Below are 57,671 nucleotides of genomic sequence, written 5' to 3'. Positions count from 1 at the left end.
GGAGATGGTATCCTTCTACCTGGCGGACGGCCTGCACCAAATATCGGAAGGCGGCGGGGTGGCTCATGAAAACATCATCGTGCACCGCATCCCTCTTCCGCTGGTGCATGGCTGGCTGATGGACCAGATAGGGCAGGGAAAAGTGGTGGACCCGAAAATCTTCATGGGCCTCTACTTCCTGTCTCACTCTGTAAATGGCGTGGGACTGGAGGAATAAGGACGCCCTGCGCCGTAAACGTCCGGACGCAAGGAATAGCTTGGGCCGCAGGCTATGTGAAACGGTTGGAGGAAAAGAACGGTTCATCATCAATGATTATTCTGGATGGAAAAGTGGGGTGCCGTCATAAAATGCTCCCTCCCCATAAAAAAATCTGGACATTCTTTCCGATCCGGGCTAAATATTTCCCCGCTTTCCGGCACCAACCACTTAACGGCAGGGTAGCTCAGTGGTAGAGCAGAGGACTCATAAGCCTTTGGTCGGGTGTTCAAATCACCTCCCTGCTACCATTTTATCAGTAATGGAAACCCCTCAAAATTACTTAGTTTTGAGGGGTTTTTGTTTTATTTTTTTAGGAGTAACAGTCAAAATAATGAAATTTTTATTCAGCCGAAAATTAGCAATTTTATCTCAACTGATCGATTTTAATTGACTTTGATTATTTTTTTATTATTTTAATAAATATTAATTTTTTTATTCTATTATGCTAATATTCTTCCAGTAGAGTAATTTTTTAAATTATGAAAAATGAAGTGCTAAATTTTTTCAATAAGACTCGTCTTACAATTGACGTTCTGGATCAGGTATTATCTGAAAATTATTTAAAGGATGTTGATAAAAACCCCAATGTTCAATGCTTTTTTAATCTTTCCCAAGTAAGGTTTGCTCAGTTGCAGGCTATCACAAAACTTACTTTAATTATTGCAAGATGTCTGGAAAAAACAAATTTTCCAATTTTGGTCGCATTTCCTACTGTAAATTTCACCAGAAAAGAGTTGAATGTGCTGACCCGGAAACCAGAAATATCTGCAATAAGGGAAAATGTACAAAAAAGGAAAAATGCTAATCTCTTTTTAAAAACGTTTCGATTTGACAAAGTATTACTGGATATAGCTAGAACATTTCCTGATAAATCTGTCTTGTTCACTGAATCTTTTGAATTCGCAACGACGCAGGATGGAAAGGAACTTGAAAAAGCGATAGATGAATCATTCACGAAACGACCTCTAACGTATCAATCATATAAAAATAGCTCTAATTATAGATGTATTTGTCCGTTGACATGGATTACGTGTAAAAATGATGCAACTGTAGAGGCACATTGTAATCAAAGTATGTTTGAGGATGTAGAAAAAATTCTTGGACATTCCGAAAAAGGTCTTGATCCGTTGGATGCAGAAGCCATTAAAAATGTTGTGTTACCGGAATTAATAAAAAATGTTCGTGAACATTCTCGTACCTCCCATGCTGTATTAGCTATTGGCCTCATCGCCACTAAATCCATATTGAGATCAGAAAAATCATTTATTTCTAGTAAATTGGCTTTGTCAAAGAGAGTAAACAGTAATATTGAAACACCTTATCTCAATTGGCTATCTGAACATCAAAACAATTCAGCTCAAACAAAATCGCAGGTTGAAATTTATTTTGGAGACATTGGAGTTGGTATCCTGAATAATAATCTTAAAGAAAAATACCTTAGGGATTGTGAATATTTGCGGGAAAACAGGGAAAGAGTGCCCTCTCTGGAGGACCAAATGAAATGGGTTTATTCAAGATGGGCTGCAGAGAAAACAAAATTGGATGAAGAAGGGCACCAGTTGTGTGAAATACGATCTGGGACCAAAGGATTATATCGTATAAGGCGTATTATAAGAAGATACGAAGGAATTTTTCACATTACAACAGCTAGCAGAACAGGTTATGTTTATGACTCTGTTTACCGTGATTTTGGGACCTCAAGACAGGAAAATGTTTGGGAATTTACACAACAGCGTCAATATGGGTTTGAAGGAACATTTGTCCAGATTAAGATGTGTCCCTTTTCTAAGGCTACTAAATTCCGTTTTGTCATGGACAATGAGACAGTAAATACAAAATGGGAATTCTGTGACTACTTAATTGAATTAGACAAATCAGGAGAACCTGTTTTTCGTGAAACTGATTTTTCTAATAAAATTAAAGAGCTTCATAATAATCTATATGGTATTAATCGAGATCAAAATATAGAAGACGCTTGTATTGTTATATTTATTGATTTATGTAGACTTAAGGAAAACTGTACAGGAGATCCTTATAGAAAGATTAAGAAATTCATCCATCAAAAATTTGAGTATTTCAGTTTGTATGGACATCCTGCATCAATTATTTTAGTACTTTCTGGACATCTAGTATCCAATAGCATACTTGAGGCTGAATTAAGTTCTCTTACGGACAAACTTTCCCAAAGAATGAAGAATGTAGAGGCAAGGTCGGATAAGTTAATGCATAATGAGCATTATTATGCACCCGTTATGGTTATTGGAGAAAACCGTAAGGTATTCTGGTTTGGTGGGCATAAAGAGAGCATAAGTTTTCTGAATAGTAAAACCAACGAGTTGGATAAAATACCTGAGGAATATGAAGAAAATAAGAAATTGTTTTTTTCCTCCGAAATTGTGTGCGATGATATCGAGAAGATCAGAATCATGAAGGCATTACATGCTGATGGTGCTACTGATCTCCTTTATCATTTCCATAATGTTTCTAAAATTTTTCAGAATGGGCTTAAAGAACATTACACACATAATAAAGGTTTGTTTTGTTCCCCTTCCCTCGAAATTATTAATCATTGGTTTGAAGTTGAAGATTTCTTCAGTAACAACCGCAAGGTTAATTCTTTGAAATATGCATGGCTGCTTTCATTGAGAATAGAACAATTTTTTAACGATTCCAAGAATTCAAATAAAGAGGAAAATTTTGATTATAGGAGTGCGTATCTCTTAATTGATCATAGCCAGCATCAGCTTTTAGCAGAAGAATTTGCTCGGTTAACAGGAATTCCTCAGACAAATATCAGAAATTTGCAGAGGGATATTGATCCAAGCGTACCACATCGCGTCAAACTGTTCCCAAAAAAATCTAATGTTATATTGTTGACGACAATAATATCAAGTTCGGAGACCGCACGACGTCTTGTTAAAGTTGTGCGAAGGGATTCAGCGGTGCCCAAGTGTTTGCTCTGCCTCTACAATAGAAGGATTAAAGAACATCCTGATCAATTATCCACTTGGAATAATGATACGACCATTCTTGCAATTTGGGAGAAAGAAAAATCAGCTCAAGATAAAAATTTGCTGGAAACAGTGAGTATACCGGATGGAATGATGTCGAAAATTGTCCAGGAAAAAAAGAAATTAGATGAATATTTTAATGATGACGGAACTGATAAGCAATATGGGAAATTAACTGTGAAGTCACCGCAGTATGAAAGTGAAAATGCTCCTATTGAACAGCCAAAGGATTGGGTCATACTCCGTGACTGGATCAATAAATCTTCTGCTCTTCATTATAGCCATGTTGGCATTTTCAATAGCAGACATTTCACTTTTTATTTGGATAAGCAGAAATTGTTGAAATTCGAGCCAAATAATCCTAGTTGGAAGAATTTGAAAAAAGAAATAGAAGATTGGAGATATTTCCATGATATCAACAGCGATGATTTTTCTTTATACCTGCCGAACAATTTATTTTCCTTTGATTGGAAAGAAAGTTCTTTTTACAGATACCTTTGTACTCTTTGTAGCGAATCTCAAATTCATATTTTAGATAAAAATAAAGAAACAATAGCACAAAACTGGAATAAAAAGAATATTGTCTATATCGATTTTGGAATACTTAGTGGAACTTCAATTACTTCTTTTGCTACAGAAGCCATGAATAGAGGAGCAGCCAATATGCTTGCATGTATTTTGTTCGAACAATCAAATTCGAGTCTCATTCGATTTTTTCCACATATAAATAGGCTTGCGTACTGCGCTAATGACAAAGTTTCTCTCTCCAATTCTAAAGTAGAGGATAAGTCTGATGTAGATGGCTATACTGGTTATCTGCCTTTTGAGGAGTTTGAAGAGTTTAAACCATCAACTCCTTTAGTTTTGACGATGAAGATTACGATCCGGTATCTTTTTAATTTTCCTCTTACATATTTTACATCGGAATTGTGCCCTCTGTGTGAACATCAAAAAGCACTTGAAAAATATATGATTGACGTTCCTTATCTTATTCAATTTTCTGAGGAACGTCAGCAGAGATTGCGGTTGTTGTCCGTTCAAGAAATTGCGCAAAGAAGTCCTTCGGATTTTTATTACACAAAGAATGAAGAAGGATTTGCAATGTCATCAGAATTTATTTGGAAAATGTTTGAATTAAAATGTATGCTTGAGTATGCGGCTAAGAATACGCATGCCAGAATCCGTCTATTTAAGCATATTTACCGGATACATGAAGAACTTGATATACAATTAAAAAATCCAAATTCAGAGTTGTTTGCACTTCTCTTTTTTCTCGCTCATGAGGTTTACTGGTTCCAACGCGATCCTCTGACATTTAGAAAATTTCGAATATTGCTGGGAAGGATTGCCAAGGCTGTTGCTGGTTGTCCGATAACTACATTGAAAAAATACTTTTGCGAAAATAAGGAACATGAAATTACCATATCCGGGAGACCTCTTAATCAAGCAACACGTTATAAATATGCGGCAGTCTCTGTTTTAAGATCGTCTAATAAAAAATTGTTTTGCGAGAATGTCAGGACCATGCTGGTTTCTGCTTCCCGGCCAGCTATGGAGGAAGAGGAAGACATAGGTACACAGACAACTGTTTTTAGTAACAATATCGTACAAAATATTTATTATCATATTATCTCTCTATGTCGAAATAAATATAATACAAGTCTCCTCTATTTCGAAATTTTGAAAAAACAATTGCCGGATGAGGAGATAAAAAGTATTGGATCTAATAACTTTTCATCGGACCAGCAAACGGCAGGAGCTATGATACGTCTCCAAATTGAAAAAGCTCTTTGGCGTATTCTTTATCCGAGTACGTCAATTTTTGATGATATAAGGCATTTAAAAACATCTTTTGAAAATTATAAACAAAGACCGCATCCTCAGCCCTGTGAGTATTCTCGAAATTTTATGGCGAGACCAAGTTTGAAGACTTGGTATCCACTTTTGAAAATTCTTCATGAAATTCGCTTATTTGCTAGAAGGAATAAATTAATTTATATACCTGAAGATTTGACTCTGCTTGAGTTGGCTGAATGGAATGAAGCGGAGAAGGCTATTGAACAGATTAATAAAATCATTAAAGACGCTGAGAAAAATGCCAACATTAATCTCAGTGACGATAAATCCTTTTTGGATTATGGGAAGAAAATAAATAGTTTTTTCATCAATTTTGCCGGACAATATGGGGAGGAGGAAGATTCCGTTGTTAAACGATGGATTGATGATATGGTTACAAATTTTTACGATGCACTTGAAATTGTTTTTCCTCGGAAGCAATTTATCAATCGTCATGATATTGATAATGGAAACAATATGGAATTTTTCTTTCCCTTAAGTTATTTGATTAATTGTCTTTACCATGTAAAATCCAACATGATAAAACGGAAAATCTCTAATAAATCATTGGAGGAAATCAATATATTTACACAAATTTCTAATGAAGAAACTGATAATATTAGAATTATTTTTAAATATGATTCCATATATGAAGAAGAAAAAAATCATGATGGAGGTTTAACTCAATTTAAAAAAAGGTTTAAATTTTTTGATGCATCTTTGGAATGGCATCAACCGTCCGAAATAGATCCTTATTTTAAAATAACAATGATATTTAAAGCATATGAACCAAAAACAAAATAAATTCCATATCGTATTTTGCGATGATAAAGATTGTGAACATGATTATTTTCGAGATCTTATCGAAGATATACTCAAGAAATATCCTAACAGTATTGATTTTCAAGCTGTGTTCTTTTCTGATATGGAACAAATGATCAAAGATAAAGGAAATCATATTGATCTCCTGATACTTGATTATTGGGGACCTGATGATGAAAATCAGGCAAAAAGGAGTGACGATAATATACCTGCCGGTATGAAAATTTTGAATCTTAACAGTACCAGAAGGGAGCGGGCTATTCAGACTGTTTTTTATAGTGCGCAAATAGAAAGAGAAGTGAACTCTTTCGATTTTGATAAGATAAGGCAGAACTATCCATTTGTTGAAGCTAGAATTCACAAAACAATGATGCCCAGGGAAGGTCAGGAAAGATTGAAAAAGATTATTATAGATAAGTTGTTGGCTTCAGGAATGATTCCTCCTAATTATGTAATTAATCATGAAACATATTCTATTAATAAAAATATTTCCAATATCAAGAAAAGTCGATTGATTGAAATAATTGACCAGTTGAAGCTAGGGGGTAATAACCCTCCGGAGATTAAGGAATTCGGAAAAGGTGGTCTAAGTGGAGCTATTATTCTGGAGTTACTGCCGCAAGGATCTTCAAATGGAATTTCTAGTACAATTCTGAAATTGGCAGTGAACCCAGGCAGGCCGCCTACTCATACGCTCAAGCAGGAACATGACCGAGCGAAACAATATAACGATAAATTTCCTCGTAGCCTAACTAATAATATTCATAATGAATGGTACTCCTCAAGCGACGAAAATGTGTGCGGATTTGTCATGGCGAAAGTTGATCATGCAATAACTTTGTATGACTTTACAACAAAAAATAATTACAATTTATCTCTTCTTGAGGGTATTCTTAATGAGTTATTTCTCAGGGAACGTACATTAAAACAACATTATGAAAGTAAAATTTGTCCTGAAGAAAAACACAATTGGAAAAGGATTTTTGAGGATTTTGACGATCGGCTTTTGCAAATCAGGGATTCTTATGATGAATTGAGCCCCCTTATTTCATCAATTGATGGGTATGATAGTGCGTATACGCAACTAATGCATTTTCTTAAAAATAAGACTTGGCCGATAGTTCCGTTTGATGAGGTAAAATGGCCAGAATTACCATTGACTCTTTGCCACGGAGATTTTCATGCTAAAAATATCCTGGTACAGGGAACGACTGATTTAGCTCCTGTCATTATTGATACAGGATCATTGGGATTTGATCATTGGGCGACTGATTTAACTCGTCTTATTGTCTACCTTTTTATGCGTGGGATAGATGCTGGGACGAAACACTATTATGATATCCAGGAAATTGATTCACTTGCAGAAATCTCTAAGATTATTATTGAAGGCAACCCTATCTGTCTGGATTGTATTGATTGGAATGACGAAAGAAAGAATAAGAATAAGCATGTTATTGAAGCAATAAATTGGATTGTATTGCACAGAAAAGAAATATATGCTTATTTCTACAATGAATATAATTGTGAATTTGAATTTCAGTTATCATTAATGAAATGGTTTTTGCGTGAATTTTATCGCCAGGCTTCACCGCCAAATAGAAGAGTGACGGCGTTATTGGCTTCATATCAATGTTTTGAGAAAGTGAAAATATCGGTTGAAAGTATTATTCAAAAAACGGAAGGTTAGTGCTTTTCAATTGTTTTTTCAAATGGTACTTGACAAATTGAATTTCTTCATTATTTCCTATGCTAGGATGTATTTTGTTGAATAACAAGTTTCAGTTGGTAATGGAGTCATCTCTATTGCAATAAATCTTATATCAGTACATTTTTGATTTACGAAGATTCTTGGGAAGTATAATTTTTTCAAAAATTAAATTTATTGTTCTATGAATATTTTTTAATATTATATAATATTAATGCTATTAACATCAAATAGTTACAGCTGATAGTTTAAAATAATTTTTTGCAATCCTAACTGCTGATGGACCGGGGAAATGAAAAAGAAGGAGCTGATTCTGTATTTTTCGGGCTTTGGTCCTCAAAAAGCTTATTTCAGCCTGAGTCCAAAGACCCCGGATTTGCGACCGCTGAGTTCCAGGGCGCGCAGGCGTTCCGGGGGGAGGCAGTCGCGGGAGAATTCCGCGTAGTGCATGCGGTCCCGGAAGTAGTGGACGGCGCTCTGGGAGAGGGCGAAGATGAATTCCATGCCCATTTCCTCCGCTTTTCTTCTGGCAAATTCGCATAGCGTCCGGCCATAGCCGCGGCCCTCATGGCGGTGCTTGATGTACAGGCAGCCCAGTTCCGCGCTGCGGTGCTTCGGGTAGGGATAAACTGCCACACAGCCCACGATGCTGTCATCCAGGGTCAGCACGTAGTAGTCATCCATTCTGGCGGCGATGTCCTCATAGTTCCTGTTCACCAGCTTGGAGTCCACCACGGAGCGGGCAATCATGGAGAGGAGTTCCGGAATGTCCTCTTCTTTCAAGGGGCGTATTTCCCGGTAGGAGTCCGTGTGGACCATGGTGCCCACGCCTTCTTCAGAGAAGAGTTCCTCCACCAGCACGCCGCGTATTTTTCCATCCAGCAGGTGCACGCGGGGGATTCCGGCGCGGCAGGCTTCCGCCGCCTGGTCCAGCAGTTTCCGGTGGGTTACTTCCCCTTTTATTCCCGCCACTTCCGATTCCAGAATGGCGGCAATCGGGTGGCCGTCACGGGAGGGAACCTTGTGGTCGTTGAGCAGGGCAATGTATTTGGAGGCTCCCAGGCTGAATGCCATATGCACGGATTCCGGATCAAAGGAGCCGGAATGGCCGGAGGCCACCACGGGGATTTGATGGCGCCCCAGGATTTCCCGTACTCTTTCCCGGACAAGCTGGCCGCCTTTCAATGGCGCTTCCACTAGGGCGGAACGCATTTCACAGACGCGCGTGTGTTCGTACAGTGCGGAGGCGTCCGTTCCCTCCACAATCAGCACGGGCCTGACGCCTATTTCCTGAAGAACGTCCAGGTCCAGCAGCGCGTCCACCAGTTCCCCTGAATCTACCAGGGGGCGTTCCACATGTACGGCAAAGATTTTATCCCGGAAGTACGGGACGTATTCCAGCACGGAACGGACGTTGGTGGATTTGTTGGGCGGGCGTGTGGTCAAGGGCGGACCGGAAGCTTGAAGACGGAGGAACCGGGTTTTCCCGTTTCCTCCGTCCGGAAGTGATACGTGGTGTTTTTAGAACGTGCGGGTCTCGGAGGAATCCCGGTTGTCCATGGTTTCCGCGAAGTCCTGCGAGTCAAGGGTGACGGCAATTTCCTCGTCATCACCCGCGGCAGGCGTTTCCGCCGGAGCCTCGGAGGTTTCTTCCTTGCGGAGAACGACGCTGACTTTGCGCTTGGGCATGACCAGTTTGGGTTCCGCCGTGGCGGGCTGGTAACCTTCACCGATAGTTGTGGCGTCAGAGATGACGGCCGGGGCCTGTTCCGGTTCCGGCTGTTGTGCGGACTGGTGTTCCCGTGCACGGGAAACTTGTTCCCGCAGGGCGGAAAGCAGGTCGGTAGGCATGCCGTCAAAGCCGATTTCCGGCAGGTTGGCGCCCTCTTCCTGGTTTTCATCGGAAGAGTCAAACTGGGGCAGGCTGGCCAGGAAGTCTTCAAAGGCGTCCAGGTTGGTGGTGCTCTTGAAGAGGTTGCCGATAGCTTCTCCCTTGATGCTTTCCATCAGGGTCACGAACAGGTCGTAGGCTTCAGACTTGTATTCCACCAGCGGGTCTTTTTGGCCCTGGGCGCGGAGGCGTACGCCTTCCCGCAGGGAGTCCATGTTGTACAGGTGCTCCTGCCACATTTTGTCAATGGCCCCCAGGATGATCTGGCGTTCCATGTGGTCCAGGTATTCCGGACGTTCGCGGGAGGCCTTGTCTTCATAAGTGGCCTTGACCTTGTCAATGAGGAAGGCGATGGTGTCATCCATCTGGCGTTCTTCCAGCTTGGCGGCATCCGCCGTCAGTCCCAGCGGGAAGGAGGAGTTCATCCAGGAGAGCAGTTCGTCCGGATGGGTGAGGCCTTCCGAGTCCGGATCCAGGAATTCGTGGGCGCGGGTGGCGATCACTTCTTCCAGAATGTCGTAAATCATTTCGCGCGGGTTTTCCGTGGAGAGCACTTCATTGCGGTAGCCGTAAACGATTTCGCGCTGCTTGTTCATCACGTCGTCGTAATCCAGCACGTGCTTGCGCCACATGTAGTTGCGCTGTTCCACGCGTTTCTGGGCGGATTCCACGGATTTGTTCAGGAAACTGTGTTCCAGGGCTTCGCCGTCGGCCACGCCCAGACGTTCCATCATCTTGGTCATACGTTCCGCCGCGCCGAAGTTGCGCATTAGGTCATCTTCAAAGGAGATGAAGAACTGGGAGGCGCCGGGGTCCCCCTGGCGGGAGCAGCGGCCGCGGAGCTGGCGGTCAATGCGGCGGGATTCGTGGCGTTCCGTGCCCAGCACGAAGAGGCCGCCGAGGTCGGCTACGCCTTCGCCCAGCTTGATGTCCGTACCGCGGCCCGCCATGTTGGTGGAGACGGTAACGGCTCCGCGCTTGCCGGCCAGGGATACGATTTCCGCTTCGCGCTGGTGGTTCTTGGCGTTCAGCACTTCATGGGGGATTTTGGCCCTCTTGAGCATGCGGGAGAGCGTTTCAGAGGCGTCCACGCTGGCCGTGCCGATCAGGATGGGCTGGCCCTTGCCGTGGAGCTCCTGGATTTTGTTGATCACCGCATTGAATTTTTCACGGCGGGATTTGAAGATAAGGTCGTTCTGGTCCTTGCGGATGCAGGGGCGGTTGGTCGGGATGGGCAGAACGTCCAGCTTGTAAATGTCATGGAATTCTGCGGCTTCCGTTTCAGCCGTACCGGTCATGCCCGCCAGTTTCTTGTACAGGCGGAAGTAGTTCTGGATGGTGATGGTGGCGTAGGTCTGGTTTTCACGTTCCACTTCCACGCCTTCCTTGGCTTCCACGGCCTGGTGCAGGCCGTCGCTCCAGCGGCGTCCCGGCATTTCACGGCCCGTGTTCTGGTCAATGATGATGACCTTGTCGTCCTTGACGACGTATTCCACATCTTTTTCGTAAATGCAGTAGGCCTTCAGGAGCTGGGAGGTGGTGTGCAGGCGGGCGCCCGTCTCGTCAAGTTGCTTGGTCAGTTCATTCTTGCGGCGCAGCTTGTCCTTTTCCGTCATGCGGGGGTCTTCATCCATTTCCGCAAAGGCGGTACCCAGGTCCGGCAGCACGAAGTCTTCCGGGTGGCCGGGGGAGATGACTTCACGGCCTTTTTCCATCAGGTCGGCATCGTGGGTTTTTTCATCCACGGTGAAGAACATTTCCTCCTTCAGCTTGTAGAGTTCCTTCTTGCGCGTATCCTGGTAAAGGGTCAGTTCATATTTTTCCACGATGCGGCGCAGCTCGGGATCCTGCATGGCGCGCAGGAAGGCGCGGTGGCGGGGCTGCCCCATCTTCACTTTGAACAGGCAGCGGCCCACTTCTTCCGTACGGCCTTTTTCCTGGGCTTCCAGCGCCTGGGCCATCAGCTCGTTGCAGAGGTCCGTCTGGGCCTTCACCACGCGTTCAATGGCAGGGCGCAGGGTGTCGTACTGCTGTTCCCGGGTGACGACCGCCGGGCCGGAAATAATGAGGGGCGTACGGGCTTCGTCAATGAGGATGGAGTCCACTTCGTCCACAATGGAGAAGTAATGGCCGCGCTGCACCTGTTCCGTTTTGGAGGTGGCCATGCCGTTGTCGCGCAGGTAGTCGAAGCCGAATTCGGCGTTCGTGCCGTACGTGATGTCGCAGGCGTATTGCTCACGGCGCAGCTGGGAGGGCATCATGCTCTGGATGCAGCCCACGGTCAGCCCCAGGAACTGGAAGAGCATGCCCATCCATTCGGAGTCGCGGCGCGCCAGGTAGTCGTTCACGGTTACCACGTGCACGCCCATGCCCGTCAGGGCGTTCAGGTACACGGGCAGGGTGGCGACGAGCGTCTTGCCTTCACCCGTGGCCATTTCCGCGATGTAGCCGCGGTGCAGGGCGATGCCGCCCAGCAGCTGCACGTCAAAGTGGACCATGTCCCACACCTGCTTTTGTCCGCAGATGTCGCGTTCTTCCCCGCAGAACAGGCGCGCGCCGTGTTTAACGGCGGCAAAGGCTTCCGGCAGAATCTGGTTCAGGTAGCGTTCGCGCAGCTTGTCAAACTGGGGCGTGATGTTGTTCCAGGCGGCTTTCCCCTCTTCAATGGAGGCGGGAGTGGCTTCCACAGTGGGAAGGGCGGCGAATTCGTCTTTCAGGGATTCAAACCGGGTGTTCAGTTTGGCAGCGATGGCTTCCAGTTCTTCCTGCGGCGCGGCTTCCACAATGCGCACGGGGGGAAGCTCCATGGGAAGGAAGCGGTGCAGGTAGCCCTGCCATTCACGGGTTTTTTCAAGCAGGAAGTCCTGCCCCTTGCCGTTCCATGATTCTTCAATGGAGACGATCTGTTCTACAATAGGGCGCAGGCGGCGCACTTCACGCTGGTTTTTGGTACCGACAATCTTGGTTAGAATCCACTTAATCATCTTTGTCTTGTTGAAAATTGACGAGAGATAGAGGCGCTTTCAGCGATCTAAGAATCGAAAAATACTAGCGGCTGCCTGTAGAAATGCAAGCACGGGCCGCCATTTGGTTTCATGATGACGTAATAGATTGGGTTTGGGCGGCATCGTTCTTTCTTTCTTCCGTTTTTCCTTGAACCTTCATTCATCCTGGAGGAATGTATAGGGGAAAGGAGAGAATGACAATGCATGGAGCATACCATTCCGTCGGCCTGGTTCTTTTTCTACCGACCATCTGCATCATGGCCGGATGCCAGGAAAACGGCGCCGTAAAACAGCAGGAAGTGGACTTGCTGTCGGAAGGAATTGATGAGGACGGCAACCTTTTCATGCATTTTGAGCTGGATTCCCGTTACCAGGGGGATTTGTATGCGGAAGTTTCCGTGCAGGGGGATGAAATAAGCATCGCCCTGTACACGCATTCCACTCCCGGAGCTTCCAGAAAAATACCCTATGCGGACGGGTACAGGCTTGTTGTGCCATGGCCTGAAGGAACGGATTCCGTAGACGTCAGCCTGTGCGGCATGAAATTGGGAGGGTGGGAGAAAAAGAGGGAGTAGCGAGGGCCATTTCCCTTTAAGGCCGGGTTGTTGTCTGATTGTTAACAGAAGCTTCTGTTTCTCCCTGTTTTCCTGTGACAGGAATGGGGAGTGAAGCCTTTCCTGTGGATGACATGCGCGTTGCTGGCCGCTTTGCGCCATTGGATTTTCAGCATACCGCATGCCAGTAGAAGATGTTTGAAAGGATTCTCGCCACGCGCCTGGTGATTGAACCTGACGCTTCCTGTTTGCCACCATGGGCATGGTATCGTTGGAAACCCCTTTCATTTTTAATGCGGCCCGTAGTCCGGTCTTTGATTTAAGGGAGGGGAAAGCCGTCTCACGCTGGCGGAATGCATTCTGGAGGCGCGGCAAAAGGATATTCTGGCCGGAGTGCTGGACAGGATAGATTCCCAGCGGACCCTGCGCCTTTACGTGGTTTGCCGCGTACCGGGCGAGATCAAGGCTCATGGCTGGATGACGGTGATAATGGGGAAGACACCGCCCTCTGAGGAGGGCCGTTGCCGTTCTGGGGTGTTATTGGCTTCTGCGCAATTTTTGTGATGGTGAAGAGCTGTTTTTCAGATGGATGCGGCTTTCCTTGAAAAGCAAGAAGGCGGAGATGCTGGATGCCTCCGTGGAGTATCTGTTTCCCTGGCTCAACCGGACCGGGAACAATTTGTTCATGGGCGGTGGATTTCAGACATTGAATCAGTAACCCATGGCTGCATTCCTCTGGATTGTAATGCAGGGGCCGCTGTTTCACGGTCCTGCCTGTTTACGGTGACCAGCCGGAAAAATGGTTCCTCCTGCTTATTCGAGATTCGGAGCGCGGTTCTGAACGGCGCATTCATTGCCGTGGAAATGCCACCGGACAACCGCACACTTCATCCCGGGGAATTGTTGCCGTTCCGGATTTGGGAAAGCTGTCACGGATGGCCTTGCCCGTGGAAATGCTGCCCGTGCGGGTGCCGCCCATGGAGATTCCTGAAAATGTGCCTTCATCATTCCTTCCCTTCGTCCCCGAAAATTTTCGTTCCTGTCCGGAGGAAGATATGCTGCCTGAATTGGAATCATGGTCAGGAGGCGGTAATGACAGTTTATGCAGGCGGTTACTCCATGAACAGAAGAGAGCCGCCGGGTGGAAGGCGAGAGCCATTCATGACAGGCGCTTCTCTTGGAATGATTCCAAATTGATGATATACTCACCCCATGAGTCATTGTGAGGATGGGCGCATCCGCATCCGCGGCGCCCGTGAGCATAATTTGCAGAATGTGGATGTGGATATTCCCCTGGGGCGCTTGACGGTGGTGACCGGACCTTCCGGCTCGGGAAAAACAAGTTTGGCGATGCATACGCTGTATGCGGAGGGGCAGAGGCGTTACATGGAAACCTTTTCCCCTTACGTGCGCCAGTTCATGGACCGCATGGACAAGCCGGACGTGGACGCCGTGGAGAACATTCTTCCGGCGATTGCCCTGCACCAGCGCAACTCCGTCCGGACTTCACGCTCCACGGTGGGGACCATGACGGGGCTGAATGATTACTGGAAATTCGTTTTCGCCCGGTTGGCCGTGGGCATGGACCCGGAAACCGGGCGGGAGATCAGGCCGGAGACGCCAGGCTCCATTGATGAAAAGCTGCATGCGGAATTTCCCGCCGGGACGGAATTGATGATTTGCCTGGAGGTGGCGCGGCCGGAGTCCGTGGACCTCCCCACGCTGAAAAGGAATCTGGTGGCCCAGGGCTACTTGCGCGCCTTTGCGCATGGGGAGTCTCTCCGGCTGGAAGATGAAGAATGGGCACTGGAAGAAGGCGAACCCTTGCTGGTCATCCAGGACCGCGTGAAACTGGCGGAAGACCAGCGGGAACGCAGGCTGGAAGCGCTGGAAACGGCCATGCGCCTGGGCGGCGGTGTGGCTCATGTGATTCCCCGCGTGGACGGAATCTGGCTGCCCGCCATGAAGTTCCGCGGTGACTGGTATCCGCTGATGGAGCCCAGGCCCGGACTGTTCTCCTTCAATTCTCCGCTGGGCGCGTGCCCGGAATGCCGCGGCTACGGCCGCGTCATCACCATTGACTACTCCCGGTGCATCAAGCCGGAACTCAGCGTCAATGACGGGGCCATCCATATTTTTGAAGGGGAGAGCAAAGTATTTTCCGAATGCAAGAAGGACCTGATGCGCGGCTGGCGAAATAATTCCCGGAAGGTCCGGCTGGACGTGCCGTGGAAGGACCTGAAGCAGTGGGAACGGGACTGGCTGATGCACGGGGACGGGGAAAACCCGGATGAAATGTATGAAAAGGGCTTGTGGTATGGCATTGTGGGCTTTTTCAAGTATCTGGAAAGCCGCACGCACAAGATGCATGTGCGCGTGTACCTGAGCCGTTTCCGCACGTACCAGGAATGCCCCTCCTGCCATGGCTTGCGCCTGAGGCCGGAGGCCCTCCAGTTCAAGGTGGGCGGCAAAAGCATGCCGGAGCTCTCCAGCATGCCCATGGATCAACTCCTGGCCTGGGTGGACAAGTATGTAATGCCGTGCGCGCATGAGGATGCCGGGTTGAAGCATGCCGTGGCGGAATTGAGAAGCCGTCTGGAATACCTCAATGAAGTGGGGCTGGGCTACCTGACGTCTGACCGTTCCACGCGCTCCCTTTCCGGCGGGGAAATTGAACGCGTAAGCCTGACGACCTGCCTGGGCGCTTCCCTGACGGATACCCTGTTTGTGCTGGACGAACCCACCGTAGGCCTTCATCCGCGCGATACCTCCCGCCTGATTTCCGCCATGAACCGCCTTAAAAAGCGCGGCAATACGCTGGTGGTGGTGGAGCATGAGGAAGCGGTGATGCGCGCGGCGGACAGCCTGGTGGACATGGGGCCCGGCTCCGGCCGGGAGGGCGGAAAACTGGTTTATTCCGGAGACCCGGCCCTGATAGGAGACGTGGCGGAATCCCTGACGGGGGCCTTCCTTTCCGGCAGGCGGCGCATCGCCGTGCCCGGAAAAAGGCGCAAGCCCAGCAAGTTCCTGAAAGTCTCCGGCGCCACGCGGCACAACATGAACAAGCTGGACGTGGACATTCCCCTGGGCGTGTTCACCTGCCTGACGGGCGTCAGCGGGTCCGGAAAGAGCACCCTGGCGCACGATGTCCTTTACCTGAACGCGCTGGTGGAAAAAGGCGGCGTGTGTGAGGAAGAGCCTGCCCGTGTCAAGTCCATCAAGGGCTGGGAACTGCTGGATGAAGTGGTGATGGTGGACCAGAGCCCCATTGTCCGCACCCCGCGCTCCACCCCTGCCGTGTACGCCGGGGTGTTTGAAGAAATACGCTCCCTCTTTGCGGAGACGGAGACGGCCCGCGCGCGCGGCATGAAGCCCGGCTTCTTCTCCTTCAACAGCGGGGACGGCCGCTGCCCCCGCTGCATGGGCATGGGGAGTGAAAAGGTGGAGATGCAGTTCCTTTCAGACATTTTTGTACAGTGCCCGCTGTGCCATGGCTCCCGTTACGGGAGCGAAGTGCTGAGCGTGCACCGGGACGGCAGGAACATTGCGGATATTCTCGGCATGACGGTGGCGTCCTCCCTGGAATACTTCAAGGGGGAAAAAGGGACCAAGGCCTCCCGCATTGCTGCCAAGCTGGGCGTGCTCCAGCGCGTAGGGCTGGGGCACCTGACTCTGGGCCAGCCCCTGAACACCCTCTCCGGCGGGGAAAACCAGCGCCTGAAGCTGGCCAAGATCCTGCTGGACCAGATAGGCTCCGGCGCGAACAGCCCCAAAATGCTCATTCTGGACGAACCGGGAACCGGTCTCCACTTTGCGGATATTGAAGTGTTGCTGGCCGTGTTCCGGGAACTGGTGGAGCAGGGGCACACCCTGCTGGTCATTGAGCACAATCCGGAATTCATCAAGTCCGCAGACTACGTGATCGACCTGGGGCCGGAGGGCGGCGCCGGAGGCGGCCATGTGGTAGCTGCCGGCACGCCGGAGGAAATCGTGGCCGCGGGGAAGGGATATACGGGCAAATACCTCAGGGACGTGCTGGAAGGCCGCCCCTCCGTTTACGACCCTGCGGACGCCTCCGCGCAGGAATCCGCAGACACGGACATACCGGAAGGCGTGATGGCCCTGCGCGGCGCGCGCCACCACAACCTGAAAAACGTGGACCTGGATGTGCCGCGCGGGGAAATGACCGTACTGACCGGACTTTCCGGGTCCGGGAAAAGCTCCCTGGCCTTTGACATCTTCTTTGCGGAAGGGCAGCGGCGGTTCATGGACGTCATGTCCCCGTACGCCCGGCAATTCACGGAACAACTGGAAAGCCCGGACATTGACCGCCTTACCGGCCTGCCCCCCACCGTAGCCATTGAACAGAACATGTCCCGCGGGGGGACCAAATCCACCGTGGGCACCGTCACGGAAATCTGGCAGTTCATGCGCCTGCTGTACGCCAAGCTGGGGCAGGCCTACTGCCCGCAGTGCGGCGTGCCGGTGGGTAAAAGGTCGGAATCCGAGGTGGTGGAACTGGTGGTGCGTGAATTGAAAAAACATGGCCGCGTAGCCCTGCTGGCTCCGCTGGTGCGTGGGCGCAAGGGGCACTACGCGGACCTGGCCCGCTGGGCGGAAGGAAAGGGATATGAAGAAATGTGGGTGGACGGGGCCCTGGTCCCCCTGAGCGGCTTTCAGCCGCTGGACCGTTATTCCAGCCATGACCTGGACCTGGTTGTCTCAAGGCCGGAGGCCTCCTGGACCCCGGAGAAACTTGCCGGAGCGGTACATGCCGCGCTGGAAATGGGTGAAGGATTTTTACAGGTGCTGCCGCCCGGTTCCAGCCGGCCGGAGCTGATGGGAACCAAACTGGCCTGCGCCTCCTGCGGGCAGTCCTTCCCGGAGCTGGAGCCGTACACCTTCTCCTTCAACTCCCCGCGCGGGTGGTGCCCCGTTTGCCGCGGGCACGGCATCGTGGGCAAGGGAAAGATGAAGGAAGACCAGGCGCAATCCCTGCTGGAGGCCGAACTGAAATATGACCGGGACCTGGCCCGCCAGGCGGATGACGACAAGGGAGTGAAAGTCTGCCCCGCCTGCCAGGGCGTGCGGTTGAACGAGTTTGCGCGTGCCGTGAGGCTTCAGGGGGTAACCCCCGGTGAAATCGCCTCCCTGCCTGCGGTGGCTGCGGCGGAACTGGTGAAGGGGTGGAAATTTGAGCGGGAAGAAGCCCTCATCGCCCGCGACGTGGTGGCGGAAATCACGCAGCGCCTGAACTTCCTCCATCGCGTGGGGCTGGGGTACCTGTCCCTGGACCGCAGCGCCACGACGCTCTCCGGCGGGGAAACCCAGCGCATCCGCCTGGCCTCCCAGCTGGGCTCCCACCTGCGCGGCGTGCTTTACGTGCTGGATGAACCCACCATCGGCCTTCATCCGAAGGACAATGAACTGCTGCTCGGCACGCTGGATGAACTCAAGCGCCGGGGCAACACCCTGCTGGTAGTGGAACATGATGAAGACACCATGAGGCGTGCGGACCACATTGTGGACATGGGGCCGGGCGCGGGTATTCACGGCGGCCAGGTGGTGGCCCGCGGAACCTTTGAGGAACTGGCCGCCATGCCGGACTCCGTGACGGGCGCGGCCCTGCATCACAAGCCGCAGCACCCCTACCGGGGCAAAAGGCGCAGGATTCCCGCCAAAAAGGAGAATTCCGCATGGCTGCGGGTGGGAGGCTGCTGCCTGAACAACCTGAAGGACGTGAACGTAGCCATTCCCAAGGCGAGGCTCACGGTGCTCACCGGCGTATCCGGCGCGGGAAAAACCTCCCTGATGACGGGAACCATCCGGCTGGTGGCGCGCCAGGCCATTGGCGACAAGCTCACGAGGGACCAGAAAAAGCTGTGGAAAACCTCCTCCGGCTTTGACTCCATTCGTATGGTGTACGGCGTGGACCAGAGCCCCATCGGCAAGACGCCCCGTTCCACTCCGGCAACGTACGTGGGCTTTCTGGACGACATCCGGACGCTGTTTGCGCAGACGGCTGACGCGCGCAGGCTGGGCTTTGACCGCGGCCGCTTCTCCTTCAACACGGGGCAGGGCAACTGCGAATCCTGCAAGGGAACGGGCATGCAAAAGCTGGAAATGGACTTCCTGCCGCCCTGCTACGTGCCGTGTGAAACCTGCCGGGGCAAGCGTTACAACGCCGCCACCCTGACCGTGAGGTACAAGGGGAAAACCATTGCGGACGTTCTCCAGATGGACTTTGCGGAAGCGGCAGAATTCTTTGAAAGCCAGCCCCGCATCTCGGACCCCCTCAAGCTGTTGGCGGAAACCGGCCTGGGCTACCTGACACTGGGGCAGGCGTCCAATACGCTCTCCGGCGGGGAAGCCCAGCGGCTCAAGCTGGTGACGGAACTCATCAAGGGACGGCGCGTCAGCCGGAACGCCCTGATGAAAGGCAAGGAACTTCCCGGCGACCTGTACCTCATTGAGGAACCCTCCATCGGCCTGCATCCGCGGGACGTGAGATTGCTCATTGACGTACTGCACCGCCTGGCGGACCAGGGGAACACGGTCATCGTCATTGAGCACAACACGGAAATCATGGCGGAGGCGGACTACGTCATTGACATGGGCCCCGGCCCGGGCGACGCCGGAGGAACCATCGTGGCGGAAGGAACGCCGGAACAGATAGCCAAAAAAGACTCCCCCACGGCGGAATACATCCGCCGGGAGCTGGAACCGGACGGCGTGTAATCTGTTCAACCAAAAACCTTATTCTTGTCAGGACCGTTCCGGGCTTTTCGGAACGGTCCTTTCTTATGAAGAAAAGGAACCGATGGCAGCAGACGGAGAGGCGTTTCCCTATCACTGGGGGCCGGAATGCTTTTAAAGGAAAAATCAGCTATTCTGGAAATGATGGAACGGAATTGTTGCTGGATATGTCTCAAAGCAAGTGCAAGGCTGTGTTCCGCATCAGCCCTGCTATTCCTGCGGCAGTGGCTGGCAAATACCGGAGAGGCAGTCAGGAATAGGTATAAAAGCATGAAACCCATTCTTTATAAAAGCTTTGTACTGTGGTGAAACAACAAGCAATGAATATGGTGGAAAAAATAGTATTTGAACCGTTGGCAGATTCCCATCGGGAGGCTGTCATCCGTATCTTCAACCATTACGTGATGAATGGAACGGCCGCTTTCTCGGATGCGGAACTGCCGGAATCCTTTTATCCCCATATTCTGGAACGCGTGAAAGGTTATCCGGCGTATGCCGTGGTGGACTGCCGGGCCGGTGAAGTAGTAGGCTTCTGCTTCCTGAGTGCGTATAAGCCCGTACCCACATTCCGGGAAACGGCCACCATCACTTACTTCATTGTTCCCTCCCATCTTGGCCGGGGCATTGGCCGGATGTGTCTGGGCCGTCTGGAAGAGGATGCCGTGAAGCAGGGCATCCGCCATATCATTGCGGAAATATCCTCTGAGAATGAACAAAGCATGTCCTTTCACGCCAGCCAGGGCTTTATCCATGCCGGGCGCCTGAAAAACATCGGCTTCAAACTGGGCCGATCCTTTGACATCGTTTACATGCAGAAGGAAATCAAGTGATCAGCGCCGATGATGTAACGTGCAATAAGAGGAAGAGAATTTCCGGAAATTCTCCTCCTCACGCTATTTTGATGATTCCTCTCTGAAAAGACAGGATGACAGAGCCCTTCTCGTGGGCATCGTAAAGATTTCTCTAGTTTCGTAGCCGTCTTACCGCCTCAGATGACCGCAGACTAATTTCCTTCCAGAGTGCTGCTACTGTGAAAGACTACGAGAAATTCGTTAGCCATTGCATTCACGGAGCTCAATGGAAACAGATTTGCCGGGAAATAGGAGTCGGCTCGTACGCTACCGTCAAACTGGACATTATCCGTGTTACAATGTACTGGCATTTCCTGCGTCTGAAAACGACAATCGCCAAGCTTGGCTTTTAAGTTGGTACGGCATTTGGGAATAGTCCAAAACAAAAACAGGAATATTTTTCAAATGATCATAGATTCGTTAAAGTCTTCCAGTATGTTTTCATATACATGTAGATCAGCTCGAATGAGTCCCTGATATCTATCATCCAACCCGGAACAGGATGTAAGTGTTTTAACCTTTTTTTCAACAATTGATGTTGCTGAACCGGAACTAACGCTACTCTCAATCCGGTACTGGCTCTTCTTGAATCAGCATGATATCTTTCACGAGGTATCTCTTTCTCATTATCGGGTATGAAAGAAAACACTCCTCCTCCCAGGGAGGTGACTGATAAACCAGTATCGGTGGATAAATTGCCGGTATCCGTTTTCCAGTTGACGGGATTGCCGCCATGCAAACGATGAGAATGATAAAAATCCGCACATAACTCCCATACATTGCCCAACATGTCATGAAATCCCCATGCATTGGGTTCTTTTTGTCCCACAGGATAGGCCCCTGTATTGGCATCGTGAGGATTCATCCATGCTACTTCCTCAAGATTATCGGGAAGAACGATTTCCTTGCCGCAGGAATAGGCTAATTCCCACTGTGCTTCCGTAGGCAGGGAAAAGCAATATCCTTCCGGAAGAATCCCCTGTTGTCGTGCAATCTCGGTTAATCGATCACAAAAATCCAGGCATTCATCATAGGAGACCTGGCACATGGGGTACTGTGCGCCCGTTGTGATGGTCCATCTTTCTTCCAATTCCGGAATCGGTATCCATCCCATCATCTTTTCCCATTCCTCCTGCGTGACTTCGTACTTCCCTAGCCAGTAGGGATAAGTAATTTCCGCACGATGGCCAGATTTTGTAATTGGGTAACTTCCTTTTGGAATGAAAATCAAGGTGAGCTTGCGTTCCGAATGGGGAATATCCATTTTTAACACATCTCCGGCCTGGGTAGATTGAATATTGGCTGTCGCAGGGGGTACTATGTCCAGGCATGTAATATCATTGCCGGGATAAAGGAAAAAGATGAGCAAGGCCAATAATGCTATAATAGAAAAACTGGTTTTCTTATTATTTTTTATCCATTTCATTATGTTTTCCTTCCGAAGAGAGAGGATAATTTTAAATTTAATAAGTTCTTTCTGAAATCTTTTCTTGGAAGACATTGTCCTGTATATATTCTTATCCTGTTACTGTGCGGCAGGCCTATACCTCCTTTTTCATCCTGTATGTCACTTTATAATATTAATTATTATATTTAAATTCTATATTAATACGTTTGTTTGATTATTATAAAAGTTTTTTTTGATTTTTAATTATTTTTTACTTCAGTCTCCAGTAATTGCTGGGCTGTTATTCCATCAGTATTTTTCAAATTCTGGTTAGCTCCTTGTTTAATCAAAAAATTGTAGGCACCTGTTTGTCCTGTACGAGCAGCATAATGTAAGGCAGTTTCTCTGTAGGGAAAGGTCATAGAGGGTAGCTTCATTTCATTTGAAGCAACATTGATATCAGCACCAAATTCGAGTAATTTCTTCATGGTATCAATATCCCCGATAGCTGCCGCTAACATAAGAGCTGTTTCGCTTCCATTCCATTTTTTATCATATGGATTAAGATTTGGTTGTGGAGTCATATTGGACGATAAATCCCAGTATGATTTTAATGAATTTCTAATCATATCTTTTCCTGCAATGTAGGCAGGAGTATTATAATGTAGGTAGTAAGGAGGAATATAGGAGTTCCTTGTTTCTTCTTTTTTTGAGGATATGAAGGTACAAGAATATAATAAATTTAACGTCAAAATAACCGAAGGTAATATAATATTAGTTTTCATGTTAAACAATTTAAAAAATTATAATTTCTCAGATTTTCTTAATTTTAAATATTAATAAATAGATAAATTTATTTTGTTGGCGTTAATATGCATAATTCCTGCCAAGAATAACAAAAATCATACATAGATTTTTTATTTTAAAAAGATAAATATTGATTTTATGATTTATAAATAGCTTTTACAGAAGAATCTTTCTTTAACTTACATTTAACAAAACAAGAAAATTTGGATAATTCGTCTGCCTTCAATAATGAATCATTGAGATCAAAAATATGTATCGGAATTGCATAACTTGGATGCATTTTATAAATATTAGGTATGGCTCTTCCCTCAAGATATTGGAACTTACTATCATGCATCCTCTACTTCATAATATTGAGTTGCCAATATGCCATCGCACGCCAGAAAAACCGCCCTTGGGATTAAGTCCGAAATTTTTCTCATAAACATCCTTGGCATCCAGTTGTATTAATTCTCCCTTTCCAGTTCTGTAGTGGGACAGCAGGAGTTGTTTGTTCAAAAATTGGTTAAAATTGTGGACTGCAGGTCCGAATTCGTCGTCTGTGAACTCGCAGGAGAAGTGGGATGCGTTTTTTTGAGCCATATCTCCTTCAGCAGTGAGCAGACTTTCGAAGGAGATATACTTTTGCTTTTATTATTTAAAAATCAAAATGTTAGTTAGGAAATCGGGATAACTAAGGTTCCTTTTACTCTTCTCCTTTTTATTTATAAGGGCAAATGACTTTTCGATATCATACGAGCTAATCCTGACGTGCGAAACTTGGGATAAATTTTTTCATAATTTTCTCCACCATTTTCGCATGGTCTTTAAATGTGGTACCATTTTTAAACAAAAACGTGAGTGTTTGGTAATTTGCATTACAGCCTTTATTTCGATTCAGGTAAAGTGCGAATACTTCTTTGTCTGTTTCGCTGTAGAACAGGTCGTAATACTGTGTTCTGATAATTTTGGTGGTCAATGCATTCCTGAAAAAGTCAGTCAGTATGACTTCCCTTGGAGACTCAAAACCACGCGGGGTATAAAACTCCTTGGTTAAAAAACCATAGGTTGAAGCCCTGACTTCTAATGATTTTTTTTCATTGTGTAATACAAGGGTATGCAAGTTTTCTTCCGAAATGGGAGCATCTCTCCCTATAGTACGACTAAACGAAATTCCACTGTTAGGATCAATAATAAAACTTTCTGGATAACTGATGACGAAGCAGTTGGAAAAACGTTCCCGTTCTTCGCCTTCACCAAAGGTTGTCCATTGACCAAGGGGAGTGGTATCGTCAGCTGCGATGAAACATCCCGGCCATAAAGCTAACGCTATGGGAATAAGGAGTAATTTGGTCGTATTCATGGCAATGAGGGGGTGGGATAATGATCACTGTCGATAATTAAAATACTCAATAATTTTTTAGCATCAAGTATTTTAAGTCAGTTTCCATTGTTGAAAACTATGATGAATATAGGATGAAAATATGTTCATCATAAATTTAGATAAAATAATTGAGTTTTATATTTGAGGATTTTGTCGGATAATTCCTACAATTGTTTATAGAAAATATGTGGAGGAATAGGATGTTGTGTTAAAATGTTTTCAGATACTTTTTTGATATTGTCGTTTATCATATCAACTTCGTACCATCCATTGTCTATACACACAGAAATGGCATGAATCTCATATTATTTCATAGGTATAATTACTTTTTCTCTATTAAAAAAACTTCGTTTTCCAAAATTTTTTCAAATTTTGTTTCAGCTATATCTTTTTCATCAATAACAGGTGGGACTTCTTTAGGAACAAAATTCTTATAAAAAGAAAAAATTAATTTACTGAAAGGAGTAGATAGCAACTGGCTTCCTGAGCTTATTTTTAATTCAGATTTCTTCTTGCATAGAGAAATATAATGATATGAGCCTAAAGGCGCTTTTTTTCTATATACATATATATCTTCAGCTAAATGTCCAGCAATTCCCTGTGTTTTCGTCTTCCCAATAAACGAAAATCCTTCTTGAGTGAGTTGATGATCATGATATTTTAATGTATCTCCAAAATATTTTTTTGGGAAATGTCCAAAGTTGTTTAATTGGTCAATAAAGTATGAAGTACATAGTATTCCTATAATGATAAATAAAATAATTGAAATAATTATAGTTGACATAATCCTTATCGTTATAATTGCGGTTTTTTTATCTATAATTTTTTGTTGCATTTTATTATTATAACGGAGGTTCTTTTGGAATCCACTTTGGAGGGGCATTTGTCGGCACTTTAGATAGATGAGGATTTTTAGGATCCGTATAATCCGTTTTACCTTTTACCCCATACATAACGCTTCCAAAAAAACCTTCCCATACTTTCGCAAATGAGGGTTTATCAATACCCGGAGAAGTAGCTGTATTACATCCATAGCTAATTACCACTGCCGTCGGCGTCGTAGATGGGTTTAAAATGTTCTTCTCCCCCGGCAATATCCGTATACTGGTTGAGCGAGTTGGATTTGTAGGTTGCTTCTTCTTCGAGTTCCTGTGCGGTCTTGCGGTTGCCAATGTTGTCGTATTGGTAGCAGAAGCTTCCCCCCCGGCTGATCCGGTTTTCCAGCAGTTCGCTGCGGCTATTGTAGGTAAAATCTCTTAGCGTGGCAGGAGTGGCGACATCCCAGGAGTCTCGTCGATGAATGGGACGCAGCAGACCATCATAGTCGTATTCATGGCAGGCCGCCGATTCTCCATCCGCTCCCTTCCTGTAACTGATGGCGGTTACGAGGTTGAGCTTGGGATGGTAGATATTGCTATGGCCCCGCCCAAAGGAAGCGTCCTGGGTCATGTTGCCGCAAGCGTCATAGGAGAATTCCCTGATACCAGAGCGTCCCTGACGGAGGTCATCTGCCCCAGATGGTTGTAGGTAAACTCCCATCCGTCGTATCGTCATTGTGAGAGACAAAGACGAGTTCTCCGATAAGGGATGCATAGGCATATATTGTCGCAATGCCGCGTGCTCATTGAATCCTCGGGCCCTGTCACATACAAGCTTACAAGAGGGAGCAGGTCAGATAGCACGCTAAATGCTGATAAATTATATCAGTTTCTGTTTTTATAAACTTAAAAGTAAAAATTTTATCAAATGATTTTAATGTCCGTATTCTTTAAATCCTGCCAGTTTAAGGCTGGAGGAGAATACTTCACCAACGGAAGAAACATTTTCTCCTTCTTTAAATCCGTCTTCCTGGTAGAGTTTTAATTTTTCCTTCATGGTGCCACGTGAAGTAGATTTAAGTCTAGAGCCGGTATATATTTTTATGCCGGAAATGCTGCTTTTCATGACAATTAGATCATGATAGAAAATATTGGGTAGTAATTGTTTTTGTTGGTAGATGAGCAACTGTTCTGCAGGTGGTCCTTCAACTTGGTAATAGTATTTTGCATATTCATTTTTTAATTGCTCAAAGCTTGATTGTTCTAGTACATTTTTCCAATGATGGATACTCCATGTTGTGTATCCATAATTAATACAAGTAAGGATAATTAACCCAGCGATGACAAAAATAAAAATTCTTATTAATTTTTTCATTTTTAAATTTAAATTAAAGAAATGGGAAAAATGCTTTAACTTGACCTTCGTATAAAGTAACTTCACATCCTGTATTTTGTTCAAGCCGTTTTTTTAAATACGGAGATGAGCCCAAATAACATGCTCGTATTTCAAGTTTGCAAGATGAACAAAAATTAATTTTTTTAAACATGTCGGATATTTCTGTCTTATTTGCATTTTCAGTTAAGAACCTTTCTCCCCAATGCGCCCTTACATTTGTATCATTTTTTCTAATCCAGGGTTCTTCCCCATGCATAATAATAATTAAACTACGGATGCATTGGCAGGATTCTTCACATTCTGAATTCGGTTTAAAATCTGAAGGAACATGTGTAACTTTTCCTGCTAAAAGTGCCTTAATAGCTTTATCTCCTAATTTATCTAACTTTCTTTTACAAGCAAAATACGAAAGTTTAATGCCTCTGCTCTGGCCAACTCTATCTGGTATGGGAGGAGGAGTAAAAGCTGGATCTAAAGGAGAGGAGCTCACCATTCCTAAAAAATCAACATTTTTCTGAATATGATTTTTTATAAACCCGTACAAATTCCATCCACCCTGTTCGACGATAGGATCGCGATTGATCCACCTGCCGTCTGCGGGATTGAGGTGGCGGTAGTTGTAGTAAACCAGCCCTAGTTCGTCGTCCGAGAACTCGCAGGAGAAGCGGAACTTGTTTTCCTGCGCCATGTCTCCTTCTGCGGTGAGAAGGCTACCAAAAGGCGCATACTCGTAGCGAGCTCTTCTCGTGTGTTGTCCATCAAAGATGGAAGTAACATTCTTCATGACATCGTGCATGAAGTAGAGATGCCCTTTTACTTTCATTCCGTTCTCTTGCCAGCATGTCATCATCAAGATGCGCGTGGTCATGGATTCCGTCGGATCCCACAAATAACTCTTTACAAGCACAGGTTCAGGATGATTCAAATCCAGTTGGGCTACCTGCAGATAGTCCCGGTACAGGAACCAGGAGTGGCTATATACTGCTCCATTGACGGAAACCTTCTTTTCAAAGCGCCGTCCCCGGTAGTCGTAGCCGCAGGTGATGGTTGTTCTGCCATCCTGGCTGGTGAAGACGATGGGGCGGTCATTGGCGTCGTAGGAAACTTTCCAGATGCCCGTTGAGGTCCTGATCGTGGCCTGGTTGCCGTCGGCGTCGTAGACGGGTTTAAAATGTTCTTCTCCCCCGGCAATATCCACGTACTGGTTAAGGCCGTTGGCATCGTAGGAAACTTCCTCCTCCAGTTCCCGGGCAGTCCTGCGGTTGCCGATATTGTCGTAGGAATAGATAAAGCTTCCTCCCGGGCTGACCCGGTCTTCGACCAGCTCGCTGCGGCTGTTGCAGGTGAAGTTTCTGGTGGTTGCAGGAGTGGTTCCATCCCAGGAGTCCCGGCGTTGAACGGGACGCATCAGCGCGTCGTAGCCGTATTCATGGCTGGCCGCCGATTCTCCATCCGCTCCTTTCCTGTAACCGATGGCGGTTACGAGGTTGAGCCTGGGATGATAGGTATTTTGGCGGACCATGCCGTTGGGGTAAGTGAGATGGTTGAGGAGGCCGCTGGTTGAATCGTATTCCCAAGTAAAGGGAGATTTTAGACCTTCCAGATTCATCCTGAATATGCCACCTTTCCGGTCATAGTCAAGATGGGAGTGTTGCACGGTGCGTGTGCCGGTCATCAGGCGGCAGCCGGCCGAACGACCAAAGGCATCGTATTCTTCCAGAAGGCTGCTTTCCACGGTTCCAAAGGAAGTGTCCTGTTGCGTTCTTCCATAGGCATCATAGGAAAATTCCCTGATGCCGGAGGCGTCCCGGACGTAGGTCATCTGTCCAAGCTGGTTGTAGGTGAACTCCCATCCTGGCGTATCATCACTGTGGAAGACGGAGACAAGTTCTCCGGTGAGGGAAGCATACGTATATTTTGTCACAACGCCTCGTGCTTTGGTCAATGTCTTCAGACGATTGAGATCGTCATAGGTTTTGGAGATACAGGACCCGTCGGCATAGGTTTTTTTCAGTTCCAGACCGGTGGCTGGATCGTAGAGCCAAGTGGTGGTGTCTCCGTCGGTTCGGCCGGAAGGATCGGTGGTGATGTCTCCTTCGCTAGCCCGGAAGGTAGTCAAGGTAACCATACGGTCGGCTTCATCATAGGAAAAACAGGCCGGCTGGACGGCGGTGCCGTACTCGGCCGTCTTTCTGCCGCGGATATCATAGGAGTAGTAGGTCGTGCCTCCCAAAGCATCGGTGATGCAAGCCACGGCGTCACAGCAGGACAAGTAGCTGGTGGTGGTCACGTTGCCTGCAGGATCGGTGACTTTGACAGTACGTCCGGCAAGGTCAGTTTCTGTAGTAGCGACATTGCCGCGACCATCGGTTTTTTCCAGAATCATCCGTGTAGAGGTACAGCAGAACTGTTGTGAGGAACGGATTCCGGCGTGATCAGTCTGGTTTGTTGTAAATCCATCTACGATGACTGATTGGGCTGTGATCTCCGAAGTTGGAATCCGGCTGAACTGGGTGCGCTTGGTTGGAGCAGTATACTCCGTCCATTGTACGCTCTGCTGACCGTAGATGTCCGTGGAAATGGACTTGCTTTCCAGAAGGGAATCAAGCTGAGAAACCATATTCTCCGTGGTTTGAATGAGAGGAAGGCCATCGGCATTATAGGTCGTGGAAGCCTGCACCTGGTAGACGCCGTCCTCCCGGAGCTGGTAGCAGGTGGAGTTCTCCGACATCCTGTTTCTCGTAGTGTCATTGGGATGAAGTTCATCCAGCAGGACGGTTTGCCTCACGGTCTGCCCCAGTTTGTTGTAGTCTGTGACAGTGGGAGGAAAGTCCTCCGTCTCGGAACGCACGAGCAGCCCTTTCTCATTGTAGGTATTCCTGGTTGTTATGAGTCCCCCCTTCGTATTAGGCTGTTCCTGTTGGATGATTTGACCGAAGCCGTTTTTCAGCGTCCGCGACAACACGACTCCCCCGGAGAGGGTAGTGGCAAGGATTCCTTCTTCTGTCAATTCAAGTTGAGTTTCTTTTTCCCGCTGTCCGGTTCCTCCCTTCAGAACGACGGTGCCGTCGTAATGGGTTTGAGTGACCAGAGTGGCTCCCGAAGGAGTAGTGATGGTTGTTGTAAGGCGGTCCTCGCTGCATTCCGTTCGTGTCACTCTGCCAAGTATATCCGTAGAGGAAACTACTCGTCCCAGATCGTCGTACTCTGTACTCTCCACCGTGGTCATGGCCCCTATGTCGCGGCGCGTGGCAATCGTCCTTCCCGCCGCATCATAGCTGTAGGAAGTAATTGTTTCTGGCGTAGTCTCGGTAGCTGAGCGGATGGTTTCCATCAGCTGCTTGGCTGAATTGTAGCCGTAGCTGGTTGTGATGCCGTCTTCGTCAGTTTCCCTCAACGGCCCGCAGCACATCCATTCCGTCGTACTGGTTCTGCCGTTGCCCCTGGTTGTCTTGACGAGCCTCTGCTCATCGTCGTATTCATAGTCCTCCGAGGCAATCAGCGACCAGCCTTCTCCGGTGTGAACGTATTGTTCTTTCCTGGCGGTGGTGCCGTTTTCAGCAATGTACTCTACGTTCCTGGTGCTTTGTCCGGGAACGATGCTTCCGTTGGCCTGCACGGTCTCCGTCACCTTGTGGACGGCCCCGTATTCCGCGGCTGCTTCATAGGTGTAAACCCTCTGGACGCCATTGATGCCCTGGCTCATCTTCCACCTGCCCCGGGCGTAGGGATATTCGGCAGCTTCCCCATAAGTCTCTTCTACACTCGTATGGACCTGGTCGGAGCCCAGTGCGGTTTCCGTCACGGCCGTGCGGCTGACTTGCGGGCTGTCCTCATACGTGTAAGTGCGCTTGCCAAGTTCCGTTTCCTTCCCATCCTCAGCAATAATTAATTCGGTTTCCGTGGCGGGTCTGAAGTCATTGAAGCGCAGGTCGGCGTAAGTGGTGCGCGTCCCTCTCTCCCCGCCTCCGGCCCAGGGAGCAGCGGAGAGCACCACCCGGCCCCGGTCATCATATTCGTAGCGCGTGTACCCGCCGTCGGGCTTGATCTCCAGGGACACCCGGAACTGGTCGTTATAGGTATAGAGGGTGGTCCGGGCCAGAGGCGTGTTGTATCCCTCGGTGTTGCTGATGGTCAGCCAGCCGCCGTCGGTATACTTCTTCACTGTCCGGGTACAGGAGGCGGGCGTTTCATCATTGATGCCCTGAAGGGTTTCAAGACGCTCCCACTTGGAGCCGGGCAATGCATTGCGTTCAATGGTTCGGACAATCCGCTCGTCTCCCTCCCCCTTGATGACGGTCACCTTGTTGCCTTCCTCGCGGCGTTCGATGAAATGCGGCTCCTGGCCGGCGCGCCGGTTGGTGATATGGGTGACCTTAATTCCATTTTCAAGGGAGGTTTCATAGACGGCCGTCTTGTAGGGCTCTCCGGTAACGGTGAACTCTCCTTCCCCGTCCGGGGCGGCGTTATTGGGAGCAAACCACTCCAGGGTAAGCCTGTCGCCTTCAAGAATGCTTCTCATCAACCCCTGGGCCCGGGAATAAACACTGGCAAGAGAGCCATTTTCGTTGCAAGCCACCTGGACTTTACTGAAGTACTCCTCGGCGGATATGACGTTGCCCGAGGAGCTAGTGACCGACACGACTTCTCCGGTGGAGGAAGAGAAGCGCAGGACCATGCCGCCGGGAAGGGCCATGTCCATGAAAGCAGGAGTGCCCTGCGTGCTGGGAGTGAGATCTTCATGGAGAAGTCTCACGCGGTAGTTGACCTTCCTGGAAGAGCCGATGGGAGAAGCCTCGCTGCTCCCCTCTTTGGCCTTGAAGTAAAGATGGCTTCCAGAGGGGCGCCTGACGGTGACGCGGCGCTCGTCAGCCGAGAAGGAAGCGCTCCATGCCATGGGGTGGTTGTAGCGCATGGAGAAGCTGGCATGTGCTTGCGTGTTGGCAGAGCCGGCAACGCGGGCTGCCCTCATGAACCTGGCGGGAGCCGGAGGAGTGGGCCCTCCCGGAGAAGGTGGGGTGATGCAGGCGTTGCCCTGGCAGTCCTGTTCACCCTCGGGGTCCCCCGGAGTGGGCTGTGTCTGGACACAGTTTTCGTCTCCTTCTTCATTGCATTCACATTCACACGGACAGGGTTCCTCTTCCAAGTCCGGTTCGCTGGAGGAAGAGGAGAGGGAACTGGAACTGCTGCTGGAAGAGGAGGTGGAGCTCGAAGAACTCGATGAACTTGACGAGGACCAGGAAGAACTGCTTGACGAGGAAGAGCTGGAGCTACTGGAGGAACTCGAACTGCTGGAGGACGACGAACTGGAAGAAGAACTGCTGGAGCTGCTCGAGGAAGAGCTGGAAGACGGAGCGCTGCTGGAGGACGTTGGAGTCTCGGGCACCAAGGAACTGCTGTGGAAACTGGAAGACGACCAGCTGCTGGAGGAAGATGAGGAAGAACTGGAGCTGCTGGATAAAGGCGAGCTGGAACTGGATGAAGACGAATCTGTAGAGGGACTGCTGCCGGAAAAACTGGATGAACTCGACGAGGAGGAAGACGAACTGCTGCTGGAAGAAGAACTCGAACTGCTGCTTGACTTGGGGTCAAACTCAAAGGAATCTCCCCCCCCTGCCGAGGAACTGCTAGACGAGTCCCCTTCCTCCTCTTCCTGGTACAGGTTGACCAGCGTCAGCACCGTCTCTCCTTGCTTGCCGGGAGGCATCGTCTCCTCTGAAAGGTAATAATCCAGGTCGGGCTCTCCTTGCTTGTCGCACATTAAGGCAATGCAGAACTCCTCTTCCGACCCCAAGGAAGGCTGGTATTGATGGACGATGTGGCACCAGTAATAGCCCTGTTCGAAATGAAGCTGGCGGCAGAGAGGCGTGGAAGAGCCGGCCTCCGTGGCAAGTTCCAGCTCCTTGGCGGGGATGGAAAGGGAAATGGATGAGCGGGCATGAAGGTGGAGAAAACAGGTGGAGGGAGCCATGACCTTGAGGTATCCGAACCATTCGTGGCGGGTGGGGGAGGAAGCGGTCCGTTTGGGGACGAGCACGGGAGCGGTGAGGCCGTTGACCAGGAAGTTGCCCTGGGGCTGTCCGTTGGGGTACATGGGAATGAAGGGGTAGACGGTGTCCATGGCACCGATGTTGAAAGTGTTGTTCATGGTAATGAAATGGTGTTGGTTCAATGGTTGCCCCTACCATGAAACAAAAACTACCAGTGTAAACACGCCGCGAACGTTATGATGTTTGATGCGTTTTGGAGGCGGATGGCAACGTGGAAAAAGAGGGGATATTGCTCTCCGGTGGCACGTATTTCTTTGCCATATTTTCAAAATTTACCCATTGCCAGCTTAAAAGGCAGCGTGCTAGCGTCCATCAATGAATTCGTTCAACCTTTAACTCCATTATTCCATGAGTACCACCTTGAAAAAGATCTATGTCAACGGGTTCCCCAGCCTTTACGGAGGAGCGGGAACCGAACTCCACCACCAGATCATGGTCTGGCTCCACATGGGCATTGACGTCCACATCATCCCCACCAACGGCGGATTTGAAAATGAAGCCCTTTATCTGGAAATGATCCGTCTGGGCGTCCATATCCACGCCCCCAACGACTGGACCGTTCTGCAGGAAGGGGATGCTATCATCGGGTTCTGTAACGGGGAATTCCTGGAAAACATGCCCGCCATTCGCCGGCGCACCAAACGCACCATCTTTGTCAACTGCATGACCTGGCTCTTTAACAAGGAAAAGGAACTCATGAAGCAGGGGCTCATTGCCATGTTCCTTTACCAGAATGAGGAAGTCAGGCAGAAAAACATGCCCCTGCTCAAGCGCTGCAATGACGATCCTTCCATCGTTTTTATGACTTTCAAGCCCTATTTTCATAACGAATCCTTCCCCTTTATTGAGGAGAGGACGCAGGAATACTTCGGCTGCGGGCGTATCTCGCGCCAGGATGCGGACAAATTTGCGGCCAATACGCTCCACATCTATGAGTATTTCGTAGCCCCCGTCTTTAAGCGCGGCCTCTTTCTGGGTTTTGACCAGAGAAGCCGGGAGAAGATCGGAGAGCCCTACGGCTGGATACGCACGGCCCGCGATCAGAGAGAGGTAAGCCAGCAGGACTTCTACAAGCATTGCCAGATCGTACTTCAGCCGACGGACACGACGGAAAACTGGCCGCGTGTAGGCTTTGAATCCATGGCCAGCGGAAGCGTACTGGTGGTGGATAACCGTGGAGGCTGGAGGCAGATGGTGGAGCACGGCAAAACCGGGTGGCTGTGCGACCATGAAAGGGACTTCATCTACTACGCCAGTAAAATGGCCTACGAGCCCGGCCTGAGGTCGGACATGGCCCATGCCGCTCGGGAACGGGGGCTGGAGCTTGGTGGCCTGGAAGCGTCTGTCGCCAGCTGGGAGGAAGTCTTTGAAGCGGTGGAAAAATTGCCGGGCTAGAAATGGAGGGAAAAACCATGAAAAAGAAAACAAACATAATCGTAGGCATCTGCTCGTGCCATGGAATGGTTGATAAGCGTGAGGCAGTGCGCACTACGTGGCTCTCCCATCCTGCGGACGGCATCGAATGCGTGTTCTTTGTGGGTGATAACCGGGCCCCGGAGGGGGAGGAAGGGGACACGGTGGGGCTTGACGCGGCTGATGGCTACAACGAACTGCCCGGAAAGGTGAAATCCTTCTTTCGTCATGCGCTGGAGCACTACGAATTCGACTGGCTCTTCAAATGTGATGACGACACATATTTGGAACTGAGCCGGTTGGCATCGTTAATCGATGAAGACTACGATCTGATCGGGGATGCTCTGGTTTCCTTTCGCAACTCGCCCAGCGGAGGGGCTGGTTACCTGCTGAAGCGCAGCATGGTGGAAAAGCTGGTGGATGCGCCGGGTTTTGCGGAATGCGGGGCGGAGGATGTGATTGTAGGTGAACTGGTAGGCAAGCTGGGGGGCAGGCTGAAGTCCACCAAACGGCTTTACATGTCCAATGTTTATTATCCGGAAATGAATAACGACATGGTAACGGCTCACTGGTGCTCTCCCACCATCATGCAAGCCATTTATTCTTTCAATTACAGAATTCCCTCCACCGTGTGTGATGTTGCACATCTTCACTGGAAAGGGGAGATGCTGTTTTACTCCAATGGGGCATTCAGAAGGAGGGATACTTCCTGCTATGGCTGGTGGAGCATCGGCTCCAAAGGGGAACTGACGCTGAAATGGCAGATGTGGCCTATGGAGCAGCTCCTTTTGGAAGGAGAGCGGTACATCGGATCGGAAACGGAGATATGCCAGAGGCCGGACATGCCGTCCCTGGCCCGGTTATGGGCTGAACGCCGTCTTTCTTCCGGCAATGTGGAAATCATGGACCAGTCCCCCCTCCTGTACATTCACTTGGGATGCGGCACCCGGAGATTGAATGGCTGGTTGAATCTGGACGCCCCCAATTATGACATCACCAGGCCGCTCCCGTGGAAGGACGGTTCCGTGGATGCCTTTTATCTGGAACACGTCATTGGCTCGGTAACGGCTGCACAGGCCTGCCGGTTTTTCACGGAGGCCTTCCGTTCTCTGAAACCCGGGGGAATTTTACGTCTGAGTTTTCGGGACGTGCGCCTGATGTGCGGGATGATGACGCCCGCGTTCAGGCAGTACATGAAGGACCGGGGGAAGGGAAATCCGGTTCCGGGGAATGATTTATGTACATTTATGGAAGTTTACAGGCAACAATCCCTGTGGTCTGCCGATTTTCTGAGTTATGTTCTGGAGGAGTTGGGATTCCAGGTTTCCCAGCACGCTCCGGGTATTTCCCGCCATTTGCATCTTCAATGCCTGGAAAGACGTGCTGACAGGGATGAACATCCCTTTGACCTGCTGGGCACCGTCTGCCTGGATGCCGTAAAACCGGAAGGAGCCGCTTCCGGTGCGCTTTTATCCATGCGTCGTACCTCTGTGCCCGTATCTCCTGATTACGTCACTACGCAGTTCATGCCCGGATCGCGTACGGGCAACCATCTGTTCCAGATAGCTGCCGCTTATGCGCATGCCCTCCGGACAGGGGTGGAATGCCGTATCCCCTGGAGGCACGGTTCTGAAACCTGGGAATTGATGGCTTATTTGGGGGAGGCTTGCTCCCTGTGTCCGGACGGCGGGTATACTGATCCCGTGACATACAGGGAACCCGCATTTTCCTATCGCCCCATTCCGCACACGGTTCGCCGTGGCGCCCTGAGAGGATATTTCCAGAGCGAGCGGTATTTTAATGATGTTGCGGAAGAAGTCCGTTCTCTGTTTGCTCCTCTCATTTCTCCTGTTCAGGAGGGCTCCGCGGGCGTCCATATAAGGATGGGGGACTATCTTGGCCATGCAGACATGTACCGCACGCCGGATGTTCCTTTCCTTGATGAAGCCTTACGCAGGCTTTCCGGCAACATCAGGAAGCTGGTCATCTTTTCGGATTCTCCGGATTTGGCCCGGAAATTAATGGAGAGGGTTCCGGAAGCAAAACGTTTTGAAATAATCATGGATGCGCATGGGACGCTGGACGCCCTCCGGGAGTTGACGTCCATGCAGGAACTCATCCTTTCCTGTTCCTCCTTTTCCTGGTGGGGGGCCTGGCTGGGAGGGCAGCAGAGGGTTTTTATTCAAAAACAATGGTTTGCCGGAAAAATTGAGGATGAGCAGGACATCTTCTGCCCGCAATGGATTAAACTTTAACAGGCGCATCTTATGAAATGTGTTTTGATTGTATCGCCCGGAGAAAAGGCGGAGGGTGCTTCCGAATTGCACCGGCTGGGGTATGAGCTGGAGCTCTATCCCTCCACCTGGGATCTTTCCGCCCTCAGGGACAGCCGGGAAGAGGAAAGCTCCTCCTACTTGGGAAGGTCCCCTGCATCTGCGGAACGTTCGCACGTCCGTTCACTGAGGGCATCTTTCATACGCCTTCTGGAGGACAGGAGGTATGCCGGAAACGATCTCATTATTTTCGGTGAAAGTGATGCCGTGCCGATGGTAGCTTCTTCCCGTTTGGAAACAGCTCTCGGAAAGGAAATGATGGAACATCCGGAGACGGATATTTTCCGGCTGTTCCATCATGCGGCCTGGTCCCCGGAAGGAGCCCCCGCTGACTCTGATGAAATCTTGTTTGAAGATTTCAAAACGGGAGAGACGGATTCCAATACCTCCTACGTATGGGGAACGCATGCCCTTGTCATTCCTGCCGCGCGGCGTTCCAGGGTAGCCCGGGTTTTTGCAGATTACCGGTTGCCTACTGATATAGCTCTGGAGGCTGCCAACAGCCATGGAGACCTCAAGATCCGGGTGGCGCGCCACAATTTGTTCTACCAGCATGAGCGCACCAAACAGAGACCGGACTGCAAGATTGCGGCCTGCATCTCCTCCTATAAGCGGTTGACGGATTTGCAGAGGCAAATTTGGTGCATGATGGATCAGAGCTATCCGAATCTGCATGTTTTTGCAGCTGTCAAAGGAATACCGGAAGGTACGTACCGCAGGACTGTGCTGCCCCTGTTTGAACATTTCATTCACGAAGGACGTTTGACGATGCGGCTGTTCCCCAACAAGAACCAGCTTTCCAATTTTCTGGATACGGTAAGGGATTTGGACGTTTCCGGGTACGATCTTTTCGCCAAAGTTGATGATGATGACTTGTACGGCAGGGACTATTTCAAGTCAGTCAATAACTTCCATCTGCATCTTCCTCCGGAATTCAGCAGCTTCTACTGTGGACCGGGAGAATACCTGGGCGCCAGGGGTGGCTATCCCTTCTCCGGAAATGGATTTTTCGGCTGCTTTGGCCCCACTCTGGTCTTTAGTCGTGATGTCCTGGAAAAATTAATGATTTGTGAGCAGGAGCCGCACCGGATATCCAAAATGTCGCCCAGGCTCCGTCATGCCGGATACGGCTTTACGGAAGACAACTTCATGCACATGATCATGCTGGATACCGGGAGCTGCAACCGTACCCGGTATGTACAGGAAATGTCTCTCCCGATGCATCTGGTGATCCAGACCGGCAATACCTCCGTAATGCGCGGAGGACTGGTGCCGGGAGATTTTCAGGGTAGGAACTGGAACATTTCCATTAACCGGGACAATGAGGAGCATCTCATGGAAGTGCATCATCCCCAATGGCATGATGTTATCCGTATCCTTGGGAACCGGGCGCGCCGTTTTGAACGTGATGACGGAGCGGATGTTGTTTCCGCCACTGACAAGGCAATAACCCTTAAGTGGGATTGCTGGGGAGTAGAGACGTTTAAAAAAAGGGAAGACGGCATCTTCCTTTTGTCAGGTAGCGGCAAGCGTGAAGAACCTTCTCCTCCATCCGGAAAAAAAGTGGCTGTCCTGTTTGTGGCCACGGGGCGTTACATTACATTCTGGGAGGAGTTCTATGCGGCTTCCAGACAGTATTTTTTGACAGGGCACGATGTGCATTATTTTCTATTCACGGATCATATGGAAGCGGAAACGGGAGAAGACGTTACCCTTGTCAGCAAACCGTTTTATCCATGGCCCATGGAAACCTTGAGAAGGTTTGAAACTTTTTTAAAGGTTCAGGAGGAACTACAGCAGTACGACTACATTTATTTCATGAACGGCACTCTGCTTCCCATAGCGCCTATCGGGCGGGAAATTTTCCCGACGAGCCGGCAAGGCCTTACGGTAACGATGCATCCGGGGTACTACAAATGCCATCGGTCCGCTTACCCCTATGAAAAAAATGGAATGTCCCGGGCACGTGTTCTCCCTTCCGAGGGAGAATATTATTTCGCCGGAGGCTTCAATGGGGGAAGGGCTGAAGATTATCTCTGCATGTGCCGGGAATTGGCCGGTGCCGTCAGACGGGATCTTGAGGATGGCGTCATTGCCGTCTGGCATGATGAAAGCCATCTCAACAAATATATGATCGGCAGGCATCCGCTTGTTTTATCCCCGGAATATTTGTTTCCTGAAACATTGGACTTTAATCAAAAAAATCTTATGGCGATCAAGCCGAAAGCCAAAATGATCGTGAAGGATAAATCTCTTCAAAAACGTGGAGGACACACATGGCTGAGGCAGCAGATATAAAATTCCAGGAGGCCAAACCTGTTGCTTTTGCGGATTTGCGGGCGGGATTTGACCCACAGGATCGCATTCTGCCCTCTTTTGTCCCCAAACTGGCCATCATTCCTGCTAAAAAACATTCGGCGCGCTGTCCTAATAAAAACAGGCGCTTGTTGAACGGAAGGCCCTTGTTTTTATATTCCGTTTCCTACGCCCTGCAGGAGGGATTTGTCCCCGTTGTCAGTACGGACAGTGAAAAAATAATGGAACGCTGCCGCCGGGAAGGCATCCATTTCTTCCGGGAGACGGTGGACGACCGCCGGATGGAAAATTGCATACGCCAGGTGCTGGCCCGCTTCTCCTGTGAGATGTTCGCCGTACTGCAGCCAACTTCTCCCTTCCGTCGTCCGGGGCTTCTTCGTCAAATGGCGGAAGATGTGGAAAAGGGAAAAATCCAATCCGCTTATACGGCTCGCAAGACTAAAATGATTGGCCATTTTGAGGGGCATTTCCATCTGGCTTATCGTGAACAGGATGCCAAAAAATTTTTCTATTTTTTTGATGGAAACATCAATATCGTAACCCGGAAGAAATTTCTGGAAACGGGCACGATGTTTGAGGATAACTCGTGCCCCTATCCAAACGACTTTCCCTGTTGCCTGCAAATTGATACGGAAGAAGAGTGGCATGCCTTGTCGCGATTAAGTGAAATCAAAAACTATCAATATTTTCTGGCTTCAGAAGGATGCAGGCAACGTATTTGCATCGTTTCCAATAAACGTGATTTGACACGCAACTATTCAGCGTTTGTAGACTCTTGTGACAAAGTGATCAGAGTAAGCAAAATGGATAATTTGAATTCCGGCCTGGCAGGAGTGAAGACGGATATAGTTCTGATTTCCTGCTGCGCCATATACTTGGCTTTTTCTCCTGGGGAAAGGCATATGGAAGTCTTGCGCGGAGTTCCGGAAATTTACTTTAATAATGAAGAATTGGACTCTTCCAATGAATTTGCCTGCCGGGAAGGACTGGAAAACTGGAAATTCATGCCGGGAGCAGTTCACCGGAGCACGGGTAACTTCACCACGTTAAGCAAGGCTCTTTGTCTCGCGGACTATTTATTCCCTGAAGCCCAGCTTTATTATTTGGGAGATACGGATATGAACCTGAGGGCCGCAGGTTCATGGAAGCATCATGCGCCAACGGAAAATGCCTACATGCAATCCCTCATTGACAGTGGAAGAGTCATCCCCATTCTGGAAGATGCCGCCAGTGAATTCCATTACTCCTGCCCGGCATCTCCGGTTCCTTCCGTTGTGGACGTTCCTGCCATGGACATGACTTCAGCGGAGACCATTATCCTCAGCCATCCTCAGTGGACAGACCAATTCCAGATGGATGAAAAACGTGGTCACAGGCTTCACCGCAATGACCATGCAACCATACTTCAACATGATGAAAGCAATCTCGTTCTTAAATGGGATAACTGGGGAACTGAACAATTCTTCAAGACGGAAGAGGGGAAATATAAATACCTGGACTATCATTTCTTCTCTACCCTCAATGAAGTGAACAAATACGCCACGGAATTGATCGTCAACCCGTACGATGGCAGCAACTCCGTATTCCGGCACTCCTGCCGTCCTTTTATCGGCATGAGATATCACCAATGGGAGGGGCTGATGCTTCTGGAACGCATGTATCTTGATATGGAACGGGGGATACGGAAAATGCCCCAGTTGAAATCCGTGCTGCTGATGGGGATTTGCAAGGATGCTCTTGCGGGCCTTGTTCTGGCGCAGCGGTTGAAAAAGGATTTCCCCCATCTTCATATTGGCGTGTGGGGATGCGCATGGCCGGTGGACTTCAGTGGGCAGTCCCCTGTACACCGGGGGGTGAAGGTTTCTCCGTTCCATGCGCAGATTAGAGAAAAAAAGCCGTTTAAAAACCTTTTGCAGCGTTATGGAGACCCCCTCAGGCTGATTCGGCAGCCGGAAACATCCGGCCTTCAATTGTTTGCATTTTACAGCGCCAATCAACATTGGACCCTTGATGAAGAAGCAACGGAAAGACTGGCACCCTATCTTCTGAAAACATATGTCCATCAGGCTGGCAGCAAGGAACATCATACTGATGTCCATGGAAAAATCATACACTTGGTAAAAGAAAAACCGGAATTGGTTCAATCCTGGATGGAAGAAATGTTCCGGATGATGGAAACGGAAAGCGGGAATCATGCAGACGGGAAAAATCTGCTTATACCGGCCTGAGCTTGCCGGAAAATGCCCCGAAAATGAAAAACACTTAATTAAAACTATATGGAACGTCAATCACAGGAAACAAAATCACCGGGAAACATGAAACGGATAGGTTTTCTCCGTGTTCTCAATGAAGAAAATGCCGTTATTCCATGCCTGTTGAGCGTAGCTCCCGTTCTGGACCACGTTGTTGTGCTCTGGGCGGATATGGATGACCGCAGTATTGACCTGATCAGGGAATGGGAGCAGCGCCTCTGCAGCGCTTATCAGTGCTGTTTCAGCTTTCTCCATTATCCCCACCACATCGTCCCTCCTCATTCCGTGGATGACTTGAGAAGCCTGCCGCCTGAAAACAGAATAGACACCTACTTGAATTTCGGGATGGAATTCATTCGTCGTCTTGGTGAAGGGCAGTCGTTTTGTATGTCTAAAATAGACGCTGACCAAATTTATTTCACCCGGGAACTGGAAGCAGCCTTTCAAATGATATCCGGCCCGGAGGACTGCGTCTCTGTCCAGGGGCACAATACCCTCGTCCATCAGCAAAGATTGATGATCTACGGTCCTCGGCCCGTAAATGGAGGGGGAGACTACCTCATCTGCGGCATGAACAACTTGCCCCGTTTTGGAATTACGGCGCCTTATGAAGTGGATATAACTGCTCATCCGCAGGTAAAACCTTATCCCAATCCCTGCTGGATGCACTTCATGAAAACGGCTAAGTACAAGAATATCATCCGGGAATTTCATGATGATGAAACTATCCCCTTTGCCCGCAATCCGGCACTGCGGGAGTGTTTCCTCTCCCGGATTCTACCGTTATTGCAGGAGGCAAAAAGCCCGTATGCCCATCTCCGTTTGGATTAAGTGCTGGTGATGTCGGTTCGCTGGGCAATCACTTGTTTTCCTGGAAAACTCTTATCCACGCTTCCCTGATCGCACGGTCACGCGGCCCTCATCCTGCATAACGTGTACGGGTCTTCTGTCTGGTTCCTTCATTCCCAAAATTTGCTCAATTCCGGGATACCTCCGATGATGTCGCTTTCCTTCTGGCTGCATGAAACAAGCCCTGGCCCGGCAGGGATGATAATGAACTCCCCCTGCCGGGCCAGGTGTTCCCAAATGCGGTCTGTTTCTCCTCCCCATGGCAGGAGGGCTTTGGACATGGACCTGGCAAACGGAGGGCGCAGCACAAAAGCCGTCATGCTGCGCACATCGCCCGTGACGCGCGTCCAGCCCTCAACTTCCTTCACGCCGCTTCCTGCGTGGTGCAGCATCACGCATCCGGTTTCGTAGGGAACGCGATGGAGCAGTTCCTTCAGTTTGGAGTCAAAGGAATCCGCCAGCACCGCATCATCCTGAAGGATGAGTACCCAGTCTTCCGCGCAGGTGGCGGCATGGTCAATGGCGCGGCGCATGGCCCGCTTGCACCCGATGGCCCGGCAAACGTATTCCGGAGCCTGCTTGAGACGGGGAATGCCGTAAGCCTCCAAATCGTTCCTTTCCTCCCAGGGGATGTCCTCCATGGAAGCGACGCGCACCCCGTCCACCCATTCCCAGGAAAGCCCCTGGGCGGAGAGGCGCTGGGTCATGATTTCTCGTTTGGGTGAACCGGGCAGACTGACGATGAGTATTCTGTAAAACATGCCCTACCGTATCAGGAAACAGGGGGCCAAAAAGAAGGAATCAGCGGGCCTTGTCTCTTCGGGAATCGGGAATGTCTCGGGAAAACGCCGGGAAGAATATCCGGGGTCGGAAAAGCAAAACATTGATAAACCAACGATTTGGGATGACTTAAAATAGGCAAGGGTGGCGGAGAGAGTGGGATTCGAACCCACGGTGGGTTGCCCCACGGCGGTTTTCAAGACCGCTGCATTAAACCGCTCTGCCATCTCTCCATGCAACAAGCGCGGGCATAAGCTACCTTGAAGAAGGCGGTTCTGTAAAGCCCTATTCACGTCTGTCCGCAGGTTTGCGGAGGTGGCATGGGTGCCTGTGCTTCATGAAATTTTGTGCTGCCGGAGGAAGATGCTTCCGCCATGAACAAAAGTGGAATGCGGAGATTGGCAGTGCATTTCACGCCGGGAATCAATGGGAGTTTGGGCTGGGTATTGCCGCTGGTAAACTGTATCATGCCGGGCATGAAAGATTCCCGCATTCTCGTTCTGACCGGCCCCGGCAAGGGAAAGACCACTTCCGCCTTCGGCATGGCCCTGCGCGCGCTGGGGCATGGCGGCAAGGTGGTCGTGGTTCAGTTTATCAAGCACGACGGTTCCTATGGGGAGGTGGTGGCCCTCCGGCAGTTTCCGAATGCGGAGGTAGTGTGTTCCGGACAAGGATTTACGGGGCGCGCCAGGGATGAAGAGTCCCGTGAACGCCATGCTTCCGCCGCCCGGGATGGCTGGCGGGTGGCCCGGCAGAGACTGGAGGACGATTCCGTGGGCATCGTGATTCTGGACGAGATTTTTTACCCCCTGAATTACGGCTTCATCCCCGTTGCGGAAGTCGTGGATGCCTTGAAGAAAATTGCCGCCGGAAAGGTCGTCGTCCTGACGGGCCGGGATGCGCCGGAGGAAATTGTCGCCGTGGCTGATACCGTAAGCCGGATTGAATGCGTGAAGCATGCCTTTCAGCAGGGAATCAAGGCTCAGAGGAATGTTGAGTTTTAAAACATTCTTTTCTGAAAGCTCTCGGATAAAGCTCTTCCCGCCGCCGGTTCCTTCTCTTCATTTCTGCGCCATCCTGAATTCCGGCGGCAGCTGTCCCATGAGCTCCAGGGCGCATTTCCGGGGCGTGGCTTCCGAGGTGTCTATGGAGAAATCATGCGGAAAGTGCCGGTGGATGCTTCCGTGCTGGCGCTCCGCATGGGCCGGGTCCGGAGTACGGTCGGTACGGTTCCGCTCGCGTTCCTGCAGGATGTCTTCCCGGCAGTCCACCTTGACAAGGGCGCAGGGAATGCCGTTCAGGCGGTTCAGCAGGTCCCGGATCCAGCGGGCGGATTCGCCGATGACGTGGTCCACAATGACCAGGGCGCCTTTCCGCGCGGCTTCCGCAATGGCGGCATGGAAGGACTCGATGAAGGGGAGTCCGGATTTCCGGACGGCGTCCAGGGCGTTTTCATGCCTTCCCCGGCTCATGGCCAGGTAGTCGTCCATGGAAAAGATCATGGAATCTTCCCCCATCAGGCGGCGCAGGGTCCGGGCCAGCGTGCTTTTTCCCGCGCTGGAGGCCCCGTTGAGCAGGATGACGCGCCCCTGCCGTGGCTGGGGCGGCTGCGGGGCGTCCGGGTTTTCCTGCCCCCAGTACAGGTGAATGTAGCCGGCCTTCACATTGCCGTCCGCCACGCCTTCCGCGTTCAGGCGTCCATCCTTTCCCCTGACCGTGTAAAGGGGCGGGTAGGGGCGGTTCAGTTCAATGAAAGACCAGTGGAATTCATGGCCGCGGATGCGGGTGAAATGCTGGCCGAACGGGGCTTCCGTTTCCATCACGGCTTCCCGGTACCCCAGGGAACGGAGCTTTTCTCCCATCCGCGCCGTCCCGTCAATGACTCCGCACATCTTCCTGATTGTCCCGTCCGGAAGCACCAGCTCGTGGCACAGGTACATGTACCCGCCGCATTCGGCAAAGATTTCTCCGCCGCTCCGGGCAAAATCCAGGATGGCGTTCCGCATGGCCTCATTACGTTCCAGGCGGCTTGCGAAGGTTTCCGGATAGCCGCCCCCCAGATAAATGGCCCCGGTTCCTTCCGGCAGGGCGGTGTCTTCCAGCGGAGAAAAGCAGGTAATTTCCCAGCCCATCTGCCTCAGCCGTTCCAGATTGTCCTCATAGTAAAAGCAGAAGGCGTTGTCCCGCGCCACGGCCAGGCGCCCGCGGGCAGGGGCGGACGGCACGGAGGCTTTCAGGGGAGCGGGGCGGGGAATTTCCGTGATGTCCATTAGCAGTTCCCAGTTGACATGCTTTTCCACTGCTTCCGCCAGCCGGCGGAACCAGGATTGCTGCCGGGCCTCCTCTTCCGCGGGAACAAGGCCCAGTTGCCGTTCCGGGAGCGTCCATTCCGCGTTTCTGGGCAGCGCCGCCACCAGCGGCGGCAGGCCGTAATGGGCCAGCGCCCGGCGCAGAAGGTCCGCGTGCGTGGCGCTTCCCACGCCGTTGGCAATAACTCCCGCGATGTTCAGGCCGGGATGGTGCTGGGAAAAACCGCGGACGACGGCGGCAATGGAGCCCGCCATGCCGCGCGCCTGAACCACCAGCAGGACGGGCAGGCCAAGCGTGAGGGCGCAGTCCGCCGTGCTTCCTTCCAGGCTTTCCGGCGTCCGGGCGTCAAAGAGGCCCATGACCCCCTCGCAGATGGCGATGTCCGCGCAGGAGGCGTGCCGCGCCCACTGGGACCGCACCCCGGTTTTCCCCATCATCCACGTGTCCAGGTTAAAGGAGGGCTGGCCCGTAGCCTGGCGGTGGAAGGACGGGTCAATGTAATCCGGTCCGCATTTGAAGGCCTGCACGCGGAAGCCCCGGCCGCAGAGGGCCGCCATCAGGGCCAGGGACACCGTTGTTTTGCCGCCGCCGGACTGGGTGGAGGCAATGCAGAAGGCGTGAAAGGGCTTGTTCATGGGGGATATGGAAAATTCTCTGCGGCGGCTGTCTTCCGGACAAGGTCAGGATATTCCGTATTTGTCGGCGTAGCCCCTCCGTTCAAAGAGCACGCCGCCGTCCCTGATGGTCCGGGGGCCTCCCAGGAGCACCAGTGTGGACATGTCCACGTCCTCCAGCGGGAATTCCGCCAGCGTGCCCACCCATTTCTGCTGGGCGGGGCGTCCCGCGTGCTTCACATAGGCGCACAGGGTTTGGCCGCCGCGTTTGTTCCGGAAAATATCCAGGGCCTCTTCCAGCAGATGGCGGCGCTTGCGCCCGGCGGGGTTGTACAGCACCACGGGCAGGGCCGTTCCGGCGCTTTGTTCCAGGTTGGCCCGGATTTCCTCCGCAGGCACCAGCAGGTCTGACAGGCTCAGCAGGCAGAAGCCGTTCTGGAGGGGAGCCCCCAGGGCGGAGGCGGAGATATTGGCCGCCGTAATTCCTGGCAGCACGTCAATGCCGACGGTGGAAAAGCGTTCATTTTCCTTCCGCAATTCATAGAGCAGCCCCGCCATGGCCAGGATGCCGGGATCTCCGGAGCACACCATGCAGACGTTTTCCCCCGCCAGCGCTGCTTCCAGCGCGGCCATGCAGCGCGGCACTTCCCCCATCATTCCGGTCTGGATCATTCTTTTCCCGTGAATGCGTTCCCGGATGAAATCCAGGTACCTGGTGTAGCCGGCAATGCAGCCGCAACGGTCAATGGCCGCCGCCGCTTCCGGCGTGAGCTGGCCCGGCGCACCGGACCCCAGCCCGATGACGATGACATTTCCCGTTCCCTGGCGTTCCGTGTTCCGGCTGCCGTGCGGGCACGCCGCCAGAGCCAGCGTAATGCTTCCGTTGCAAACGGTTTTGGGCGTTTTCAGAGTTCCTCCGGAGGCCAGGATGGCGGAGGCTTCGGAAACGGAGTGCGTGCCCGTTTTTTCAAAGACGGCGTCTGACGGCGTGGGGATGTCCACCTGGTTCAGCTCGTCGGGCGTAAAGACTTGGAACGGCGCTCCCCATTGCTCGGCCAGGGCCAGGATGGCCGGTTCCTGCTCCTTCAGGGTACAGGAGGCCAGGGCTTTCAGCCGGGACCGGGAAAGTCCCTGCCGGTGCAGGAATTCCTCCGCGCTTTGCTTCAGCAATTCAGGGTCCGTCCCTTTTTTACAGCCTATTCCGAGCACGAAGGAGGCGGACCGGATGGACAGGGCGGGAGCTTTCCCCACGGTCTCCGGCGCGGTCACGTCCCAGTACACGGCGGGAACATCCGGCGTTTCCGTGGCCTCCTTTCCTTCCATTTCCGCCGGGATGACCTGGGGGCATTCCTTCCAGTACCGTTCATAAATTTCCTGCGGACCATGGAAGAGGATGGAGTCTCCGGCCAGCAGGGCGGCGTTCAGGGTTTTAATGGCGTCCGGATTCAGAACGCAGGCTTGTTCCCTGGCCGCCGCTTCGTCAAAGGCGGTTATTCCCCGCGTATCCGTGGCGGTAGTGATGACGGCTTCCCCTCCGCTGATGCGGGCCAGCCTGCGCGCCAGTCGGTTGCCGCCGCCCAGGTGCCCGGAGAGCAGGGGAATGAGGTGGGAGCCGGATTCCGAGCAGGAAACCACCGCCGGGTCCGTGGCCTTGTCCCGGAGCAGGGGGGCGGTTTTCCTGACGGCGATGCCCGCGGCCCCCACAAAGACATGGGCGTCAAACTGGTTCCACAGCCAGGCCAGAAGCTGGTCAAAATCTTCCGGCGCCACCCGGTTCACGCCTTCTTCCTCCCCACTCCTGCCTACGGAGTAAATGACGGTTTTCCCCAGGGACTGGGATATTTCCACTGCCTTCCGGGCGCCCTTGGCCGTGAAGGCGTAAAAGGCGCAGCTTCCGTTGAACCGTTCATCTTCCTTCTCATTCCGGTAGCCGTGGCTGAACTGGCCGTGGTAGAGCAGGGACTGCCCGCAGTCATGCGCGCCGATGGCGTCACCCACCAGAATCAGGGCCTGCCTGCCGATGCCCGCGCGTGCCGTTTCAGCCGCAATGGTGGACAGCGTGCCGCGGATGATTTTTTCATCCGGCCAGGTGGCGCGGTACACCACTGCCGCCGCCGTGTCGGGAGACTTCCCGGCGGAGATAAGCCGTGCGGCCAGTTCGTCCAGCTTCCCCGCGCTGAGGAAGAACGCCAGCGTGGCGCCCGTTTTGGCAAAGGCCTCGCAGGCTTCCCCGGAGGGCATGGGCGTTCTGCCCGGGGTGCGCGTCAGCACCAGGCTCTGGGCAATTCCCGGATAAGTCAGTTCCGTGCGCAGGGCCGCGGCGGCGGCAAAAACGCTGCTGACCCCCGGCACCACGATGGATTCAATGCCCTTTTTGTCAAGCAGGTCGAATTGCTCCGCGATGGCTCCGTACATGGACGGGTCCCCCGTGTGGAGGCGCACCACCTTCTTTCCTTCCAATACCCCCCGTGCCATGACCTCCACCTGTTCCTCCAGGTTCATTTTGGCGCTGTCGTGCAGTTCCGCTTCCGAGCGGCAGCGTTTGAGATGGCCCGGATTGACCAGGGACCCGGCGTAGACGACCACGTCCGCCTCCTTCAGGAGGGCGGCCCCTCGTTCGGTAATCAGGTCTTCGGCCCCGGGGCCGGCTCCTATGAAATGGATGGGAAAACGGGTGGTGTTCATGCGCGGGAATAAGTGAAAAGAGTGATGCGGTTGCCGTGCCGCAGATGGTGGTAGGTTCCGGCAATGGAAGATTCGGAGGCGATGTCCAGGGAGAACATGCCGGTGCGTGCGGCGGCGTTCCAGCCGTAAAGAAGGTGCTCGCTTTCCGTGGTCACGGCGGAGGCCGCCAGAAGGCCGCCGGGGTTCAGGGCGTTAAAACACGCCTGGAGGATGGATTCAAGCGCGCCTCCCCCGCCTCCTATGAAAACGCGGTCCGGCGCGGGCAGGGCAGCCAGGGCTTCCGGTGCTTCTCCCTGCATGCAGGCGTAATTCACACAACCCAGTTTCCGGCTGTTCCGGCGGATCAGTTCCAGGCGGGAATTCTGCCGTTCCAGCCCGTACACGGAAAGTCCGGGGCGCAGGGCGGCGGCTTCCAGGCCAATGGAGCCGCTTCCGGCGCCCACGTCCCACAGCACGCCCCAGGCGGGAAGGCGCAGTTTGGACAGGATGACCGCCCGCACTTCCTCCGCCGTAATCAGGTTGTTCTCCTTTTCATAAAAATCCGCAGGCAGGCCCAGCGGCAGAATGGGCGCGGCTCCGGAACGTTCGTCCGGCAGCAGCAGGAGCACGGAAGTGGGGGCGCATTCCTCCCGTGCCAGTTCCGCCAGGGTTCCTTTCAGGATGCGTTCCCCGGGAGTTCCCAGGCATTCCGCCGCCACGGCGGAACGTTCGGCCGCCGGGGGGTGGAATTGGACGGCCTCACCGGCCAGGCGGCACGCGGTAAGTGGATGCCCGCCGTAAAGGACGGGGAGCGGCTGGGCCAGAATGTCCCCCCACGGGACCTCTTCCGTGCTGTGCGCGCTGAAGCACCGTGCGCGGTCCCACGGCATGCCCAGGCGGTGGAACAGGGCCTGGAACGCGGTGGGGGCCGGGATGAATTCCAGCCGGTCTTCATCACAGGCCAGGGATTGGAGCGTGCCTCCCATTCCGTGGAACAGGGCGTCTCCGGAAGCCAGTACCACTACGTTTCCTCCCTGCCGGGCCTCTTCCAGCGCTTCCCGCGCCTGTTCCCGCGCATTCTTGCCGATGGGGATGCGCCGTGCGTTGCAGGGCGGGCACTCCTTCAGCAGGGCGGCGGAAGCGTACAGGCTCTGCGCCTCTGCCAGTTTGTCCAGCAGGGCCGGGGAGGGGTGAAGCGGGCCTATGCCGCAGGAAAAAACGGTCAGGGGAGGCATGGAGGTAGATCAAGAAGAAGGTTGCCGGAAAAACCGGAGATCAGGAAACGGACGGGAAGGCCGGGCGCGTGGCGCTGGAACTGCCGGCGGGCTTCCGCGGCCAGGTCCCGGTACAGGGAAAGGCGGGCCTCTTCCGGAACCAGCGCCAGCGCCTGGCGTACGGAGGAACAGGCCGGAATGCTCCGCCGCGCTTCTTCCGTCAGCGCGGCATGGCGTTCCGCCGTGCGGAGAAAGAGCTGCATGTCTTGCGCTACCTTGTGGGCGTGCGTGTTGGAGAACCCGGCGGCGTACTTGCAGAGCTTGCCCGGCATGCAGGCCACCACGGCCTCCGCCATGCCCTGTTCTACTGCGCTTTGAAGGCTTTCCGCAATGAAATCGCCAATGCAGATGAAGGAAATGGAGGGGTACTCCGGCAGAAGGGACTTGGCCAGCGCGGCTGTCCTTCCCCCCGTGCAGAACACCGCCTTGTCAAAGCCGGAGAGCCGGGTGGAGCGCACGCAAATGCGGATGGTGGCGATGTAGGCTTCATGGCTGTACGGGCGTACGATGCCGCTGGTGCCTAAAATGGAGATTCCCCCCACCACGCCCAGCAGGGGGTTGAGCGTTTTCCCGGCAAGCTTTTCCCCGTCCCGGACGGAGATTTCCGCCAGCCAGCAGCCTTCCCGCATGCCGGAGCGGGCCAGGTTGTCCGCAATCATGCGCCGCGGCCCCTCGTTGATGGCCCATTTGTGCTGCTCGCAATCCAGGCCCGGCAGCGTGCACAGGCCTATGCCCCCGGCGGAGCGCAGGATAAGGGTTGCCCCGCGGACGGACAGGAGGTAATCCTCCGGGGCGGCTTCTTCCGGAACGACCGCCCGGACGCGCGCCTCCATCACGGCTCCGTGGGTGCAGTCCGGGTCATCCCCTCCGTCCTTGATAATTCGGGAAAATCCCGGCTCACTGGCCGCCAGCGGCAGCGTTCTCGTCTCCCCGTCCGGGAAAAGCAGGGGAATGGCTTCCCTGGTGTTCTCTCCGTTCAGCGTCCTCCACGCGGCCGTGATGGCGGCGGCGGCATTGGCCCCGGTGGAAAATCCTTTCCGGAGCGGCTGGCGGAGGGGGGTGGACATGGAACGGAACTCGGCGGATGGGGATGAATGCGGAAAAATCAGGCGGCAGGCAGGTTTTCCAGAATGGCGTGCAGGGTGGTGACGGCCAGGGCACTGCCGCCGCGCCGCCCGTCCAGAACGATCTGGGGAACAGGGCAGGTCCCCGCCAGCAATTTGGATTCCACCACGTTGACGAACCCCACCGGCATGCCTACGATCAGGGCGGGCCTGATGCCCTCCTCCAGCACATACCGGGAGATGCGGGCCAGGGAAAGGGGGGCGTTCCCGATGAGGACGACGGCTCCGTCCAGGATGGGGCGCGCCTTTTCCGCGGCGCAGATGGCGCGCGTCCTTCCAGTGACCCTGGCCTGCGCGGCGATGTCCGCGTCCGCAATGTAGCAATGGATATCCTCCTTGCCGTAACCGGGGTGGGCGCGCCTCAGGCGTTCCACGGAAAGCCCGGCCCGGATCATGTTGGAATCACAGAAAATGGGGCAGTGGCTGCGGAGGGCCGCCAGGGCGGAGGGAATGGGGTCATGGCGGAAAGCCAGGCCCGCGGCAATGGAGAGGTCCGCCGTGGTGTGGATGAGCCTGCGCATGACCTTCCATTCCGCGGGCGGCAGCTCTTCCCAGCCCTGGAACTCCCGTTCAATGGCGGCAAAGCTTTCCGCCTCAATGGCGGCGGGGGACATGTCCCAGCGGATTTCAGGTGCGGCGGTCATGAGGCGTCAATGGGTATAATGGATGAAAAGGCCCGTCAGGGCAATCAGAAGAATGGCACCGATCATGCGGGAAAGCTGCATGACGAGCACGATCGTCAAGGCGTCCCGCGCGGGGAAAATGCCCATGGCGGAGGGAAGGTTGCGCCGCAGGGCGCGGATGGGGTTGCCGATGGCGCTGGCTACCAGCATGGCCAGCAAAATCTGGGAGGAGGTAACCATGCCGTGGCTGCGGAGGTTGGCGGCCACCCCTGCGGCCTGGACCAGGCCGCCCATCTGCGCAGCCACAATGCTCATGAGCTCCGCGGGAAAAATGCGGTTGACCCAGTCCGGCACGTGTTCCTCCCACCAGGAAAACAGGCCGTTTTTCATCAGCCACTCCACGCCGATCATCAGGGGAACCGTCAGGCAGAGCATGCGGAAAACGAGCGCGAGCACCCGCAGGCACGTCTGGCGCAGGGATTGGCGCCATTCCGGGGAGGGGCGCCCGGCGGCGGGGGCCTCACCGGAAGCCGCGGCCTCCGGAACGGCGGCGGGGCTTTTCCTGCGGTGGAGGAACAGCACGCCCGCAATGAACAGGAAGCCGAAGCCCATCTGCCAGCCGAAGTAGCAGATGGCGGGCAGCCCCACCGCGCCGATGACGGGGTATGCCACCCGCAGGGAATGGGAGACGAAGGACAGATAGCTGTTCATCATGCCGCCTGCAATCAGGTTGGAATGGGTGATTTTGCCTTCCGCATGGCTGCTCACCAGCATGCCGTTGGCCGCGGCGTTGGAATAAAGGGCCGTGGGGATGGACAGGCTGATGATTTCCGGCAGGTGGGCCCAGCGGGCCAGCCCGCCGAACAGCTTGCCCAGGGCAAAATGAAAGCGGAAGATTTCTGCAATCCCGCCGATGAAGGCCGCCAGGGCCACCAGGCCGATCAGGCTGCCTATCTGGGGCAGGCGCGCCAGGATTTTCTCCGCGCCTGTTTCCGGAGCCTGCGCGCTCCGGGAATGATGGCGCTTTTTGGGAGCCGGGGACGGGCTGGCAGCAGAGCCTTCTTCCTGTCCCTTTCCTTCCCCGCGCGTTTCCGCGGGAGCCTCCGCGGCAGGCTTCATGGTCATGCGGGACTTTCCGGGCGCGGAGGCGCCCATGCCCGCGGGCATCTTCACCACCATGACTCCGGAGGCCGCCAGCGCCAGCGCCAGCCAGAGCCAGCGGAGAGGCTGGCGCCAGGGATAGGTGCGGGAGTGCCTGGTGCCGTTCATGCCTTCTTGACGAACATCAGGGAAAGGTATTCTTCCGGCCTGGCGGCGATGACGTCAATATCGTCCGTAATAAACTCGTCGGGCATGCCCAGTCTTTCCCCGTAAATAACGCGGATATCCTTCTCCCGCCGGATGCGCTCCATCAGGCGCGCGCGGCTGCGGTAGGTCTTCATGAGAACGGTGGTGGTTCCGGGAGGGAACTCCAGGGAATCCGCCATCTCCGGCCTGAAGGCGGGAATAACCCGGAGCCGTTCCCCGTTCTCCACCAGGATCCGGCGGCTGTGGGCCGCCAGGGTGCAATAGGAGGTGATCCCCGGAACCACTTCCGTGCGCAGGTCCGGATTACGGCTGATCAGGAGGCTCAGAATATAGCCCAGGGTGCTGTACGTCATGGCGTCCCCCAGCGTGGCAAAGGCGCAGTCCTGGCCGCGGGAAAGGGACTCCTCAATAATGGCCGTATTCTTTTCAATCTGCTCCTGCCGGGTTCTGGCGTCGCGGGACATACTGAAAACCAGCTTGTGGAATTGGGCCTTCACGCCGCCCACGGACCGCACCACCGCTTCGGAAATGCTGAAATCGCTGTTGGGGCCCGTCACGGTAAACACCACGTCCACGGACCGGAACACGTTGACGGCCCTCAGCGTCAGGTATTCCAGATTGCCGGGGCCTATGCCCACGCCGTAAAATTTTCCGGGGGTGGACATGTCAGTGCGCTTTCTTGGGAGCCATGAGGTCGTCCGCCGTGGTCCGGGCATGGCGGGAGAAAACGGCGCGGATGCCCGGGTTTTCCCCCAGGCCCTTCAGGTGCGTTTTAACGGTGAACCCCTCCCTCCTGAGCATGGAGGCCCAGGAATCCTCCTCGTCCCCGCCCAGGTCGTTTTTGGCATGATCTCCGGCCACCAGCATGAAAGGGGCCAGCCAGACCGTTTTTGCGCCGGATTTCTTGAGCTGTTCCAGAATGGGGGCCACGCCGCGCGTACCTTCCACGGTGGCGAAAAACGCCAGGCTGTCGCGGTCATTCAACTCGCGGGCAAAATCGGAAAGCACCATGTCGCAGCGGCCTTCCTGCTGGCCGTGCCCCATGAGCAGGATGGCTTCACCCTTCTTCCGTTCCGCGGGGAAATGCTGTAACAAGGCCGTGACCGCCTCGTCCCTGTCCCGCTCGCTTTCCAGCAGGGGGCGGCCGATGAACACGTGGTCAAAGCTATCCGGATGGCGCGCCAGGAAACTGACGATCTGCCTTTCCATCCGGGAAAATTCCTCTCCGGGGGCGATGTGGAGGGACTGGACGCGCAGCGTGCGTATGCCCGCGCGGGCCATGCGGTCCAGATTCTCCTCCACGGAGGGGACCGGGGTTCCGCGTCCGGCAAGCTTCCTGCGGATGATGCTTGAAGTATAGCTCCACTTCAGGCGGTCTGGGGAAAAATGGGGCAGCATGTCCTTTTCCAGCTCCTTATAGGAGACGGTGGCATCCTGGTGGCTGGTCCCGAAGGCGACGAGAAGAAGCCCTTCCTGCTGTGACGGAGCCGCCTGTTCCGCCGGGGCGGGAGAGGCTTCCGTCCCGCATGGGGCGGCGGAAAGCACGGGCAGGGAAAACAGGGTGAGGCCTGCAAGAAAAACGGAGGAAAGGGGCAGGAACGCCCCCGGCACGTAAGAGGATGTTTCAATCATGCGTTGATAAGGTATGGTGAACCGGAGCAAGGATATTCGGACTCCGGGTCTCCAACCTCCCCCTCGCCTTCACCCTCCGGAATGGGAGGACTGGCTGATGAAACGCCCGGTGAAAAGCGTCCCTTGAGGGTTTGTAACCCGATACCGCAGCGCGACTGTTTCCGGTTCTCACGGAATTCCCCGTTGCTTCGGCGTGTTTAATGGCGTTTTTAGCCGTCAGTGTCAATGATTATTAGAACCGCCGCCGGATTTCCGGGCATCCGGAAAAAAGACGCGTGAACGGGTAAAAGCCGCCTTTCCTCCCGCTCCTGCGCCTGCCCCGGAAAAAGGCGCGCGGCTCCGGCTGCGGGACCGCGGATTTCCAGTCCGGCAGTCCGGCGTTTGCGGCTTGCCGCAGGCGGGGATGGTATGAGAACATGGGGCATGGCCTCTTCCCCTGATGTAGTAGAATATATTTGTTTCCAGCTCCGCCATGCCGGGGATATTTCCTTCAAAAAAATGTTTGGGGAATACGGCCTGTACTGTGACCGGAAGTTTTTCGGTTTGGTCTGTGACAACCAATTGTTCGTCAAGATCACGGAGCCTGGGCTGAACAGGCTGCCGCAGCAGGAGCAGGGCTCTCCCTATCCCGGAGCCAGGCCTCATTTCCTGATGACGGAGCTGGATGATGACCGGGCCCTCTCCTCTTTTGTCCGGGAAACGTGTTCCGTCCTCTCCGCTCCGGACGTCTTGTCCGGGAAGAAGAAAAAAACTTCCGGGGAAAAAAGAAACAGGCGTCCGTAAACGCCTGCTGGTGCCTTATAAAAACGTTTGGCGGAAAAACTTACTTATCTTCCGGGGACTCCGGCACGGCCAGGGAGGAAAGGCTCTTTTTCAGGTTGCCCGCGACGGTCTGCGTGGCTTCATTGTCGGACTCCGCGAACTTGTCCACGGCCTGCGTCAGGGATTTAAGGTCGGACTCCGAGATCTTGCGGCCTTTCGCCTTCCGCTGTTCCAGCGCGGAAATCTTCTTGTTGAGGTCCGCCAGTTTCGGCAGGTCCTTGTTCGCTTTCAGGACCGCCAGCGGTTCGTCAAACTCCTTGACGGAGGGAACCGCCGTCTTCAGGCGCGTGATGGCCGTCACCGCTTCCAGCGGGTTGGACTGGATCTGGGCCTGGACCATCTCCTTGGCGTCCCCGAGCCATTCGTCAAAAGCGTTGCACACGGCCTGCGCCTCCTCGTCGTCCGTCTTCTTCCGGAGGGGAGTGATCTTGGACTCAATGTTGCTGCCGTTGGAAACGACCGTCTTGGCGAGGGACTTGTACTTGTCCAGCTCCACGCCTTCCAGAATGGGAAGGCCGCGTTCCACCTTCATCACCTCCCTCTTCACCAGGTCGTAAAGCTGGGTGGGATGGCCCTTGGCCACCACTTTGCCGTTGGCCCCGATCAGTACGGCATGCGGCAGTCCGCCCGGACAGGAGGCCGCCGGAATATCCAGCCCCTGGTAAACGGGAAAGGTAATCTTCTTTTCCTCCAGAAACTGCTTGATCCTGGGGCTGGGCCCCTGGCGGTGGCTGCCTACCACGGTAAAGCCCTTGGACTGGAACTTATCCTGCAATTCCTGCAAATGCGGCATGCTGGCGATGCAGGGCGGGCAGTTGATGCCCCAGTACTCAAAAAACACCACCTTCCCCTTCAGGTCGGAAGCCTTGATCTTGGGCCCGTGGAGGTGGCTGCTGTCGTCAAAGGAAGGGTAGGTAACCTTCGCTCCGTTGCCGTTGTCCGCCGCCTGGATGAAAGCCGGGGCCGTCATGGCGGCGATGGTTCCGGACAAAAGGAAGGCAGTAAAGGTTTTCATAGGATGGATGATGCAGAATGCCGCATTGAGTGTCAAGAAGGAAGCGCGCTCCCCGCGCCTGCCTCTCCGGCGCCCCGTTCCTGTGGGAAAGGCGTTTCAGGCAATGTCCAGCCCCATGATGTAATCCGTCATGTAATAGCCGTGGCCGATGTGGAAATCCCCGCGTTCCAGTTCCCGCATGCCCATGCGCTGGTAAAACTCCACCGCCCGGGTATTGTAGCGGTTGACGTTCAGGCGCATCAGGCACGGCTCCGGGTGAATGCTCCTGATGTAGCTGATGGCCTGGCGGAACAGGTAGCTGCCGATGTGGAGGCCCTGGAAACCGGGCAGCACGTAAATCTTCTGCAAATGGAAAACGCCGTGGCCTTCCGGCTGGACGGACAGGTAGCCGCAGTGCTCCCCGTCATGGGAGGCGATGAAATACACGTGCCCCTCCTCCATCTGCTTCTTCAGATTGGCCGGGGAATACATCCAGTCCATCATGAACTCCATCTGCTCCGGGGAAAGGAGGTCCCGGTAAGTGGCGGGGAAAGCCTGCCCGGCCAGTTCATGAATAAGCATGATGTCGTCTTTGGTGGCTTGGCGGAGTGTCGGCATGGCGGGAATACTACACGGAAAAACGCCGGATGAAAAGGGCCTCTTCCCGGTTCCCGGGGGAATTTCCCGGCATGGCCTACTTTCACCTCCCTATTCCGGCAAGAGAGTTTTATGCTGGATGGCACAGGCTTTTTTAACGGAAACCGGGGTGAATCCTGTCTGTATGGTGTACCCTGCATGCATGCCAGACCATGAGAGAACCCATCCCCATACAACAATGGATCCCTGCGGGGCCGCTCAGGGACATGGGTGAAAAATACGTAAGCCAGCTTCCGGATGTGGCGCAGAATCCCATCGGCCCGGAATCCTTCATCCATCATTCCGACCATTCCTGGACGGAATACCTGGTGGCCTACTGCCTGTTGTATCCGTGGGTGGTGATCGCCCTGGGCCTGCTGGGCGGCCTGGCCCTGGGGGCCTACTACCTTTTTTGCCGCCGCCGGGAATACGACCACCGCATCTTCTGCTCCAAGTGCGGCACCATGATGTACCCGTGCGGCCTGCACTGTCCCAAGTGCGGCACGCCCAATCCAAAGCCCCGCGCCCTGAACTGGATCGGTTACTCCAGGCTGCGCACCGTCATTCCGTCCACCGGGCGGAAAAGGCATGAGGAAGTGCTCCGCAGCTACCGGCGGTGCTTCTACTGCGGGCAGCCGCTCCATGAACCTACGCTGGAACAGAACTGCCCGGCCTGCGGAAAAGCGGTGCTCCAGGGGGAGCAATCCGTGGACCGTTATGATGATTACATTGCCCGGCGCAGGGGATGGACCTTTGCGGCTGTGGTGGTGCTGGGCGTCATTCCCATTCTCGGCCCCCTGCTGGCCTCCTCCCTGTACAAAAGAACGCTCGTCAACCCGTACTCCCTGTACATGACCGTATTCAGGGAAAGCTTCCTGATGGTGGTGCTCTACCTGTGCCGCCATCTCTTCCGCCTTCTGCCCTTCATCGGAACCATCGGCATGCCCATCCTCTGCGTGACGGAATACCACCTCTACCGCCGCATGTTCCTCTGGAAAACGGAAAAATATGACTTTGGGGAGAAAGGGAAGGCCTGAGGAAGGCATCTCCTCTGCGCGGATATTTCCGGCGCATGCGGGAAATGGTGGGCTGCGGGATTGACTTGAAGCCCCGCCAACGTACCTTTCCGCCATGCAGATGCGTTACGTCCTGTTCCCCTTCATGGGCGCCCTTTGTCTGGCGCTCTCCGCCTGTTCCGTCACCTACGGCAACAAAT

37 protein-coding genes, 2 tRNA genes and 1 riboswitch (2 of these 40 cut by a window edge) are annotated in these 57,671 nt (G+C 52.6%); of the genes, 17 read left to right on the top strand and 22 right to left on the bottom strand.

Annotated elements, in window-relative coordinates:
- The 4 genes from ABGM91_RS12330 to ABGM91_RS12315 form a co-directional block, all read left to right on the top strand.
- On the top strand, positions 1-217 hold the 3' portion of the coding sequence (locus ABGM91_RS12330; protein ID WP_354832740.1) for an NUDIX hydrolase. 275 nt of this gene lie to the left of the window's left edge; only the last 217 of its 492 coding nucleotides appear in the window; the start codon falls outside the window, past its left edge; it ends in the stop codon at positions 215-217.
- 215 nt (positions 218-432) lie between these two features.
- Positions 433-507, top strand: a tRNA-Met gene (locus ABGM91_RS12325).
- Positions 508-738: 231 nt separating this feature from the next.
- Positions 739-5,910, top strand: a complete 5,172-nt coding sequence (locus tag ABGM91_RS12320) for a hypothetical protein (protein ID WP_354832738.1) — start codon at positions 739-741, stop codon at positions 5,908-5,910.
- Positions 5,891-7,615, top strand: coding sequence for a phosphotransferase (locus ABGM91_RS12315; RefSeq protein ID WP_354832736.1), 1,725 nt, complete (start codon positions 5,891-5,893; stop codon positions 7,613-7,615). The genes ABGM91_RS12320 and ABGM91_RS12315 overlap by 20 nt, the downstream gene beginning before the upstream one ends.
- 363 nt (positions 7,616-7,978) lie before the next feature.
- Here the strand turns inward: ABGM91_RS12315 and ABGM91_RS12310 are convergent, their stop codons facing one another.
- Together ABGM91_RS12310 and secA are read right to left on the bottom strand one after the other, a co-directional pair.
- Positions 7,979-9,079: a GNAT family N-acetyltransferase gene (locus tag ABGM91_RS12310; RefSeq protein ID WP_354832734.1), complete on the bottom strand. Its 1,101-nt coding sequence runs from the start codon at positions 9,077-9,079 to the stop codon at positions 7,979-7,981.
- Positions 9,080-9,154: 75 nt separating this feature from the next.
- Positions 9,155-12,508, bottom strand: a complete 3,354-nt coding sequence (gene secA, locus ABGM91_RS12305; protein ID WP_354832732.1) for a preprotein translocase subunit SecA — start codon at positions 12,506-12,508, stop codon at positions 9,155-9,157.
- A 221-nt stretch (positions 12,509-12,729) separates the two neighbouring features.
- On the opposite strand from secA, the gene ABGM91_RS12300 reads away from it, so the two are divergent.
- The 3 genes from ABGM91_RS12300 (at position 12,730) to ABGM91_RS12290 (ending at position 20,669) form a co-directional block, all read left to right on the top strand.
- Positions 12,730-13,104 (top strand): hypothetical protein, encoded by a 375-nt coding sequence (locus tag ABGM91_RS12300; RefSeq protein ID WP_354832730.1) that lies wholly within the window; start codon positions 12,730-12,732, stop codon positions 13,102-13,104.
- A gap of 1,191 nt (positions 13,105-14,295) precedes the next feature.
- Positions 14,296-19,821 (top strand): excinuclease ABC subunit UvrA, encoded by a 5,526-nt coding sequence (gene uvrA / locus ABGM91_RS12295; protein ID WP_354832728.1) that lies wholly within the window; start codon positions 14,296-14,298, stop codon positions 19,819-19,821.
- A 338-nt stretch (positions 19,822-20,159) separates the two neighbouring features.
- Complete coding sequence (locus ABGM91_RS12290; protein ID WP_354834873.1) at positions 20,160-20,669, top strand: N-acetyltransferase family protein; 510 nt, start codon at positions 20,160-20,162, stop codon at positions 20,667-20,669.
- Positions 20,670-21,099: 430 nt separating this feature from the next.
- On the opposite strand, the gene ABGM91_RS12285 is transcribed toward ABGM91_RS12290, so the two are convergent.
- From ABGM91_RS12285 to ABGM91_RS12255, 7 genes are all read right to left on the bottom strand, one after another.
- Entirely contained in the window at positions 21,100-22,191 is a 1,092-nt protein-coding gene (locus ABGM91_RS12285; RefSeq protein ID WP_354832726.1) for a formylglycine-generating enzyme family protein, read from the bottom strand.
- 146 nt (positions 22,192-22,337) lie between these two features.
- The gene (locus ABGM91_RS12280; protein ID WP_354832724.1) at positions 22,338-22,862 is read right to left on the bottom strand and encodes an ankyrin repeat domain-containing protein; all 525 of its coding nucleotides are present in this window, start codon (positions 22,860-22,862) and stop codon (positions 22,338-22,340) included.
- Between the two features lie 761 nt (positions 22,863-23,623).
- On the bottom strand, positions 23,624-24,226 hold the full coding sequence (locus ABGM91_RS12275; protein WP_354832722.1) for a hypothetical protein: 603 nt from the start codon (positions 24,224-24,226) through the stop codon (positions 23,624-23,626).
- A gap of 343 nt (positions 24,227-24,569) precedes the next feature.
- A complete protein-coding gene (locus tag ABGM91_RS12270; protein ID WP_354832720.1) occupies positions 24,570-25,082 on the bottom strand; it encodes a hypothetical protein in 513 nt (170 codons plus the stop codon).
- 200 nt (positions 25,083-25,282) lie between these two features.
- Positions 25,283-25,696, bottom strand: a complete 414-nt coding sequence (locus ABGM91_RS12265) for a hypothetical protein (RefSeq protein WP_354832718.1) — start codon at positions 25,694-25,696, stop codon at positions 25,283-25,285.
- 303 nt (positions 25,697-25,999) lie between these two features.
- Entirely contained in the window at positions 26,000-26,440 is a 441-nt protein-coding gene (locus ABGM91_RS12260) for a hypothetical protein (RefSeq protein WP_354832716.1), read from the bottom strand.
- 13 nt (positions 26,441-26,453) lie between these two features.
- Positions 26,454-31,433 (bottom strand): RHS repeat-associated core domain-containing protein, encoded by a 4,980-nt coding sequence (locus tag ABGM91_RS12255; RefSeq protein ID WP_354832714.1) that lies wholly within the window; start codon positions 31,431-31,433, stop codon positions 26,454-26,456.
- A gap of 136 nt (positions 31,434-31,569) precedes the next feature.
- Between ABGM91_RS12255 and ABGM91_RS12250 the strand changes: the two genes are divergently transcribed.
- The 3 genes from ABGM91_RS12250 to ABGM91_RS12240 all read left to right on the top strand — a co-directional run bounded on the left by ABGM91_RS12250 (position 31,570) and on the right by ABGM91_RS12240 (position 36,179).
- The gene (locus tag ABGM91_RS12250; RefSeq protein WP_354832712.1) at positions 31,570-32,187 is read left to right on the top strand and encodes a hypothetical protein; all 618 of its coding nucleotides are present in this window, start codon (positions 31,570-31,572) and stop codon (positions 32,185-32,187) included.
- 672 nt (positions 32,188-32,859) lie between these two features.
- The gene (locus tag ABGM91_RS12245) at positions 32,860-33,906 is read left to right on the top strand and encodes a glycosyltransferase (RefSeq protein ID WP_215428454.1); all 1,047 of its coding nucleotides are present in this window, start codon (positions 32,860-32,862) and stop codon (positions 33,904-33,906) included.
- A 65-nt stretch (positions 33,907-33,971) separates the two neighbouring features.
- On the top strand, positions 33,972-36,179 hold the full coding sequence (locus tag ABGM91_RS12240) for an alpha-1,2-fucosyltransferase (protein ID WP_354832710.1): 2,208 nt from the start codon (positions 33,972-33,974) through the stop codon (positions 36,177-36,179).
- A 201-nt stretch (positions 36,180-36,380) separates the two neighbouring features.
- Here the strand turns inward: ABGM91_RS12240 and ABGM91_RS12235 are convergent, their stop codons facing one another.
- Positions 36,381-36,812, bottom strand: a complete 432-nt coding sequence (locus tag ABGM91_RS12235; RefSeq protein WP_354832708.1) for a hypothetical protein — start codon at positions 36,810-36,812, stop codon at positions 36,381-36,383.
- A gap of 90 nt (positions 36,813-36,902) precedes the next feature.
- On the opposite strand from ABGM91_RS12235, the gene ABGM91_RS12230 reads away from it, so the two are divergent.
- The 3 genes from ABGM91_RS12230 to ABGM91_RS12220 are packed head-to-tail and all read left to right on the top strand — an operon-like array spanning position 36,903 to position 41,656.
- Entirely contained in the window at positions 36,903-38,555 is a 1,653-nt protein-coding gene (locus ABGM91_RS12230; protein ID WP_354832706.1) for a hypothetical protein, read from the top strand.
- Positions 38,534-40,801, top strand: a complete 2,268-nt coding sequence (locus ABGM91_RS12225) for a hypothetical protein (RefSeq protein ID WP_354832704.1) — start codon at positions 38,534-38,536, stop codon at positions 40,799-40,801. The genes ABGM91_RS12230 and ABGM91_RS12225 overlap by 22 nt, the downstream gene beginning before the upstream one ends.
- A gap of 48 nt (positions 40,802-40,849) precedes the next feature.
- Complete coding sequence (locus ABGM91_RS12220) at positions 40,850-41,656, top strand: hypothetical protein (protein WP_354832702.1); 807 nt, start codon at positions 40,850-40,852, stop codon at positions 41,654-41,656.
- A gap of 128 nt (positions 41,657-41,784) precedes the next feature.
- Here ABGM91_RS12220 and ABGM91_RS12215 read toward each other — a convergent pair whose 3' ends face one another.
- Positions 41,785-42,435 (bottom strand): hypothetical protein, encoded by a 651-nt coding sequence (locus ABGM91_RS12215; RefSeq protein ID WP_354832700.1) that lies wholly within the window; start codon positions 42,433-42,435, stop codon positions 41,785-41,787.
- Positions 42,436-42,599: 164 nt separating this feature from the next.
- Positions 42,600-42,687 (bottom strand) — tRNA-Ser (locus ABGM91_RS12210).
- 243 nt (positions 42,688-42,930) lie between these two features.
- Between ABGM91_RS12210 and cobO the strand changes: the two genes are divergently transcribed.
- A complete protein-coding gene (cobO, locus tag ABGM91_RS12205; RefSeq protein WP_354832699.1) occupies positions 42,931-43,458 on the top strand; it encodes a cob(I)yrinic acid a,c-diamide adenosyltransferase in 528 nt (175 codons plus the stop codon).
- A 57-nt stretch (positions 43,459-43,515) separates the two neighbouring features.
- On the opposite strand, the gene ABGM91_RS12200 is transcribed toward cobO, so the two are convergent.
- From ABGM91_RS12200 to ABGM91_RS12165, 8 genes are read right to left on the bottom strand one after another with little or no spacing between them, the layout of a single operon-like run.
- Entirely contained in the window at positions 43,516-45,399 is a 1,884-nt protein-coding gene (locus ABGM91_RS12200) for a cobyrinate a,c-diamide synthase (protein ID WP_354832697.1), read from the bottom strand.
- Positions 45,400-45,444: 45 nt separating this feature from the next.
- Positions 45,445-48,063 carry a precorrin-4 C(11)-methyltransferase gene (gene cobM / locus ABGM91_RS12195; RefSeq protein ID WP_354832695.1) on the bottom strand — a complete coding sequence of 873 codons (2,619 nt, stop codon included), beginning with the start codon at positions 48,061-48,063 and terminating at the stop codon, positions 45,445-45,447.
- Positions 48,060-49,277, bottom strand: coding sequence for a precorrin-6Y C5,15-methyltransferase (decarboxylating) subunit CbiT (cbiT, locus tag ABGM91_RS12190; RefSeq protein ID WP_354832693.1), 1,218 nt, complete (start codon positions 49,275-49,277; stop codon positions 48,060-48,062). The genes cobM and cbiT overlap by 4 nt, the downstream gene beginning before the upstream one ends.
- Positions 49,265-50,383 carry a cobalt-precorrin-5B (C(1))-methyltransferase CbiD gene (gene cbiD, locus ABGM91_RS12185; protein ID WP_354832691.1) on the bottom strand — a complete coding sequence of 373 codons (1,119 nt, stop codon included), beginning with the start codon at positions 50,381-50,383 and terminating at the stop codon, positions 49,265-49,267. Before cbiD ends, cbiT begins: the two co-directional genes overlap by 13 nt.
- Positions 50,384-50,421: 38 nt before the next feature.
- Positions 50,422-51,084: a precorrin-8X methylmutase gene (locus tag ABGM91_RS12180; protein WP_354832689.1), complete on the bottom strand. Its 663-nt coding sequence runs from the start codon at positions 51,082-51,084 to the stop codon at positions 50,422-50,424.
- 6 nt (positions 51,085-51,090) lie between these two features.
- Positions 51,091-52,332 carry a hypothetical protein gene (locus ABGM91_RS12175; RefSeq protein WP_354832687.1) on the bottom strand — a complete coding sequence of 414 codons (1,242 nt, stop codon included), beginning with the start codon at positions 52,330-52,332 and terminating at the stop codon, positions 51,091-51,093.
- Positions 52,329-53,036 (bottom strand): precorrin-2 C(20)-methyltransferase, encoded by a 708-nt coding sequence (locus ABGM91_RS12170; protein WP_354832685.1) that lies wholly within the window; start codon positions 53,034-53,036, stop codon positions 52,329-52,331. The genes ABGM91_RS12175 and ABGM91_RS12170 overlap by 4 nt, the downstream gene beginning before the upstream one ends.
- Position 53,037: 1 nt before the next feature.
- On the bottom strand, positions 53,038-54,003 hold the full coding sequence (locus ABGM91_RS12165; protein WP_354832683.1) for a sirohydrochlorin cobaltochelatase: 966 nt from the start codon (positions 54,001-54,003) through the stop codon (positions 53,038-53,040).
- Positions 54,004-54,033: 30 nt separating this feature from the next.
- Positions 54,034-54,188: riboswitch (cobalamin riboswitch) on the bottom strand.
- A gap of 238 nt (positions 54,189-54,426) precedes the next feature.
- Here ABGM91_RS12165 and ABGM91_RS12160 point away from each other — a divergent pair.
- Positions 54,427-54,786 (top strand): TfoX/Sxy family protein, encoded by a 360-nt coding sequence (locus ABGM91_RS12160; RefSeq protein WP_354832681.1) that lies wholly within the window; start codon positions 54,427-54,429, stop codon positions 54,784-54,786.
- A gap of 40 nt (positions 54,787-54,826) precedes the next feature.
- Here ABGM91_RS12160 and ABGM91_RS12155 read toward each other — a convergent pair whose 3' ends face one another.
- Both ABGM91_RS12155 and ABGM91_RS12150 read right to left on the bottom strand, forming a co-directional pair.
- Entirely contained in the window at positions 54,827-55,840 is a 1,014-nt protein-coding gene (locus ABGM91_RS12155) for a TlpA disulfide reductase family protein (RefSeq protein ID WP_354832679.1), read from the bottom strand.
- A 96-nt stretch (positions 55,841-55,936) separates the two neighbouring features.
- The gene (locus ABGM91_RS12150; RefSeq protein ID WP_354832677.1) at positions 55,937-56,437 is read right to left on the bottom strand and encodes a GNAT family N-acetyltransferase; all 501 of its coding nucleotides are present in this window, start codon (positions 56,435-56,437) and stop codon (positions 55,937-55,939) included.
- A gap of 191 nt (positions 56,438-56,628) precedes the next feature.
- On the opposite strand from ABGM91_RS12150, the gene ABGM91_RS12145 reads away from it, so the two are divergent.
- Positions 56,629-57,492 (top strand): hypothetical protein, encoded by an 864-nt coding sequence (locus tag ABGM91_RS12145; protein ID WP_354832675.1) that lies wholly within the window; start codon positions 56,629-56,631, stop codon positions 57,490-57,492.
- A 94-nt stretch (positions 57,493-57,586) separates the two neighbouring features.
- Positions 57,587-57,671, top strand: the 5' end (the start) of a protein-coding gene (locus tag ABGM91_RS12140; protein ID WP_354832673.1) for a hypothetical protein. The gene runs 440 nt beyond the window's last position; only the first 85 of its 525 coding nucleotides appear in the window; its start codon is at positions 57,587-57,589; its stop codon lies beyond the right edge, outside the window.

Origin of the sequence: Akkermansia muciniphila, assembly GCF_040616545.1 — a bacterium.
Lineage (GTDB): Bacteria > Verrucomicrobiota > Verrucomicrobiia > Verrucomicrobiales > Akkermansiaceae > Akkermansia > Akkermansia muciniphila_E.
The sequence above is the reverse complement of the archived record's forward strand: the minus strand, read 5'-3'. Positions and strand labels throughout refer to the sequence as shown.

Bases quoted from the DNA above. Each gene is read 5' to 3' on its own strand.
- ABGM91_RS12320 (WP_354832738.1), top strand. From the start codon at position 739: ATGAAAAATGAAGTGCTAAATTTTTTCAATAAGACTCGTCTTACAATT.
- ABGM91_RS12315 (WP_354832736.1), top strand. From the start codon at position 5,891: ATGAACCAAAAACAAAATAAATTCCATATCGTATTTTGCGATGATAAA.
- secA (WP_354832732.1), bottom strand. From the start codon at position 12,508: ATGATTAAGTGGATTCTAACCAAGATTGTCGGTACCAAAAACCAGCGT.
- ABGM91_RS12300 (WP_354832730.1), top strand. From the start codon at position 12,730: ATGCATGGAGCATACCATTCCGTCGGCCTGGTTCTTTTTCTACCGACC.
- uvrA (WP_354832728.1), top strand. From the start codon at position 14,296: ATGAGTCATTGTGAGGATGGGCGCATCCGCATCCGCGGCGCCCGTGAG.
- ABGM91_RS12290 (WP_354834873.1), top strand. From the start codon at position 20,160: ATGAATATGGTGGAAAAAATAGTATTTGAACCGTTGGCAGATTCCCAT.
- ABGM91_RS12285 (WP_354832726.1), bottom strand. From the start codon at position 22,191: ATGTCTTCCAAGAAAAGATTTCAGAAAGAACTTATTAAATTTAAAATT.
- ABGM91_RS12280 (WP_354832724.1), bottom strand. From the start codon at position 22,862: ATGAAAACTAATATTATATTACCTTCGGTTATTTTGACGTTAAATTTA.
- ABGM91_RS12275 (WP_354832722.1), bottom strand. From the start codon at position 24,226: ATGAATACGACCAAATTACTCCTTATTCCCATAGCGTTAGCTTTATGG.
- ABGM91_RS12270 (WP_354832720.1), bottom strand. From the start codon at position 25,082: ATGCAACAAAAAATTATAGATAAAAAAACCGCAATTATAACGATAAGG.
- ABGM91_RS12265 (WP_354832718.1), bottom strand. From the start codon at position 25,696: ATGACCCAGGACGCTTCCTTTGGGCGGGGCCATAGCAATATCTACCAT.
- ABGM91_RS12260 (WP_354832716.1), bottom strand. From the start codon at position 26,440: ATGAAAAAATTAATAAGAATTTTTATTTTTGTCATCGCTGGGTTAATT.
- ABGM91_RS12255 (WP_354832714.1), bottom strand. From the start codon at position 31,433: ATGAGGGCAGCCCGCGTTGCCGGCTCTGCCAACACGCAAGCACATGCC.
- ABGM91_RS12245 (WP_215428454.1), top strand. From the start codon at position 32,860: ATGAGTACCACCTTGAAAAAGATCTATGTCAACGGGTTCCCCAGCCTT.
- ABGM91_RS12240 (WP_354832710.1), top strand. From the start codon at position 33,972: ATGGTTGATAAGCGTGAGGCAGTGCGCACTACGTGGCTCTCCCATCCT.
- ABGM91_RS12235 (WP_354832708.1), bottom strand. From the start codon at position 36,812: ATGCTGGTAGAACAAATTGTGGCGCGCCACCCGGATCTTGAGGTCTCC.
- ABGM91_RS12230 (WP_354832706.1), top strand. From the start codon at position 36,903: ATGATGGATCAGAGCTATCCGAATCTGCATGTTTTTGCAGCTGTCAAA.
- ABGM91_RS12225 (WP_354832704.1), top strand. From the start codon at position 38,534: ATGGCTGAGGCAGCAGATATAAAATTCCAGGAGGCCAAACCTGTTGCT.
- ABGM91_RS12220 (WP_354832702.1), top strand. From the start codon at position 40,850: ATGGAACGTCAATCACAGGAAACAAAATCACCGGGAAACATGAAACGG.
- ABGM91_RS12215 (WP_354832700.1), bottom strand. From the start codon at position 42,435: ATGTTTTACAGAATACTCATCGTCAGTCTGCCCGGTTCACCCAAACGA.
- cobO (WP_354832699.1), top strand. From the start codon at position 42,931: ATGAAAGATTCCCGCATTCTCGTTCTGACCGGCCCCGGCAAGGGAAAG.
- ABGM91_RS12200 (WP_354832697.1), bottom strand. From the start codon at position 45,399: ATGAACAAGCCCTTTCACGCCTTCTGCATTGCCTCCACCCAGTCCGGC.
- cobM (WP_354832695.1), bottom strand. From the start codon at position 48,063: ATGAACACCACCCGTTTTCCCATCCATTTCATAGGAGCCGGCCCCGGG.
- cbiT (WP_354832693.1), bottom strand. From the start codon at position 49,277: ATGCCTCCCCTGACCGTTTTTTCCTGCGGCATAGGCCCGCTTCACCCC.
- cbiD (WP_354832691.1), bottom strand. From the start codon at position 50,383: ATGTCCACCCCCCTCCGCCAGCCGCTCCGGAAAGGATTTTCCACCGGG.
- ABGM91_RS12180 (WP_354832689.1), bottom strand. From the start codon at position 51,084: ATGACCGCCGCACCTGAAATCCGCTGGGACATGTCCCCCGCCGCCATT.
- ABGM91_RS12175 (WP_354832687.1), bottom strand. From the start codon at position 52,332: ATGAACGGCACCAGGCACTCCCGCACCTATCCCTGGCGCCAGCCTCTC.
- ABGM91_RS12170 (WP_354832685.1), bottom strand. From the start codon at position 53,036: ATGTCCACCCCCGGAAAATTTTACGGCGTGGGCATAGGCCCCGGCAAT.
- ABGM91_RS12165 (WP_354832683.1), bottom strand. From the start codon at position 54,003: ATGATTGAAACATCCTCTTACGTGCCGGGGGCGTTCCTGCCCCTTTCC.
- ABGM91_RS12160 (WP_354832681.1), top strand. From the start codon at position 54,427: ATGGCCTCTTCCCCTGATGTAGTAGAATATATTTGTTTCCAGCTCCGC.
- ABGM91_RS12155 (WP_354832679.1), bottom strand. From the start codon at position 55,840: ATGAAAACCTTTACTGCCTTCCTTTTGTCCGGAACCATCGCCGCCATG.
- ABGM91_RS12150 (WP_354832677.1), bottom strand. From the start codon at position 56,437: ATGCCGACACTCCGCCAAGCCACCAAAGACGACATCATGCTTATTCAT.
- ABGM91_RS12145 (WP_354832675.1), top strand. From the start codon at position 56,629: ATGAGAGAACCCATCCCCATACAACAATGGATCCCTGCGGGGCCGCTC.